The organism is Phytohabitans maris (assembly GCF_031085175.1).
Classification (GTDB): Bacteria; Actinomycetota; Actinomycetes; order Mycobacteriales; family Micromonosporaceae; genus Phytohabitans; species Phytohabitans maris.
Genome location: NZ_JAVHUY010000058.1, coordinates 1 through 57,027 on the forward strand (window position 1 = coordinate 1; position 57,027 = coordinate 57,027).

General features: G+C 71.4%; 51 protein-coding genes, 1 tRNA gene and 1 pseudogene (1 of these 53 only partly in view). 35 read left to right on the forward strand and 18 right to left on the reverse strand.

What is annotated here, in order from left to right:
- Window positions 1–122 precede the first annotated feature (122 nt).
- Window positions 123–1,016, forward strand: a complete 894-nt coding sequence (locus RB614_RS39085) for an IS5 family transposase (RefSeq protein WP_308714812.1) — start codon at window positions 123–125, stop codon at window positions 1,014–1,016.
- A 30-nt stretch (window positions 1,017–1,046) separates the two neighbouring features.
- On the opposite strand, the gene RB614_RS39090 is transcribed toward RB614_RS39085, so the two are convergent.
- Both RB614_RS39090 and RB614_RS39095 read right to left on the reverse strand, forming a co-directional pair.
- Entirely contained in the window at window positions 1,047–1,244 is a 198-nt protein-coding gene (locus RB614_RS39090; protein ID WP_308717766.1) for a hypothetical protein, read from the reverse strand.
- A 50-nt stretch (window positions 1,245–1,294) separates the two neighbouring features.
- Complete coding sequence (locus RB614_RS39095) at window positions 1,295–3,559, reverse strand: DEAD/DEAH box helicase (protein WP_308717767.1); 2,265 nt, start codon at window positions 3,557–3,559, stop codon at window positions 1,295–1,297.
- Between the two features lie 189 nt (window positions 3,560–3,748).
- On the opposite strand from RB614_RS39095, the gene RB614_RS39100 reads away from it, so the two are divergent.
- From RB614_RS39100 to RB614_RS39130, 7 genes are all read left to right on the forward strand, one after another.
- Window positions 3,749–4,099, forward strand: a complete 351-nt coding sequence (locus RB614_RS39100) for an STAS domain-containing protein (protein WP_308717768.1) — start codon at window positions 3,749–3,751, stop codon at window positions 4,097–4,099.
- Window positions 4,096–4,533 (forward strand): ATP-binding protein, encoded by a 438-nt coding sequence (locus RB614_RS39105; protein ID WP_308717769.1) that lies wholly within the window; start codon window positions 4,096–4,098, stop codon window positions 4,531–4,533. Before RB614_RS39100 ends, RB614_RS39105 begins: the two co-directional genes overlap by 4 nt.
- Window positions 4,534–4,736: 203 nt before the next feature.
- Window positions 4,737–7,097, forward strand: a complete 2,361-nt coding sequence (locus RB614_RS39110) for a sodium-translocating pyrophosphatase (protein ID WP_308717770.1) — start codon at window positions 4,737–4,739, stop codon at window positions 7,095–7,097.
- A gap of 95 nt (window positions 7,098–7,192) precedes the next feature.
- Window positions 7,193–7,723, forward strand: a complete 531-nt coding sequence (locus tag RB614_RS39115) for a hypothetical protein (protein ID WP_308717771.1) — start codon at window positions 7,193–7,195, stop codon at window positions 7,721–7,723.
- A complete protein-coding gene (locus RB614_RS39120; RefSeq protein ID WP_308717772.1) occupies window positions 7,714–8,322 on the forward strand; it encodes a hypothetical protein in 609 nt (202 codons plus the stop codon). The genes RB614_RS39115 and RB614_RS39120 overlap by 10 nt, the downstream gene beginning before the upstream one ends.
- 191 nt (window positions 8,323–8,513) lie before the next feature.
- Window positions 8,514–11,318, forward strand: coding sequence for a type I DNA topoisomerase (topA, locus tag RB614_RS39125; protein ID WP_308717773.1), 2,805 nt, complete (start codon window positions 8,514–8,516; stop codon window positions 11,316–11,318).
- A 25-nt stretch (window positions 11,319–11,343) separates the two neighbouring features.
- Complete coding sequence (locus RB614_RS39130) at window positions 11,344–11,676, forward strand: hypothetical protein (RefSeq protein WP_308717774.1); 333 nt, start codon at window positions 11,344–11,346, stop codon at window positions 11,674–11,676.
- Between the two features lie 283 nt (window positions 11,677–11,959).
- On the opposite strand, the gene RB614_RS39135 is transcribed toward RB614_RS39130, so the two are convergent.
- Window positions 11,960–13,267 carry a D-arabinono-1,4-lactone oxidase gene (locus RB614_RS39135; RefSeq protein WP_308717775.1) on the reverse strand — a complete coding sequence of 436 codons (1,308 nt, stop codon included), beginning with the start codon at window positions 13,265–13,267 and terminating at the stop codon, window positions 11,960–11,962.
- A gap of 225 nt (window positions 13,268–13,492) precedes the next feature.
- Between RB614_RS39135 and RB614_RS39140 the strand changes: the two genes are divergently transcribed.
- Window positions 13,493–14,044, forward strand: a complete 552-nt coding sequence (locus tag RB614_RS39140; protein ID WP_308717820.1) for a TetR/AcrR family transcriptional regulator — start codon at window positions 13,493–13,495, stop codon at window positions 14,042–14,044.
- 4 nt (window positions 14,045–14,048) lie between these two features.
- On the opposite strand, the gene RB614_RS39145 is transcribed toward RB614_RS39140, so the two are convergent.
- Window positions 14,049–15,254, reverse strand: a complete 1,206-nt coding sequence (locus tag RB614_RS39145) for an amino acid deaminase/aldolase (protein ID WP_308717776.1) — start codon at window positions 15,252–15,254, stop codon at window positions 14,049–14,051.
- Window positions 15,255–15,595: 341 nt separating this feature from the next.
- On the opposite strand from RB614_RS39145, the gene tmk reads away from it, so the two are divergent.
- From tmk to RB614_RS39175, 6 genes are all read left to right on the forward strand, one after another.
- Window positions 15,596–17,644, forward strand: a complete 2,049-nt coding sequence (gene tmk / locus RB614_RS39150) for a dTMP kinase (RefSeq protein ID WP_428983203.1) — start codon at window positions 15,596–15,598, stop codon at window positions 17,642–17,644.
- Window positions 17,641–18,825 carry a DNA polymerase III subunit delta' gene (locus RB614_RS39155; RefSeq protein WP_308717778.1) on the forward strand — a complete coding sequence of 395 codons (1,185 nt, stop codon included), beginning with the start codon at window positions 17,641–17,643 and terminating at the stop codon, window positions 18,823–18,825. The genes tmk and RB614_RS39155 overlap by 4 nt, the downstream gene beginning before the upstream one ends.
- A 317-nt stretch (window positions 18,826–19,142) precedes the next feature.
- Window positions 19,143–19,469, forward strand: coding sequence for a YbaB/EbfC family nucleoid-associated protein (locus tag RB614_RS39160; protein ID WP_308717779.1), 327 nt, complete (start codon window positions 19,143–19,145; stop codon window positions 19,467–19,469).
- A 1-nt stretch (window position 19,470) separates the two neighbouring features.
- Complete coding sequence (locus RB614_RS39165; RefSeq protein ID WP_308717780.1) at window positions 19,471–19,773, forward strand: hypothetical protein; 303 nt, start codon at window positions 19,471–19,473, stop codon at window positions 19,771–19,773.
- Entirely contained in the window at window positions 19,773–20,411 is a 639-nt protein-coding gene (locus tag RB614_RS39170) for a hypothetical protein (RefSeq protein ID WP_308717781.1), read from the forward strand. The genes RB614_RS39165 and RB614_RS39170 overlap by 1 nt, the downstream gene beginning before the upstream one ends.
- 462 nt (window positions 20,412–20,873) lie before the next feature.
- The gene (locus RB614_RS39175; RefSeq protein WP_308717782.1) at window positions 20,874–21,716 is read left to right on the forward strand and encodes a PSP1 domain-containing protein; all 843 of its coding nucleotides are present in this window, start codon (window positions 20,874–20,876) and stop codon (window positions 21,714–21,716) included.
- Between the two features lie 33 nt (window positions 21,717–21,749).
- Here RB614_RS39175 and RB614_RS39180 read toward each other — a convergent pair.
- Window positions 21,750–21,822 (reverse strand) — tRNA-Thr (locus RB614_RS39180).
- A 40-nt stretch (window positions 21,823–21,862) separates the two neighbouring features.
- Between RB614_RS39180 and RB614_RS39185 the strand changes: the two genes are divergently transcribed.
- Entirely contained in the window at window positions 21,863–23,629 is a 1,767-nt protein-coding gene (locus RB614_RS39185; protein WP_428983200.1) for a metallophosphoesterase, read from the forward strand.
- On the opposite strand, the gene RB614_RS39190 is transcribed toward RB614_RS39185, so the two are convergent.
- Window positions 23,626–24,345, reverse strand: coding sequence for a hypothetical protein (locus RB614_RS39190; protein ID WP_308717784.1), 720 nt, complete (start codon window positions 24,343–24,345; stop codon window positions 23,626–23,628). The two genes, RB614_RS39185 and RB614_RS39190, sit on opposite strands and share 4 nt — an antisense overlap.
- A gap of 212 nt (window positions 24,346–24,557) precedes the next feature.
- Between RB614_RS39190 and RB614_RS39195 the strand changes: the two genes are divergently transcribed.
- From RB614_RS39195 to RB614_RS39205, 3 genes are all read left to right on the forward strand, one after another.
- Window positions 24,558–25,097: a DUF2231 domain-containing protein gene (locus RB614_RS39195; protein WP_308717785.1), complete on the forward strand. Its 540-nt coding sequence runs from the start codon at window positions 24,558–24,560 to the stop codon at window positions 25,095–25,097.
- Window positions 25,098–25,499: 402 nt separating this feature from the next.
- Window positions 25,500–26,048: a type 1 glutamine amidotransferase domain-containing protein gene (locus tag RB614_RS39200; RefSeq protein ID WP_308717786.1), complete on the forward strand. Its 549-nt coding sequence runs from the start codon at window positions 25,500–25,502 to the stop codon at window positions 26,046–26,048.
- Entirely contained in the window at window positions 26,006–27,769 is a 1,764-nt protein-coding gene (locus RB614_RS39205) for an MDR family MFS transporter (protein WP_308717787.1), read from the forward strand. Before RB614_RS39200 ends, RB614_RS39205 begins: the two co-directional genes overlap by 43 nt.
- Window positions 27,770–27,850: 81 nt before the next feature.
- Here the strand turns inward: RB614_RS39205 and RB614_RS39210 are convergent, their stop codons facing one another.
- The gene (locus RB614_RS39210; RefSeq protein ID WP_308717788.1) at window positions 27,851–28,345 is read right to left on the reverse strand and encodes an NUDIX domain-containing protein; all 495 of its coding nucleotides are present in this window, start codon (window positions 28,343–28,345) and stop codon (window positions 27,851–27,853) included.
- Between the two features lie 66 nt (window positions 28,346–28,411).
- Between RB614_RS39210 and RB614_RS39215 the strand changes: the two genes are divergently transcribed.
- Window positions 28,412–30,046 carry a fatty acid--CoA ligase gene (locus tag RB614_RS39215; protein WP_308717789.1) on the forward strand — a complete coding sequence of 545 codons (1,635 nt, stop codon included), beginning with the start codon at window positions 28,412–28,414 and terminating at the stop codon, window positions 30,044–30,046.
- Between the two features lie 4 nt (window positions 30,047–30,050).
- Here RB614_RS39215 and ku read toward each other — a convergent pair whose 3' ends face one another.
- The gene (gene ku / locus RB614_RS39220) at window positions 30,051–31,049 is read right to left on the reverse strand and encodes a non-homologous end joining protein Ku (RefSeq protein ID WP_308717790.1); all 999 of its coding nucleotides are present in this window, start codon (window positions 31,047–31,049) and stop codon (window positions 30,051–30,053) included.
- A gap of 132 nt (window positions 31,050–31,181) precedes the next feature.
- On the opposite strand from ku, the gene ligD (RB614_RS39225) reads away from it, so the two are divergent.
- From ligD (RB614_RS39225) to RB614_RS39240, 4 genes are read left to right on the forward strand one after another with little or no spacing between them, the layout of a single operon-like run.
- Entirely contained in the window at window positions 31,182–32,120 is a 939-nt protein-coding gene (gene ligD / locus RB614_RS39225) for a non-homologous end-joining DNA ligase (protein WP_308717791.1), read from the forward strand.
- Complete coding sequence (gene ligD / locus RB614_RS39230) at window positions 32,113–33,108, forward strand: non-homologous end-joining DNA ligase (protein ID WP_308717792.1); 996 nt, start codon at window positions 32,113–32,115, stop codon at window positions 33,106–33,108. The genes ligD (RB614_RS39225) and ligD (RB614_RS39230) overlap by 8 nt, the downstream gene beginning before the upstream one ends.
- A 25-nt stretch (window positions 33,109–33,133) precedes the next feature.
- The gene (locus tag RB614_RS39235) at window positions 33,134–33,667 is read left to right on the forward strand and encodes a TetR/AcrR family transcriptional regulator (RefSeq protein ID WP_308717793.1); all 534 of its coding nucleotides are present in this window, start codon (window positions 33,134–33,136) and stop codon (window positions 33,665–33,667) included.
- Window positions 33,668–33,700: 33 nt separating this feature from the next.
- Window positions 33,701–35,140, forward strand: coding sequence for a DHA2 family efflux MFS transporter permease subunit (locus tag RB614_RS39240; RefSeq protein ID WP_308717794.1), 1,440 nt, complete (start codon window positions 33,701–33,703; stop codon window positions 35,138–35,140).
- On the opposite strand, the gene RB614_RS39245 is transcribed toward RB614_RS39240, so the two are convergent.
- Entirely contained in the window at window positions 35,104–36,744 is a 1,641-nt protein-coding gene (locus RB614_RS39245; RefSeq protein ID WP_308717795.1) for a DNA repair helicase XPB, read from the reverse strand. The genes RB614_RS39240 and RB614_RS39245 overlap by 37 nt on opposite strands.
- Window positions 36,745–37,006: 262 nt before the next feature.
- Between RB614_RS39245 and RB614_RS39250 the strand changes: the two genes are divergently transcribed.
- Window positions 37,007–37,771: a L,D-transpeptidase family protein gene (locus RB614_RS39250; protein ID WP_428983202.1), complete on the forward strand. Its 765-nt coding sequence runs from the start codon at window positions 37,007–37,009 to the stop codon at window positions 37,769–37,771.
- Window positions 37,772–37,805: 34 nt separating this feature from the next.
- On the opposite strand, the gene RB614_RS39255 is transcribed toward RB614_RS39250, so the two are convergent.
- Both RB614_RS39255 and RB614_RS39260 read right to left on the reverse strand, forming a co-directional pair.
- A complete protein-coding gene (locus RB614_RS39255) occupies window positions 37,806–38,852 on the reverse strand; it encodes a S1 family peptidase (RefSeq protein ID WP_308717797.1) in 1,047 nt (348 codons plus the stop codon).
- A 164-nt stretch (window positions 38,853–39,016) separates the two neighbouring features.
- A complete protein-coding gene (locus RB614_RS39260; RefSeq protein ID WP_308717798.1) occupies window positions 39,017–41,377 on the reverse strand; it encodes a helicase-associated domain-containing protein in 2,361 nt (786 codons plus the stop codon).
- A gap of 98 nt (window positions 41,378–41,475) precedes the next feature.
- Between RB614_RS39260 and RB614_RS39265 the strand changes: the two genes are divergently transcribed.
- Both RB614_RS39265 and RB614_RS39270 read left to right on the forward strand, forming a co-directional pair.
- Window positions 41,476–42,060, forward strand: coding sequence for an HAD family hydrolase (locus RB614_RS39265; RefSeq protein ID WP_308717821.1), 585 nt, complete (start codon window positions 41,476–41,478; stop codon window positions 42,058–42,060).
- A gap of 36 nt (window positions 42,061–42,096) precedes the next feature.
- Window positions 42,097–42,483: a cold-shock protein gene (locus RB614_RS39270; RefSeq protein WP_308717799.1), complete on the forward strand. Its 387-nt coding sequence runs from the start codon at window positions 42,097–42,099 to the stop codon at window positions 42,481–42,483.
- Here the strand turns inward: RB614_RS39270 and RB614_RS39275 are convergent.
- A pseudogene (locus tag RB614_RS39275) lies at window positions 42,482–43,243 on the reverse strand (1,4-dihydroxy-6-naphtoate synthase); the annotation flags it as partial. The gene RB614_RS39270 and the pseudogene RB614_RS39275 overlap by 2 nt on opposite strands.
- A gap of 85 nt (window positions 43,244–43,328) precedes the next feature.
- Between RB614_RS39275 and RB614_RS39280 the strand changes: the two are divergent.
- A complete protein-coding gene (locus RB614_RS39280; RefSeq protein ID WP_308717801.1) occupies window positions 43,329–45,035 on the forward strand; it encodes an ATP-binding protein in 1,707 nt (568 codons plus the stop codon).
- A 4-nt stretch (window positions 45,036–45,039) separates the two neighbouring features.
- Here RB614_RS39280 and RB614_RS39285 read toward each other — a convergent pair whose 3' ends face one another.
- Together RB614_RS39285 and RB614_RS39290 are read right to left on the reverse strand one after the other, a co-directional pair.
- Entirely contained in the window at window positions 45,040–45,672 is a 633-nt protein-coding gene (locus tag RB614_RS39285) for a futalosine hydrolase (RefSeq protein WP_308717802.1), read from the reverse strand.
- Window positions 45,669–47,207, reverse strand: coding sequence for an MFS transporter (locus RB614_RS39290; protein WP_308717803.1), 1,539 nt, complete (start codon window positions 47,205–47,207; stop codon window positions 45,669–45,671). Before RB614_RS39290 ends, RB614_RS39285 begins: the two co-directional genes overlap by 4 nt.
- Here RB614_RS39290 and RB614_RS39295 point away from each other — a divergent pair.
- A complete protein-coding gene (locus RB614_RS39295) occupies window positions 47,192–48,058 on the forward strand; it encodes a DUF3027 domain-containing protein (RefSeq protein WP_308717804.1) in 867 nt (288 codons plus the stop codon). The two genes, RB614_RS39290 and RB614_RS39295, sit on opposite strands and share 16 nt — an antisense overlap.
- A gap of 4 nt (window positions 48,059–48,062) precedes the next feature.
- Here the strand turns inward: RB614_RS39295 and RB614_RS39300 are convergent, their stop codons facing one another.
- A complete protein-coding gene (locus tag RB614_RS39300) occupies window positions 48,063–48,263 on the reverse strand; it encodes a DUF2530 domain-containing protein (RefSeq protein WP_308717822.1) in 201 nt (66 codons plus the stop codon).
- 151 nt (window positions 48,264–48,414) lie between these two features.
- On the opposite strand from RB614_RS39300, the gene RB614_RS39305 reads away from it, so the two are divergent.
- The 5 genes from RB614_RS39305 (at window position 48,415) to thpR (ending at window position 52,821) form a co-directional block, all read left to right on the forward strand.
- Window positions 48,415–49,827, forward strand: a complete 1,413-nt coding sequence (locus tag RB614_RS39305) for an NCS2 family permease (protein ID WP_308717805.1) — start codon at window positions 48,415–48,417, stop codon at window positions 49,825–49,827.
- A gap of 61 nt (window positions 49,828–49,888) precedes the next feature.
- Entirely contained in the window at window positions 49,889–50,338 is a 450-nt protein-coding gene (locus RB614_RS39310) for a MarR family transcriptional regulator (RefSeq protein WP_308717806.1), read from the forward strand.
- Between the two features lie 71 nt (window positions 50,339–50,409).
- Entirely contained in the window at window positions 50,410–51,696 is a 1,287-nt protein-coding gene (locus tag RB614_RS39315) for an MFS transporter (protein WP_308717807.1), read from the forward strand.
- A 74-nt stretch (window positions 51,697–51,770) separates the two neighbouring features.
- Window positions 51,771–52,247 (forward strand): hypothetical protein, encoded by a 477-nt coding sequence (locus tag RB614_RS39320; RefSeq protein ID WP_308717808.1) that lies wholly within the window; start codon window positions 51,771–51,773, stop codon window positions 52,245–52,247.
- Window positions 52,248–52,257: 10 nt separating this feature from the next.
- The gene (gene thpR / locus RB614_RS39325) at window positions 52,258–52,821 is read left to right on the forward strand and encodes an RNA 2',3'-cyclic phosphodiesterase (RefSeq protein ID WP_308717809.1); all 564 of its coding nucleotides are present in this window, start codon (window positions 52,258–52,260) and stop codon (window positions 52,819–52,821) included.
- Between the two features lie 16 nt (window positions 52,822–52,837).
- Here thpR and sepH read toward each other — a convergent pair whose 3' ends face one another.
- The 3 genes from sepH to RB614_RS39340 form a co-directional block, all read right to left on the reverse strand.
- On the reverse strand, window positions 52,838–53,911 hold the full coding sequence (gene sepH, locus RB614_RS39330; RefSeq protein ID WP_308717810.1) for a septation protein SepH: 1,074 nt from the start codon (window positions 53,909–53,911) through the stop codon (window positions 52,838–52,840).
- 136 nt (window positions 53,912–54,047) lie between these two features.
- A complete protein-coding gene (gene serC / locus RB614_RS39335; protein WP_308717811.1) occupies window positions 54,048–55,175 on the reverse strand; it encodes a phosphoserine transaminase in 1,128 nt (375 codons plus the stop codon).
- Window positions 55,176–55,320: 145 nt separating this feature from the next.
- Window positions 55,321–56,427, reverse strand: coding sequence for a citrate synthase 2 (locus RB614_RS39340; RefSeq protein ID WP_308717812.1), 1,107 nt, complete (start codon window positions 56,425–56,427; stop codon window positions 55,321–55,323).
- A gap of 216 nt (window positions 56,428–56,643) precedes the next feature.
- Between RB614_RS39340 and pdxH the strand changes: the two genes are divergently transcribed.
- Window positions 56,644–57,027 carry the 5' portion of a pyridoxamine 5'-phosphate oxidase gene (pdxH, locus tag RB614_RS39345; protein WP_308717823.1) on the forward strand. It continues 240 nt past the right edge of the window, so the window shows 384 of its 624 coding nt (coding positions 1–384); its start codon is at window positions 56,644–56,646; its stop codon lies beyond the right edge, outside the window.

The following is a 57,027-nucleotide window of genomic DNA, read 5'->3' on the forward strand; positions in this document are numbered from 1 at the left end:
CTAGGCCGCGTACCAAAGTCGGTCGGTGACGGTTTGGGAATTTCGGCGTGTCAGGACCGGTAGATAGCGAGGTCTCCGGTAGATGAGTTTTCGACCAAGAAGACCATCTATACGGAGACCTCGTGGCCACTGTAGCGGTGACGAGGCGGCACGACCTGACCGACGCGCAGTGGGCGGTGCTGGCGCCGTTGCTGCCGACGCCGAAGAAGGCCGGACGGCCGCCGATATGGACCAAACGGCAGCTCATTGACGGGATCCGGTGGCGGACCCGGGCTGGCACGCCCTGGCGAGACATGCCGGAGTACTACGGGTCGTGGGTGGCTGCCTACAACCTGTTCCGACGCTGGCAACGCGCCGGAACCTGGGCCCTGATCCTGAGCACGCTGCAGGCCATGGCGGACGCGGCCGGCCGGATCGTCTGGGATGTCTCGGTCGACTCGACGGTAGCCCGTGCGCATCAGCACGCCGCCGGGGCGCGTAAGAACGCAGCTGCGCAGGCCGAACCGCCCGGCGGGGTACGCGATGAGCCGGCCGACCACGCGTTGGGCCGCTCCCGCGGCGGGCTGACCACGAAGCTGCACCTGGGCTGCGAGCAGGGCCAGAAGCCACTGTCGATCGTGCTGACCGCCGGGCAACGCGGGGACAACCCGCAGTTCATCGCGGTGCTTGAGGGGATCCGGGTACCCCGGCTGGGCGGCGGCCGACCCCGGACCCGCCCGGACCGGGCCCTGGCGGACAAGGCGTACACCAGCAAGGGCACCCGCCGCTACCTACGCCGACGCGGAATCAAGGCGACCATCCCGTCCAAGGCCGACCAGGACGCCAACCGGCGCAAGCTCGGGGCCAAGGGCGGCCGGCCACCAACCTTCGACCCCGAGACCTACAAGCAGCGCCACGCCGTGGAATGCGGCATCAACCGGCTCAAACGCAACCGAGCCGTGGCCACCAGATACGACAAGCTAGCCGTCCGCTACGAAGCCACCGTGCACATCGCCGCAATCAACGAATGGCTCTAAACCGACTTTGGTACAGGCCCTAGCGCTGCGCTAGGGCTGGGCTACGCGGAGGGCTATGCCGTTCAGGACCTGGTGGATGCTGTACAGGCGTTGGTTGATCATTTCTAGGCGTTCGGCTTGGGCGAATGCGGCGTATGCCTGGGCTAGGGCGATCTGCTGGTCGATGGTGAGGGTTTCCTGGTTGATCCCGTAGAGGAGCTCTATGGTCTCGGCGATCGTGTTGGCCACGAGGCGACGCTACCGATCCATTCATGTTCATCGAAGTATGTGAGCAAGATTTAACGGGGCAGCGACGCCAGCACCACATCCAGGACACGCACCGCGTCGGCCTTGGAGAGCGGGTTGTTGCCGTTGCCGCACTTGGGCGACTGCACGCACGACGGGCACCCGGTCTCGCAGGAGCAGCCGTCGATCGCGTCGCGGGTGGCCTGGAGCCACGACGCGGCGATTTTGTACGCGCGCTCGGCAAAGCCGGCACCGCCCGGGTGCCCGTCGTACACGAACACGGTGGGGGTGCCGGTGTCCGGGTGGGCGGCGGTGGACAGGCCGCCGATGTCCCAGCGGTCGCAGGTGGCGACCAGCGGCAGCAGGCCGATGGCGGCGTGCTCTGCCGCGTGCAGGCCACCCGGTACGTCTTCGACGCCGGCGGCCTCCAGCGACTGCTGCGACAGCGTAAACCACACCGCCGTCGTCCGTAGCTCGCGTGTGGGCAGGTCCAGCGGCCAGGTGCCGAGGACCTCGCCGGAGCCGATGCGGCGGCGCTGGTACGAGACGACCTGGCTGGTCACGTCGACGTCGCCGAAGAAGAGGCCGACCGGGCCGGCGTCCACACGGGACCGTACCGACACCACGGACAGCGAAGTGACGTCGCGGGCGTGGGTGGACCACTCGGGCTCCTCGCGGTGCACAAGCGCGACCGCGTCGGCCAGGTCGAGGGTGTCCACGACGTACGACTCGCCCTGATGCAGGTAGACGGCTCCGGGGTGGACCATGAAGTGCGACGAGCCGGGGTCCACCGTGCCCAGCAGGCGGCCGGTGGCGGCCTCGACCACGCAGATCGGCAGGCCCCCGGTGCCGCGCAGGTCGACCTCGGGGCGGCCCTCGCCGGTCCAGTACCAGCCGCTCGGGCGGCGCCGCAGGATGCCCTCCGCGACCAGCTCGTCGAGCACGGCGGCCGCGCCCGGGCCGAAGAGGGGGAGGTCGGCGCGGGTGAGCGGCGCCTCGTACGCGGCGCTGCACAGCTGTGGGGCCAGCACGTACGGGTTGGACGGGTCGAGCACCGTCGCCTCGACCGGGCGGCCGAAGAGCGCCTCGGGGTGGTGCACCAGGTATGTGTCGAGCGGGTCGTCGCGGGCGACCAGCACCGCCAGCGCCTCGTGCCCGTTGCGACCCGCGCGGCCGGCCTGCTGCCACATCGACGCGCGGGTGCCTGGCCAGCCGCAGATGACCACGGCGTCCAGGCCGACCAGGTCGACGCCGAGCTCCAGCGCGTTGGTCGAGGCCAGGCCCAGCAGCTCGCCGGAGTGCAGGGCGGCCTCCAGCTCGCGCCGCTCCTCGCGCAGGTAGCCACCCCGGTATGCGGCGACCCGCGCGCCCAGCCCCGGCACCGCCTCGTCGAGCGACCGCCGGGCCATCGTGGCCACCGCCTCGGCGCCCCGGCGGGAGCGGATGAACGCCAGCGTGCGCACCCCGTCGATGACCGCGTCGGCGAGGAGGTCGGCGGTCTCCCCGAGCGCGGACCGCCGCACCGGCGTGGGCCCCTCGCCAAAAGGCGGCTCGCACAGCGCGAACGTCACCCCGCCCCGCGGCGACGCGTCCTCCGTGACCGCCTCCGTCACCAGGCCGGTGAGCCGCTTGGCCGAGGTCGCCGGGTCGCCCGCCGTCGCCGAGGCCAACACGAAAACGGGGGTACGACCGTAGCGGGCGGCCGCCCGTCGCAGGCGGCGCAGCACGTGCGCCACGTGCGAGCCGAAGACGCCCCGGTACGTGTGGCACTCGTCCACCACCACGTACCGCAGGCGGCGCAGGAAGGTCTGCCACGCCGCGTGCCCGGGGAGGATCCCGTGGTGGAGCATGTCCGGGTTGGTCAGCACGAACCGCGAGTGCTGCCGGATCCACTCCCGCTCCTCGCGCGGGGTGTCGCCGTCGTAACAGGCTGGCCGTACCCCCTCGATGTCGAGCGCCGCGACGGCGCGCAACTGGTCGGCGGCGAGCGCCTTGGTCGGTGCGAGATAAATGGCCGTGGCGCGCGGGTCCTCCAGCATGGCCGCGAGCGCGGGCAGCTGGTAGGCCATCGACTTGCCGGAGGCGGTGCCGGTGGCGACCACCACGTGGCGCCCGGCGTGCGCGTGCTCCGCCGCCTCGGCCTGGTGCCGCCACGGCAACGTGACCCCGCGCGCGGCGAACGCCTCCCGCAGCCGCTCGGGCACCCAGCCCGGCCAGGGCACGGTCTCGCCGGTGCGGGTCGGCACCCGCTCGATGTGTGTGACGGAGTCGGGGCGCAATCGGCGGAGCAGCGCTGCCGGTTCGGCGACGGTCGTCACGCCATGCACTCTCGCACTGGTGTGCGGAAAACCCAAACAGGTGAGTGTGCCGAAACCTGAACGTGCTGGCCGGGCGGCACACCGCGCGGGTCGTGTCGATGGTTAGATGCCCGAAGGACCGAGAAATAGTGTCAACACCGGAGACACGAATTCCCGGGCAGGCTGTGGCGGCAGTACAGGGAGGCCCCGATGGAGCTCTCGCTTGCGACCCGCGCCGTCGCCGAGCACGCGGTGCTGGAGGTTGGCGGCGAGGTAGACGTATATACAGCACCGCGGCTGCGCGAGCGGCTCAACGAGCTGATCGACGGCGGCGCGCGGAGCATCGTGGTCGACCTCAACCGGGTCGACTTCCTGGACTCCACCGGGCTCGGGGTGCTCGTGGGCGCGCACCGGCGGCTGCGCCCGCTCGGCGGCAGGTGCGCACTGGTCTGCGACAAGGAGCCGCTGCTGAAGATCTTCCGCATCACCGCGCTGGACCAGGTCTTTCCCCTGTACCCGTCGGTGGAGGCGGCGACGGACCCATCCGGCCCCACCGCGTGATGTCGACGGTACGACTCGCGTTCTCGCCAGCCCCGGTGCACGTCCGTACGGCGCGGCTGGTCGGGGTGGCGGTGGCCCGGCGTGCCGGCGTGGCCGAGGAGCTGCTCGACGAGGTACGGCTGGCGATCGGTGAGGCGTGCACGCGCGCGGTCGAGCTGCACCGGCAGTACGGGCTCTCCGATCTCGTGCAGATGGAGATGAGCGACGACCACAGCTACACGGTGCGGGTGATCGACCGCGCGCCGATCGAGGCCGGGCTGGGCCTCACCGCGCTCCCGCCGGACGCGCTGGCCAACGAGTGGCTGACCGACGAGGCACTCACCGTTGGTGTCGGATTTGCGCTGCTTGCCGGCTTCGTCGATGATCTACAGGTCCGCCCCGTGGAGGTGGGCATCGGCACGGAAGTGCGCATGGTCTGGCCCGTGGGGAAGTAAACCGGCTAACACAGCGGCGAATATCACCATCACACAGCCGGTGGGCGGTGTGACCATGAACACGGTGTGCCGCTACAGTACGCGGGTTATCTGCAAGAACCCGGGTGCGCGGGCGCCGGGGTTCGACTACGCAATCGCGTGCAGGCGCTCCGCCGGTTCGTCCGCCGGCTGGGCGGGAATCGCAACGGCACAGGAGGACATAGATGTCCACACCCTTGGCCGCCGACGGCGGCGGGCTGTCCATCACGGGTACGAACCTTACGTACGTCATCCTCGCGGCAGTCATCGCGCTGGTGGCGCTCGGATTCGCGGCAGCCCTGGTCAGGGCCGTGCTGGCGACCGGTAGGGGCACCACCAACATGCAGGAGATCGCCGGGGCCGTACAGGAAGGCGCGTCGGCGTACCTGCTCCGCCAGTTCAGGACCCTCGGCGTCTTCGTCGTGCTGGCCGTGGTGCTGCTGTTCATACTTCCGGTGCACGGTGACAGTGACAACGAGACGCTCGTCAAGATCGGCCGCTCGGCGTTCTTCGTCGTGGGTGCGCTGTTCAGCGCGTTCATCGGCGGTGCCGGCATGGCCCTGGCGACGCGCGCCAACCTGCGGGTGGCGGCCGCGGCGCGGGCCAGCGAAGGCGGTCGCGAGGAGGCGATGAAGATCGCCTTCCGCACCGGCGGCGTGGTCGGCTTCCTCACCGTCGGCCTCGGCCTCTTCGGCGCGGCGCTCGTGGTGCTGCTCTACAAGGGAGACGCGCCGACCGTGCTGGAGGGCTTCGGCTTCGGCGCCGCGCTGCTCGCGATGTTCATGCGGGTCGGCGGCGGTATCTTCACCAAGGCCGCGGACGTCGGCGCCGACCTGGTCGGCAAGGTCGAGCAGGGTATCCCCGAGGACGACCCGCGCAACGCCGCCACCATCGCCGACAACGTGGGCGACAACGTCGGTGACTGCGCCGGTATGGCGGCTGACCTCTTCGAGTCGTACGCGGTCACGCTGGTCGCGGCCCTGATCCTCGGCCGGGCGGCGTTCGGCGAGGAGGGCCTGGTCTTCCCGCTGATCGTCTCCGGCATCGGTGCGATCATCGCGATCATCGGCGTCTTCATCACCCGCCTGCGCGCCTCGGACCGCTCCGGCCTGACCGCGATCAACCGCGCCTTCTACATCTCCGCGCTCATCGCCGCCGTGCTCGTGGCGGTCGCCTCGTTCGCGTACCTGCCGTCCGACTTCGCCGACTTCGGCGGCGGCGTCGAGGACCTCGACGGCAACCCGCGGCTCGTCGCCATCGGCGCGGTCGTGATCGGCATCGTGCTGGCCGCCGCCATCCAAGCGCTGACCGGCTACTTCACCGAGACCACCCGGCGCCCGGTGCGCGACATCGGCAAGACCTCGGAGACCGGCCCGGCGACCGTCATCCTGGCGGGTATCAGCGTCGGGCTCGAGTCGGCCGTGTACTCCGCGCTGCTGATCGGCGCCGGCGTGTTCGGCGCGTTCCTGCTCGGCGGCGGCTCGATCACGCTCTCGCTCTTCGCGGTCGCGCTGGCCGGCACCGGCCTGCTCACCACCGTCGGCGTGATCGTCGCGATGGACACGTTCGGCCCGATCTCGGACAACGCGCAGGGCATCGCCGAGATGTCCGGCGACATCGACGAGCACGGCGCCCGCACGCTGACCGAGCTCGACGCGGTGGGCAACACCACCAAGGCGATCACCAAGGGCATCGCGATCGCGACGGCCGTGCTCGCGGCGACCGCGCTGTTCGGCTCCTACCAGGACACGATCCGGACCTCGATCGTCGAGGCCGGCTCCAACCTGTCGATCGACGAGCTGCTCAACGTCGCCAACCCGCGCAACCTGGTGGGTCTGATCGTCGGTGCGGCGGTGGTCTTCCTCTTCTCCGGCCTGGCCATCAACGCGGTGTCCCGCTCGGCGGGCGCGGTCGTGATGGAGGTGCGCCGCCAGTTCCGCGAGTTCCCCGGGATCATGGACCGCACCCAGCGCCCGGAGTACGGCAAGGTGGTCGACATCTGCACCCGGGACGCGCAGCGCGAGCTGTTGACCCCCGGCCTGCTGGCGATCCTCGCGCCGATCGCGGTCGGCTTCGGCCTCGGCGCCGGCGCGCTCGCCGCGTACCTGGCCGGCGCGATCGGCACCGGCGTGCTGATGGCGGTCTTCCTGGCCAACTCCGGTGGTGCCTGGGACAACGCCAAGAAGCTCGTCGAAGACGGCGCGCACGGCGGCAAGGGCTCGGACGCGCACGCCGCGACGGTCATCGGCGACACGGTGGGTGACCCGTTCAAGGACACCGCCGGCCCGGCCATCAACCCGCTGATCAAGGTGATGAACCTGGTCTCGCTGCTGATCGCCCCGGCCGTGGTGACCACCAGCATCGGCACCGACCAGAACGACGCGCTGCGCATCACCATCGCGGTCGTGGCGGTCCTCATCGTCGTGGCGGCGGTCGCGTTCAGCAAGCGCAAGCCGGTTGCCATGGGCGACCAGGGGGCCGGTGGGGAGGCGGGAAAAGCCGGTAAAGGCGCGCCCGACGCGGAGCAGGAGCGGGTGAACGCCTGACCTCCCAGGCAAGCACCGATCAGGGCGTCCCGTACGTACGCGGGACGCCCTGATCATTGATGAGGCATCTCTCGCAAACCGCTACGCTGCAACGCATGCGTACGCCCCGCGCCGTTCTCGTGGCACTCACGACGGCGTTCGCGCTCCTGGTCGGGGGGTGCGGGGCAGGGCCCGCACCGCGGGCGTGGGCGGCCAACGTGTGTACGGCGCTGACTCCCTGGCGCACCGAGATCAGCACGCTGGCCAGCCGCACCCAGCAGCAGATGACCGCGAAGACCACGCCCGCGCAGGCGAAGGAAAACCTGGTACGGCTGCTCGGCGGCGCCGAGTCGGCCAGCGAGACGGCCCGCTCCAAGGTGGAGAAGGCGGGCGTGCCGGACGTCGACGGCGGCGAAGACGTGGCCAAGGGCTTCGTCCGCTCGCTGACCTCGATGCGCGACGCGTACGGGCGGGCCCGGCAGAGCATCGAGGGCCTGGACGCCGGGCTGGCCGACCCCTTCTACGACGGCGTCGAGTCGGTCATGAGCAAGCTGACGACCGAGTACAACCAGAGCGCCCTGGACACCAGCTCGCTCGCCTCGGAGGAGCTGCGGGTGGCCTTCGACGAGGTCCCGGAGTGTCGCTGAGCCCGGGCGCCCACGAGCCGGCCCGGCGGCAGCTCTCGCTCTTCGGGGTGGAGGCACACGACCCCACCCCGGCCGACCTGGCCGGCCTGCTCGCCGGACCGGGGCAGGTGGTCCGGATGGGTGGCACGGCTCGCGTCTCGATCGAGGTCGACGGGGCCTGGCGGGTACACGTGCTGATCGCGGAGCTGGCCGTGCGCGGCCTGCAGGCCACCTGGGAGCTGGCCACCGTCGAGGGACAGCTTGTCGTCCGAACGGCGTACGCGACCACCCTGGCCGCCCTCGGGGTGGCCTGGCTCCGGTCCGCGACCAAGCGCCCGCCGTCCGGTTTCCACCTCAACGGCGCCCGACTGCGCCTCTGGGCGGCCGCCGCCGGCGGCCCTGACCAGCACGGATACGTCCTGCGCCTGGGAGTCTCCGACGAGCCCTGCTGGGAGCCGGTGGGGGCCGCGCTGGCCGCGGTCGGGCTGCCTGGAGTGCTGCTCGGACCGCGTGCGGGCGGGCCGGCCTACCGGATCACCGGCCGGCGCCGCCTGGGCCGTCTGGCTGAGTTGGTAGGCGACCGGCCAGCCGCCGCCCCGCCGGCCGAATGGCCTGGTTGATCGGGGGAAAAGAGCCTTCCGGCGCGGCGCTGGCCGGCGTTCGTGTTGCAGTTCGGTGTACGGTGTCGCCGACCGGTCCGCGCAACCGCCGGGCCGACGGCGCGTTACGTTGGACATCTGGCGTCCGGTTCGCTACCGGACGCAAGGGCCCAAGTTTGTAGCCAAAGGCAGTAGTAAAGGTCAGGAGAGAAGTGCCGAGCAACGCCAGCAGCCGTCTGGTCATCGTCGAATCACCGGCGAAGGCCAAGACGATCTCGGGTTACCTGGGCCCGGGATACGTCGTGGAGGCGAGCCTGGGCCACGTGCGTGACCTTCCGCGCAACGCCGCCGACGTGCCGGCTTCGCACAAGAAGGAGCCCTGGGCCCGGCTCGGCGTCGACGTCGACAACGGATTCGCCGCCCTGTACGTCGTCTCCCCCGACCGCAAGGACCAGATCCGCAAGCTCCGTGCGCTGGTCAAGGACGTCGACGAGGTCTTCCTCGCCACGGATGAGGACCGCGAGGGCGAGGCCATCGCCTGGCACCTGGTCGAGACGCTCAAGCCCAAGGTGCCGGTCCGCCGGATGGTCTTCCACGAGATCACCAGGTCGGCCATCCAGGCCGCGATCGCCAGCCCGCGCGACATCGACCGCGACCTCGTCGACGCGCAGGAAGCGCGCCGCATCCTGGACCGCCTCTACGGGTACGAGGTCTCGCCCGTCCTGTGGAAGAAGGTCATGCCCCGGCTCTCGGCCGGCCGGGTGCAGTCGGTCGCCACCCGGATCGTGGTGGAGCGCGAGCGGCAGCGGATGGCGTTCCGCACCGCCGAGTACTGGGACGTGGCCGCGACGCTGGCCGTCCAGGGCCAGGTCGAGGGGGCGCGCACCTTCGGGGCGACGCTGATCGCGCTCGATGGCGACCGCATCGCCACGGGCAAGGACTTCGAGCCGACGACGGGCCAGGTGAAGCCGGGCTCCGGGGTCGTACACCTGGACGCCGACGGCGCCCGTGGCCTGGCCGCTCGCCTCGACGGGCGGCCATTCACTGTGACCCGCGTGGAGGAAAAGCCGTACCGGCGTAAGCCGTACGCGCCGTTCATCACCTCCACGCTGCAGCAGGAGGCCGCGCGCAAGCTGCGCCTGTCGTCGCAGCAGACCATGCGGGTCGCGCAGCGGCTCTACGAAAACGGCTACATCACCTATATGCGTACCGACTCGGTCAACCTGTCGGAGACCGCTCTCGCGGCGGCCCGCCGCCAGATCGCCGAGCTCTACGGCGAGCGCAACGTGCCGCCGGAGCCTCGCCGCTACACCGGCAAGGTCAAGAACGCGCAGGAGGCGCACGAGGCGATCCGCCCAGCGGGTGACAACTTCCGGACCCCGGGCGAGGTGGCCAAGGAGCTGTCGACCGAGGAGTTCAAGCTCTACGAGCTGATCTGGCGGCGCACGATCGCCTCCCAGATGACCGACGCGGTCGGCTCGTCCGTCTCGGTGCGGATCCGGGCCGTCTCGACCACCGGCGAGGAGGCTGACTTCGGGGCGACCGGCAAGACGATCACCGACCCGGGCTTCCTCCGCGCGTACGTCGAGTCTTCCGACGACGAAAACGCCGAGGCCGACGACCAGGAGCGGCGCCTGCCCACGCTGGTCAAGGACCAGCCGCTCACCGCCGAGGAGCTGGCCGCGGTCGGGCACACCACCCAGCCGCCGTCGCGGTACACGGAAGCGTCGCTGGTCAAGCAGCTGGAAGAGCTGGGCATCGGGCGCCCGTCGACGTACGCGTCGATCATGGCGACGATCCAGGACCGCGGGTACGTCTTCAAACGCGGCCAGGCGCTGATCCCGTCCTTCCTCGCGTTCGCGGTGGTCGGGCTGCTGGAGCGGCACTACCCGCGGCTCGTCGACTACAACTTCACCGCCGCGATGGAAAACGAGCTCGACGAGATAGCCTCCGGCGACGCCCAGGCCATCGACTTCCTGACCTCGTTCTACTTCGGCTCGCCGGTCGGTGACGACGGCTCGATCGCCCGTTCCGGTGGCCTGAAGAAGATGGTCACCGAAAACCTCGGCGACATCGACGCGCGCAGCGTCAACTCGATCCCGCTCTTCCGTGACGGCGACGGGCGCGACGTGGTGGTGCGGGTCGGCCGCTACGGGCCGTACCTGCAGCGCACCCTCCCCGACGCCGAGCCCGCCCCGGACGGCGAGGACCGCGTCTCGATCCCGGAAGGGCTGGCACCCGACGAGCTCACCCCGGAGAAGGTCGAGGAGCTCTTCCTCGGCGGTGGCGGGGAGCGCAAGCTCGGCGAACACCCGGAGACCGGCGAGCCGGTGGTGCTCAAGTCCGGCCGCTACGGACCGTACGTCTCCACCGGCGACCGCAACGCCTCGCTCCTGCGCTCCCAGTCGCCCGAGACGGTGACGCTCGAAGAGGCGTTGAAGCTGCTCACGCTGCCCCGCCTGGTCGGCCGCGACCCGGAGGGCAACGAGGTCCTGGCCGCCGCCGGCCGCTACGGCCCGTACGTCAAGCGCGGCGACGACTACCGCTCGCTCGACACCGAAGACAAGATCTTCACGGTCACGCTCGACGAGGCGCTGGCGCTGCTGGCCGCCCCGAAGACCCGCCAGCGCCGCGCCGCCGCGGAGCCGCTGCGCGAGTTGGGCGTCGATCCGCTGACCGAAATGCAGCTGACCATCAAGAACGGGCGCTTCGGGCCGTACGTGACGGACGGCGAGACCAACGCGTCGCTGCGCCGCGACCAGACGCCGGAGTCGCTCACCATCGAGCAGGCCTCGGAGATGCTGGCCGACCGGCGGGCGCGGGGTCCGGCGAAGCCGCGCAAGAAGGCGGCGGCCGCCAAGAAGACCACGGCTGCGGCCGCGGACGGCGCGGCGCCGGCGAAGAAGGCCACGGCCGCGAAGAAGACGGCGGCGAAGAAGGCCACCACGGCCAAGAAGACGACCGCGGCCAAGAAGGCCGCGCCGAAGAAGGCGGCCGCGCGGAAGGCTTCCGAGTAGTTCGAACAGGTGTACGATAAGGCGCGTGTATGACCAGGACGTCCCTGACAAGCGCGCCGTCGTCATCCACAGCCTGTCCGGCTTCCACGGGCCGGTCAGCGGCCGGGTGAGGCTGCCGCACCGCATGTTCTGGCACGCCGACCGCGTGTTCGACCTGGACAAGCCGGCCGCGCTCCGCCGGATGTACGAGATCGTGCTCACCGAGGCCCTGTCCTACGACGAGCTCCGCACCTGGCTCGACGCCCCGACCCTGCGCCGCGAGTGGCACAGCCTGTCCCTGCCACAGTCGGTCCGCCGCGACTGGGAGCGTCGCCACCCGAGCCTGGCCAAAATCCAGAGGATCCATTCCAAGACCTGAGCTACCGCGACGGTTCGGCCTCAATGCCACTGACGCTGATTCGATCAAGGCCCTGTGAGCTGGGGCACGCTCGGGAGTGTCAGGCCGTCGCCCGGCCCGGGCGGGCCCGGCCCGGGCGGTTGTTGAGATCGTGGTATCGAGGTGCCCTCGGAGGGGCACTGAAATACCACGATCGCCGATGTGTCGACCGGTTTCCGTCCGTCCCGCGCAGGAGGGGCGGCCTTACCCTCCGGGGTTCCACAAACTCACGATCCTGACAACCGCACGGACCGCGGCGCGCCGGTTAGGGGCCGAGGACGCGGTCGGTGTAGGCGTTGGCGAAGAGGCGGGACGGGTCGAGGCGGTCGCGGACGGCCAGGAAGTCGTCGAAGTGCTCGTACGCCGGCCGCAGTGAGTCGGCGTCGCGGTAGTGGAGCTTGCCCCAGTGTGGACGGCCGCCGAGGTCCTGGGCGACGCGCTCGAACGCCCGGAAGTACGGCTCGTACTCCACGCCGACGTACTGGTGGATCGCGATGTACGCGGACTCGCGCCCGTACCCGTGCGAGAGCCAGATGCGGTCCGGCCCGGTGAAGCGCACCTCGACCGGGATCAGCACCTTGAACGGCAGCGACTCCACCACCCGCCGCAGCCCGGCGAACGCCTCGGGCAGGGCGGCGCGGGGCAGCGCGTACTCCATCTCGGTGAAGCGGACCCGGCGCGGGCTGACGAAGGCCTCGTCGGAGCGGGCCGTGTACACCCGGGGGGTGAGCACGCGCGCCTCGGTGCGGGAGATGCTCGGCACCAGCGCGGGCATCCGCCGGCCGACCCGGCAGAGGCCGCCGAGCACCGTGTTCTGCAGGAAGTCGTCGTCCCACCAGGCGCGCAGTTTCGACAGTGGACGGTCGTCGGCGGGCACCCGGTTGTTGCGCTTGGTCAGCGTGCGCTCGGTGTACGGCAGCCAGTAGAACTCGAAGTGGTCGTTGCCGCCGATGTGCTCGGGGAGCCCGGCCAGCACGGTGTCGAGCGGCATCGGGCGCTCGTCGGCGTGCAGCACGAACGCGTCCACGCAGCGCAGCTTGACCTCGGTGACGACGCCGAGCGCGCCGAGCCCGACCTGGGCGGCCACGAAGACGTCCGGGTGCTGGTCCGGGCCGCAGCTGATCACCTCGCCGGTCCCGGTGACCAGCGTCAGCCCGACCACGAACGTGGAGAGGCACCCGTACGCCGCGCCGGTGCCGTGGGTGCCGGTGGAGATGGCGCCGGCGATCGTCTGCACGTCGATGTCGCCGAGGTTGGGCAGGGCGAGGCCGTGCGCGGCGAGCGCCTCGTTGAGCGCGCGGAGGGACATGCCGGCGGGCGCGCTGACCACCCTCGATTCCCGGTCGACCGAAAGGGTGGATCCGATACCCGACAGGTCGAGGCTGATGTCCTCCGCCAGGGCGATATCGGTAAAGGAGTGGCCGCTGCCGACCGCTTTTATCCGGCGCCCCGCGACACCCGCTTGTTGTATGGCGGCGGTAACCTCATCGATGCTGGTGGGGCGGATAAGGGTGGCCGGCGTGGCGTGCTGGTTGCCGGCCCAGTTGCGCCAGGTGGCTGTCGTCGAGGCCATCCAAACCTCCGGCTAAATGTGAGATACCTTCATATCGGCGGCGACCACTCCGCGTAAACATCTGCGATCCGTGGGCCGGCCTCGCTCGTTAACTTGAGTAAGGTTCTCACCGTCGAAAACCTCGAAAGGGAGTGGCGACGAGTGTCGACATCTACCGCGACCGTCGCGACCGGGCCGCTGCGCCGCGTTCCGGTCCAAGGGCGCAGCGTGGCGCGTGTTCAGCGGATGCTCGACGCCTGTGCCGAGCTCGTTGACGAGGTGGGCTACGAGGGTCTTACCACGACGCTGCTCGCCGAGCGCGCCGAGGTCGCCATCGGCTCGGTCTACCAGTTCTTTCCGGACAAGCGGGCCATCGTCCAGGCGCTCACGCTGCGCAACATGGAGGCCTACCTCGAGCGCCTCGCCTCCAGTTGGGCCGGCGGCTCGTTCGCCGACTGGTGGGACGGCGTCGACGCGGCCATCGACGAGTACATCGCGATGCACCGCACCGTCCCCGGCTTCCGCACCCTGCACTTCGGCGACGTGGTCGACGTGCACCTGCTCGACGAGGAGCGCGACAACAACGCGGTGATCGCGGGACGGGTCACCCACGTGCTGATCGAGCAGTTCGGGGTGGCCGAGACGGCGCGGCTGCGGTTCGCGATGGAGATCGCGGTCGAGGCCGCCGACGCCCTGATCAAGCTGGCCTTCCGGCGCGACCCGGACGGCGACGACACGGTGCTGGGCGAGGCCAAGGCGCTGATCCGCGAGTACCTGCACCGCCACGTCGACGCCTGAGCGACTACAGAAATGCGCGGCCCTCGCCGCGGTAGGTGGGCACCGTCTCCACCACTTCCGTGCCGTCGACGAGGTGCAGCTGGTTGACGTGCTCGCAGAGTTCACCGGCCTTGGCATGGCGAAACCACACACGGTCGCCGACCCGCAGCCCGTCCGCCGCGGCGCCGCGCAGCGGGGTCTGCACCTCACCGGCCCCTTCCGTGCCCACGAGTCGCAGCCCTGCCGGGAGCCACGGCAGCGGCTGGCGGCTGGCGTGCGTCTGGCCGGAGGCGATCCACCCGCCACCGGAGACGGTCACGTAGCCGCGGGCCGGGCGGCGTACCACCGCGAGGGCGAAGAAGGCCGCCGGCTCGGGGCGCCACGCCCGGTAGTCGTCGAAGAGCGCCGGGCCGTACAGCCCGGATCCGGCGGTCACCTCGGTGACGGCCGGGTCGGCGGCGGTGGCGGCCACGCTGCCGGTACCGCCGCTGTTGAAGAACTCCACTTCCGCGTGCTGCCGCACGGCCGCCAGCGCGGCGCTCCGGCGGCGCAGCAGGTCGTGGTACGAGCGGCGCTGCATCAGCCGGATCGCGAGGCCGCGGAGCGTCTCCCGGGAGGGGGCGTCGCCGAGGCCGGCGATCTGCGCGTCGTACGCCATCAGCCCGACCAGCTGAAACCCGCGGCGGGCGGCGACCTCCCGGGCGACCTTGCCGGCCGCGGCGGCCGTGTGCACGGGCGAGCGGCGCACGCCGACGTGCAGGCCGAACGGGCGCCAGGAGCCGTCGAGGTCGAGGCAGACCCGGATCTCGGCGCGGCGGTCGGGTGCCGCGACCGCGTCGACCAGGTCGAGCTGCGCGGGGCCGTCGATCATGAGGGTGATCGCGGCGGCCAGGCCGGGGTCGGCGGTGAGCTCGCGCAGCGCGGAGCGGTCGGCGGTCGGGTACGCCACCAGCGCGTCGTGCGTCATCCCGGAGCGGACCAGCCAGATCGCCTCGGCCAGCGTGTACGCCATGACGCCTCGCCAGCCCGGGGTGGCCAGTGCCCGTTCGAGAAGGGCGCGGCTGCGGACCGACTTGCTGGCCACCCGGAGGGGCTTGCCGGCGGCCCGGCGGGCGAGGGTGCGCGCGTTGGCGTCGAAGGCCGCGAGATCGACGACCGCGAACGGCGGATCGAGGTCCGCGGTGGCCTTGTCCAGGCGTTCGCGGAGCGCGTCGAGTGCGGTCGTCGTCACAGGGAGCACGCTAGCGGCTCGCAGCCGGAAAGCGAAACTCCTTCGTGTATCAATCACCCGGGTGAGCGCGCCATCGGCCACCTGACGAGCGTTCGGTCAGCCGCGCGGATGAGCCCGGCCGAGCGCGGCACCAGCGCCGTCAGGCCGCGCGTCTAGAGTGTCAGCGAATGCCAGCAGGCGGAGGGACAACTGCCATCGACGCGAATCCTCGCGAGGACAGCGGTAGCGTCAGCGGCCGCACCGGCGCGTCGGCGAAGAGTTCGTCGTCGGCCCAGGTCGACCTGTCCGGTTTCCAGGCGCTCCGGTCGGTGCTGCGGATCCGGGCGTTCCGCCGGCTCTGGATGGTCACCGGTGTGGCCTCGCTCGGCGACTGGCTGGGCCTGCTCGCCACCGCCACCTTCGCGTCCGCGCAGGTCAGCGGCGACGCCGCCAAGGGTCTCGCCTTCGGCTCGGTCATCGCCGTGCGCCTGCTGCCCGCCCTCGTGCTCGGTCCGGTCGCCGGAGTCATGGCCGACCGGTTCGACCGGCGATACACGATGGTCATCTGTGACCTGCTGCGCTTCGTGTTGTTCGCGTCGATCCCGATCGTCGCCCTCTTCTCGGAAAACGCGGGCATCACGGTCGGCTGGGCGGCCATCGCCACGTTCCTGATCGAGACGATCACGCTGCTGTGGATCCCGGCCAAGGAGGCGGCGGTCCCCAACCTGATCCCCCGTTCCCGGCTCGAGACCGCCAACCAGCTCACGCTCATCACCACGTACGGGATCACACCCGTCCTCGCCGGCCTCGGCATCGCCGCGCTCGACCGGATCCTGCGCACCGGCAACACCACGCCACCCGAGTGGGCCGAGGCGTCCAACCTGGCGCTCTACTTCAACGCGCTCTCCCGCCTCGCGATGGCCCTCGTCGTGTACTTCGGCATCAAGGAGATCAGCGGCCGCGCCCACGACGCCAAGCGGGCCGGGCAGAGCATGCTGCGCCAGTTCCTCGAAGGCTGGAAGTACGTGGGGCGGACCCCACTCGTGCGCGGGCTGGTCCTCGGCATCCTCGGCGCGTTCGCCGGCGGCGGCATCGTCATCGGCACCGCGCAGTTCTTCGCCCGCTCGCTCAACGCCGGCGACGCCGCCTTCTACCTGCTCTTCGGCACGCTCTTCGTGGGGCTGGGGGTCGGTATCGGGCTGGGTCCGGCGGTGGTGCGCGACCTGTCCCGGCGGCGCTGGTTCGGCATGAGCATCGTGCTGGCCGGCGCCTCGGTGCTGTTCCTCGCGGTGGCCATCCACCTCAGCATGGCCGTGCTCGGCGCGCTGCTCGTCGGCTGCGGGGCCGGGATGGCGTTCCTCTCCGGCGTGACGCTGCTCGGCGGCGAGGTGGGCGACGACGTGCGCGGGCGGGTCTTCGCGTTCGTGCAGACGGCCGTGCGGGTCGTACTGATGCTCGCCATCGCGCTCTCGTCGAGCCTGGTCGGCCTCGGCGGTTCCTGGCAGGTCAGCGGCATCTCGGTCTCCTCCACCCGGCTGCTGCTGCTGGCGGCGGGGGTGGCCAGCATCTTCACCGGCATCAGCGCGTTCCGCCAGATGGACGACAAGCCGGGCGTACCGGTGCTGCCCGACCTCTGGGGCTCGATCCGCGGCCGCCCGCTCTCGGCCGGGGAAAAGCCGGTCGGGCGGGGCACCTTCGTGGTCTTCGAGGGCGGCGAGGGTGCCGGCAAGTCCACCCAGGTCGGGGCGCTCGCCGACGCCATCCGGGCAAAGCACCGCGAGGTCGTGGTGACCCGCGAGCCGGGCGCGACCGAGGTGGGGCAGCGCATCCGCAGCCTCGTGCTCGGCAAGCAGTCCGACCTCTCGCCCCGGGCCGAGGCCCTGCTCTACGCGGCCGACCGGGCCGACCACGTGGCCACCGTCGTACGGCCGGCGCTCTCCCGGGGCGCGGTGGTGATCAGCGACCGGTACGTCGACTCGTCCCTCGCGTACCAGGGCGCCGGCCGCACCCTCCCGGTCGACGAGGTCTCCTGGCTCTCCTCCTGGGCCACCGGCGGGCTCCGCCCCGACCTGGTGGTGCTGCTCGACGTGCCGCCCGAGGTGGGGCTGGGCCGGGCGGCCCGGCGGGGCGCCGCCGACCGGCTGGAGAGCGAGTCGGTGGCGTTCCACGAGCGCGTGCGGTACGCGTTCCTCGATCTCGCCGCCGCCGACCCCAAGCGCTACCTGGTCCTCGACGCGACCCGCTCGGCCGAGGAGATCACCGCCGCGGTGCTGGAGCGGGTGGCCGGGCTCTTCCCGGAGGAGCGCCCGCCGGACCACGAGGTCGCCGAGGCGCTCAACACGCTCGCCGAGAGCGAGCCGCCAGCCGGCCCGGAGGTGCCGCGCGAGCGCGCCGACCAGGAGGCGCGATGAGCGACGTCTTCGCGGATCTGGTCGGCCAGGACGAGGCGGTCGAGACGCTGCGCCGCGCGGCGGAGGCCGGTGCCGCAGTCCTCGGTGGAGGATCCGGCGGCGGGATGACGCACGCCTGGATCTTCACCGGCCCACCCGGGTCGGGGCGCTCGGTGGCCGCGCGCGCGTTCGCGGCCGCCCTCCAGTGCCGGTACGGCACGGGCTGCGGCGAGTGCCCCGGCTGCCACACCACGCTCACCGGCACCCACGCGGACGTGCGGTTCGTGGTGCCGGAAGGGCTCTCGATCGGGGTCAGCGAGATGCGCGCGCTGGTGCTGCGCGCGGCGAGCGCCCCGTCCGGCGGCCGGTGGCAGGTGCTCGTGATCGAAGACGCCGACCGGCTCACCGAGGCCGCCGGCAACGCGCTGCTCAAGGCGATCGAGGAGCCGCCGCCCCGCACGGTCTTCCTGCTCTGTACGCCCTCGACCCACCCCGACGACATCTCGGTGACGATCCGGTCGCGCTGCCGCGTCGTACCCCTGCGGCAGCCCCCGGCCAGCGCGGTAGCGACGGTGCTGGCCGCACGCGACGGGATCGCCGAGGACGTGGCCCACTGGGCCGCGGCGGCCGCGCAGGGGCACGTGGGGCGGGCCAAGCGCCTGGCCCGCGACCCGGAGGCGCGCAAGCGGCGGGAGGCGGTGCTGGCCGTGCCGCGGCGGTTGACCGGCGTCGGCGCCTGCTTCGACGCGGCGTCCGCGCTGATCGAGGCGGCCGAGGCGGAGGCTGAGGCGGCGGTCGCCGAGACCGACGCGGCCGAGCGGAGCGCGCTGGAGACCGCGCTCGGCGCCGGCGGCACCGGGCGGGGCGCGGCCGGGGCGATCCGGGGCGCGGCCGGCCAGCTCAAAGACCTCGAACGCCGCCAGAAGTCGCGGGCCACCCGGGCCCAGCGCGACGCGCTCGACCGCGCGCTGGTCGACCTGGCCGGCTTCTACCGCGACGTGCTCACGGTCAAGCTGGGCGCGCCGGTCTCGCCCGTACACACCGACACCGCGCCGCTCGCCTCGGCCGCCGCCGAGCGCTGGACCGCGGAGAGCACGCTGCGGCGGCTGGAGGCGATCCTCGCCTGCCGGGACGCGATCGAGGCGAACGTCAAGCCGCGGATCGCCGTCGAAGCGATGATGCTGTCCCTCTGGCGCGGCTGACCGCGCGCTACGTACCCGCCCGCGAACGGGGGGTCACCGCCGCTCTCCCCACGGCTGTGATCGAAGCTCCCCTCAAGTCGCTAGAACGACTTGAGGGGAGCCTCGATCACAGCCCATCACCCCGACTCCAGATGCGATAAAAAATGTGAGAGTGTCGCACAGAACTGTGTTGACACCTCCGATCTAGGGCTGGTCGCGCCAGATCGATACGCGGGCAACGCGTTGATAAATAGCGCGTTCACGGGGCAGCGGATCGCCGCATCTGGCCGGTACGGTCTGAGGTCGGGTTGCCACGTCGCGTGAAAGGGCCTGCTTATATGGGGCGTGAGATCGACGAGGGCTGGATCGAAGAGGCCGTCGAGCGCTATCGCCGTATTGAAGCGCTTCAAGCTGAGTTCGACGAGGCCGCCCGCGGTTTGAAGGTGACCGTCCATTCGCCCGACGGGCTGGTCGAGCTCGTCGTGACGGCCACCGGCGCGATCACCGACGTGCGCATCACCGGCGCGCTCGGCGGCCGCAGCGGCGCGGAGCTGTCCCAGTCGGTCCAGGCCGCGGTCACCGCCGCCGCCGATGCCGCCCGGTGGGCCCGGGAAAAGCTGCACGCCGAGATGTTCGCCGGCTACCAGCCGCTGCGGGAGGTCTGAGATGGACACTCTGCGCGACCTCGCGACCCGCTTCGACGAGGCGGCCACCGCGCTCACCGCCGCCGGCCGGCGCCTGACCCACCTCGAGCCGCCGGCCTCCTCGTTCGGCGCCGGCGCTCCGGGGCGCCTCGGCGAGGTGGGGCGCGCGCTGCACCGCCAGTGGCTCGACGGGTTCGGTGCGCGTGGCCGCGAGGCGGCCGCCGCCAGTGCCCGCCTCGCCGACGTGGCCGGCGCGCTGCGCGCCACCGCCGCCGACTACTCCGATGTGGACGACACCGCCCGTGGCCGCGTCGGGGAGGTTTGATGGACGCGCTCGACCAGCTCGCCGGCTCGGCCACCGCGCTGCTCGACCGCGTCGACAGCACGCTCGCCGCGGGCGGCGCCCCCGGCACTCACCCCATCTGGCCACTCCTGCGCCGCCTCGGCGCCCTTCCGGGCGCCGCGACCAGCACCATCGCCGGGCTCCGTCCCGCGCCGCTGGCCGCCGCCGGGCCGCCGTTGCACGGTCTCATCCAGGTGTACGAGGAGCGGGGCGAGACGATCGCGGACTCCGGCTCCTGGGAGGGGGCGGGTGCGGAGGTCTTCGGGGCACACCGCGCGGCCCTCTCCGCCCACCTCTCGGCGATGGCCGGCAAGCTCGGCGCGACCGAGGGCTATTCGGCGGCCGTGGCCGAGTGGATCGAGCAGAGCCGCGCCGGGCTGGCCCGCGAGCTGGCCGCGGTGCTCGGCTCGCGCGAGGCGGTCACCGTCACCGTAGAGCCGCTCGGGGTGCCCGCCACCCTGGCCGCGGCCGACATCGGGGCCCGCGTCCTGGGCGCCGTCGACGAGGCGTACGAGCGGGCCGAGGCGCTCCTGCACCGCTGGGCGGCCGACCTGGCCGAGCTGCCCTACTGGCCGCCAGACACCGGGCCGGTGGCGTTCGGGCCCACCACCCGGGCCTGAGCCACCATCCACCTTCGCCAATGGCAACGGCGTCGCGCTCTGAAGCGGTCGGTCTCATTCCCACCGCTCCGGCTGCGACGCCGTGGCCCTTTCCTGCACCCCCCGCAGGTCTTTGGACATTCCACTCAACGCTGATGTCCGACGTTTGTCGTGGCCGCTGTCCAGGAATCATCCGTAAGTGCCACCGCGAATGGGACGAACCGTGGTGCCGCGGCGCCGACCGTCCAGCCGGACCGGGTGCGGGCTACCCGCTGCGGCGTGGTCACCGGGCTGCCCCCCGCGTGCAGCCCGGTGACCGTACGGTCCGCGGTGCGGCCGGTATCCGCACGCGTACGCGAGAACCCAACGACGGGTCTCCGGGCTCGGTTGCGGCGCGGCGACCGGTCCCGTTCGTACGGACAAGGCGGATCGCCCGAATAGCTACCCTTCAGCGGATGCTGGATCCCACCGTAGGGTGGGGCCATGGGGATGCTCTGCGCGGTGAGCTTCAACCGGTACGGCCGGCTCTACTACCTCGACCCGGGCGAGCACCGGCCCCAGGTCGGCGACCGGGTGCTGGTGCCCACCGACGACGGCACCGAGGTCGCCGAGTGCGTGTGGGCGCCGCAGTGGGTCAGCGAAGACACCGACGGCTTCCCCAAGCTGGCCGGCATGGCCACCGAGCGCGACCTGCGGCGCGACGAGACCCAGCGCAAGCGCAAGGCCGAGGCGAAGGTGGCCGCCAAGCGCCTCATCCGCGAGCACGACCTGCCGATGAAGGTGGTGGCCGTCGACCACGTGCAGGAGTCCGGCGGCGGGACCAACGGCGCGCGCACCACGATCTACTTCACCGCCCCGCACCGCGTCGACTTCCGCTCGCTGGTCCGCGACCTCGGCGCCACGCTGCGCTGCCGGGTCGAGCTGCGCCAGCTCTCCGCCCGCGACTCCGCCCGCGTGCAGGGCGGCATCGGCTCGTGCGGCCGCGACCTGTGCTGCGCCACGTTCCTGACCGACTTCGAGCCGGTCACCATCCGGATGGCCAAGGACCAGGACCTGCCCCTCAACCCGCTGCGCATCTCCGGCGCCTGCGGGCGGCTGATGTGCTGCCTCAAGTACGAGCACCCGCTGTACCAGAAGTTTCAGTCGTCGGCGCCGGCCGTGGGGAGCCGCGTGTCCACACCGGAGGGTGACGGCCGCGTGGTCGGGCACAGCGTGCCCCGTGACTCGGTCGTGGTGCGCATGGACGCGGACGGCTCCCGCTGCATGTGCAGCCGCGCCTCGGTCTGCGGCCCCCGCAAGGCCCACGACGAGGCGTACGGAAACTGAAGGGCCCGGGTCGATGACCCGGGCCCTTTCACGAGCCGCCTGACGGAATCGAACCGTCGACCTATTCATTACGAGTGAATCGCTCTGCCGACTGAGCTAAGGCGGCAACGGTGGTCAAGTGTACGGCACGCTGCCCGCCGGGTCGCATGGGTTCCCTCCATCGGCTACCTGGGGGCAGCGCATCGACACTTGCCGCGACTAGGCTGCCAGCGGTGAGCGAAGCCCCGCACACGGCGCCCCCGCGCCCGCGCACCCTCGACCCGCTTGAGCTCGGCTTCACCCCGCGCAAGCGGGTGCCCTGGCTGGCGCCGTTGCTCCTGCTCAGCACCGGCCTCCGCACCCTGCTGGCCATCCTCTTCGGTGCCTACCTCGACAAGCGCGAGCTGCAAAACGCGCTGCCCGGCCGGATCTACCGCCAGCCCGGCACCGGCGGTGAGCTGTGGCTGGACTACGTGGCGGACCTCGGCGACGGCTTCGACGCGACGTACTCGGTGGCGTATCTGCTGGCGCAGCCGGAGCTCGACCTCGACGGGCGGCGACTGCCCCGCGGCCAGGTCCTGGTCATGGGTGGCGACCAGGTCTATCCCACCGCGAGCGGCTCGGCCTACGAAGACCGCTGCAAGGGGCCCTACCAGGCCGCGCTCCCCGGGCCGCCGGCCGAGGGCCCGCGCCCCACGCTCTTTGCGATCGCCGGCAACCACGACTGGTACGACGGGCTGACCGCGTTCCTGCGGCTCTTCGCGCGGCGCAAGGACGGCGAGATCGGCGGGTGGCGCACCGAGCAAAACCGGTCGTACTTCGCCACCGAGCTGCCAGCCGGATGGTGGCTTTTCGGCATCGACGAGCAGTTCGGGGCATACCTGGACGACCCGCAGCTGATCTACTTCGAGGAGGCCGCCCGCCACCTGGGGCCGGACGACCAGGTGGTGCTGGTGGTGCCGGCGCCCACCTGGGTGAAGGCCGTGGACGACCCAGGCGCGTACGACGCGGTCGACTACTTCATCCGCACCGTGATCGCCCCGACCGGCGCCCGCGTCCCGCTGATCGTCGCGGGTGACCTGCATCACTACGCCCGCTACGTCAACGGCGAGCGCCAGCTCCTCACCTGCGGCGGTGGCGGCGCATACCTCTACCCGACCCACAAGCTCCCCGAGCGCATCTCGGTGCCACCGCCCGACACGCTCGCCCGCCGGGCCAGCCGCAGCCTGCCGTACGACCTGGCCGGCACCTACCCCGAGCCCGAGCGCTCCCGCCGCTTCGGGTGGGGCATATTCGGGCGGCTGCCGCTGCGCAACCCGGGCTTCGCGGTCATGCTCGGCCTGCTGCACACGCTGCTGATGCTGCCGATGGTCGGCGTGGTGCACCGCAACGGCGCGAGCGAGACCCGCATCTTCAGCATCCCGCTCGCCATCATGCTGCTGGTCACGGTCGCCTGCGCGGTGCTCTTCGCCAAACCACCGAGCGCGGGCGGCAAGCGCCAGGTGCGGCACTGGCTGCTCGGCCTGACCCACGGCCTGGCCCAGGTGGGGCTGGGGGTGCTCGGCACCTGGGCGTGGCTCCAGTTCCCCTTCGTCGACTGGGCATGGCCACTGCCCCCGGTCGCCGCCGCAGTGCTCTACGGCCCGATCGTCGGCTACGTGGCCAGCCTGCTCGTGGCGACGTACCTGCTGGTGGCCGGCGCGTTCGGGGTCAACCTCAACGAGCTCTTCGCCGGCCAGGGCATCGAAGACGCCAAGAGCTTCCTGCGCATGCACATCGCCGCCGACGGCACCCTCACGATCTACCCGGTCGCGGTCGACCACGTCTGCCACCACTGGGAAGCCAACCCCGACGGCGCCGCCGGCTCATCGTGGGTCGAGCCCAAAGCCCCCATCCGGGTACGCCTTGCCGAAGCCCCCGTCGTGATCCGCTAGGCGACCGACCCGGTCACGGTGATCGAGTCGATCTGGAGCAGCGGCGCGGTGGTGCCGCCGCCCAGCTGGGTCTCGTAGTCGAACGCGCCGAGCACCGTCACCTTGGCCGTGAAGAGGTCGTCCTCGACGACCTTGGCGAGCTGCGGTGTCTCGCCGGTCAGGATGGTGTTCGTCTCGTAGTCGACGTACCCGTAGCTCGGCTTGCGCTTCTTGCCGCCCACGTTTCCGCGGAAGGTGTCAGTGCCCGTGGCGGCGTCGAACTGGGTCACCAGGCCGTGTACGACGATCCGCTCGCCGGCGTGCGCCTCGGGGTCCTTCGCGATGAGCAGCCACTGGCGGTCCGTGATCGCCTTGTGCGGCGCGGCGGGCTTCGGTGGTGGTGGCGCAGCCGCGGTCGTCGGGGCCGGCGGCGGCGTGTTGACCACGCTGCCGTTGCCCGAGGTCGCGCAGACCACGGCGCCGGAGGTGGCGTCCACGGCGTACCCGCCGCAGGTCGAAGAGGGCGACGGGCTCGGCGCGGGTGCGGCGGCCGGCGTTTCCGCGGTCGTGATCAGGAACGTGCCGCCCGCCGCCAGGAAGAGCACCGAGAACACGGCGAACGCGGTGCCGAAGGCCAACCCTCGGTTGCGCGCCCGTGGCGGCGCCGGCAGTACGTCGGCGAGGCGGGTCGGCTCGGTGGGGGCGGGGACGATCGGCAGGTCGGGAGGGGTGTTCATGGGGACTCCACGGTCACGGGTGGATGGTCACCGGACCGTACGCGCGGCGGTCGTACCGTCACTGTCGGTTGTTTGACTTCGCACCCGGACGGGGACCGTACGTGGCCGAGGCGCGACTGTTCGGCCGCTGGGCGCGTATGTTTGATGGACGGCTATCCGGGTACCGCATCGACGTCTTTCACAGCGCCCAGCCAGTCGAAAGCGCGGCCATCATGCAGACACGGCTCAATATCTCCGGTCATCCGGTCCATCCGCTGATGATGACCCTGCCCCTGGGGCTGATCGTCTGCGCGATCCTCTTCGACTTCGGCGCGCTGGTCGGGCTCGACTTCCTCGGCCAGGTCGGCTACTGGACGCTGGTGGCGGGGCTCTTCGCCGCCATCCTGGCGGTCGGGGCCGGGATGATCGACCTGTGGGACGTGCCGGCCGGCGCGGGCAAGCGCCGCGTCGTGGCGTACGAGCTGGTCAATCTCGGGATGGTCGCCCTCTTCGCGATCGTGTGCCTGGTCCGGGTGGAGACCCAGGCCGGCCCGCCCACCGCCGGCATCTTCCTGGTCGAGCTGCTCGCCCTGGCGATCGGCGGCTACGGGGCCTGGCTCGGCGCCTCGATGGTCCGTGAGTTTCGGATCGGCGCCGAGCCCGTCGACGACCTGCCGACCGCGGCCATCTTCCCCGCGGACGCCCGCCGCCCCCGCCCACCGGAGGCCCGCCGCCCGCGTCCGGCGCCCGCCCGCGCCGATCGGGCCCGCTAGCCCCCGTTCGAAGTCCTTGCCGGGCTGCGGCGGGCCTACGCGGGCGCCGGGCGAAGTAGATCGTGGTACTTTTTGGCCCCCCTGTGGGCACTTGCGTACCACGGTCTGATGTGGAAGGGCATGCACCGTTCGCGTGCCCCGACGCGGAGGGTGAGGCCGCGGGAATGCACCCCAAGAAAACGCTCCGCTGCGCTCCGCGTTTCCCCGGGGACCCCGCGCAACGGTCCGGACCACGACGGGCGTCGCGGTAGCTCGAATCTGTTTCTTGGAATGGGTCCTCCGGGTCTTGGGCGGGCGGGCCGCGGGGCGCTCGCGCCAGAGGGGTTGTCCAGCGGCACGGCGGGCGAGGTTTGCCGCGAAGGGCCCTGGGAAGGAGCAATGGGAGAGGAGGTCGAAAGAACCATGCCTACGACACTTCAGGGCAAGCGGGTCGCCTTTCTCGCCACCGACGGGGTGGAGGAGGTCGAATACACCAAGCCGCGCGAGGCGGTCGAGCAGGCAGGCGGCCAGCCGGAGCTGATCTCGATCAAGCCGGGCCAGATCCAGGCGTTCCGGCATCTGGACAAGTCGGCGACGTACCCGGTCGACCGGACCGTGGGCGACGCGAGCCCGGACGACTACGACGCGCTGGTCCTCCCCGGCGGCGTGGCCAACCCCGACGCGCTGCGTACCCACCCGGACGTGGTCCGGTTCGTCAAGTCGTTCTTCGACGCGCACAAGCCGGTCGCCGCCATCTGTCACGCCCCCTGGACGCTCATCGAGGCCGGCGTCGTCGACGGGCGCACCGTCACCTCGTGGCCGAGCCTCCGCACTGATCTGCGCAACGCCGGTGCCACCTGGGTCGACGAGCAGGTGTACGTCGACAACGGCCTGGTGACCAGCCGTAAGCCCGACGACCTGCCGGCCTTTTGCGACAAGATGGTCGAGGAGATCGCCGAGGGCAAACACTGAGAGCGACCTCCGCGCGGGCCTCGGGTGCCCGCGCGGGGGACCTCGGGCCTCGTCCGTCACGTTTAGCGGCGAATCAGGGCCCCGACAGCCGTAAACGGGCCGAGACTGGGATCATGACCACCGCCGACGTCAGCAGGCCCCGCCTGAGCCAGCAGCAGATCCTCCTCCTCATGGCCGGCCTGATGAGCGGCATGCTGCTGGCGGCGCTGGACCAGACCATCGTCGGCACCGCGCTGCCCACGATCGTCGGCGAGCTCGGCGGCATCGACCACTACTCATGGGTGGTCACCGCGTACCTGCTGGCGTCCACCGCCTCGACGCCGCTCTACGGCAAGATCTCCGACCTGTACGGCCGCCGCCCGGTCTTCCTCTTCTCGATCGGCACGTTCCTGGTCGGCTCGCTCCTCGCCGGGCTCTCCCAGGACATGACCCAGCTGATCATCACGCGCGGCATCCAGGGCCTGGGCGCGGGCGGCCTGATGACGCTCGCGTTCACGATCATCTCGGACGTGGTCTCGCCCCGCGAACGTGGCCGTTACCAAGGCCTTTTCGGCGCCGTCTTCGGCGTCGCCTCGGTCGCCGGCCCGCTGGTCGGCGGCTACTTCGCCGAGCACGACTGGCGGTGGATCTTCTACGTCAACGTGCCGATCGGCGTGCTCGCCATCGTGGTCTGCTACCACGTAATGCGGCTGATCCCGTTTCACCGCCGCCCGCACTCGGTCGACTGGCTCGGCGCGGCGCTCATGGTGGCCGGCGTGAGCTGCCTGCTGCTGGGGCTGAGCTGGGGCGGCAACCAGTACTCCTGGGGCTCGCCCACGATCGTCGGCCTCTTCGTCGCCGGCGGTGTGCTCGCCGTCCTCTTCCTGCTCCAGGAGTCCCGGGCCAGCGAGCCGATCCTGCCGCTCAAGCTCTTCCGCCGCCGGACGTTCGCGCTGGCCAATGCGGCCGGCTTCATCCTCGGCCTGGTGATGTTCGGGTCGATCATCTTCATCCCGCTGTACCTGCAGATCGTCAAGGGTGCGACACCCACCCGCAGCGGCCTGCTGATGCTGCCGATGATGGCCGGCGTGATCGTCACCTCGGTGCTCTCCGGGCGGGCGATGAGCCGGATCGGCCGGTACAAGTGGTTTCCCGTCGCCGGCTCGGCCGTGCTGACCGCGGGCATGCTGCTCTTCACCCAGCTGCACGTGGACACATCGCTGTGGCTGGCGTTCGGCTACATGGTGGTGATCGGCGTCGGCCTCGGCCTGTGCATGCAGTCGCTGGTGCTCGCCGTCCAGAACGCGGTCGACCTGCGCGACCTCGGCGCCGGTACCTCGGCCGCCACGTTCTTCCGCTCGCTGGGCGGTTCGTTCGGCGTGGCGATCCTCGGCGCGGTGCTCTCCTCCCGGCTCGGCTCGGAGCTCGCCGAACGGCTGCCGGGCGCGGTCAGCCGCCTCACGCCGGAGCAGGCGGCCCGCTTCGAGGCGTCGGGCGGCGCGTCCAACTTCTCGATCAACGAGCCTGCGGTGATCCGGGCGCTGCCGGAGCCGCTGCGCGAGGCGATCCAGTTCGCGTTCGTGGACGCGCTACAGGTGGTCTTCCTGATCGCCGGGCTGGTCGCGATCCTCGCGGTCCTGGTGACGCTCGCGATGCCGGACCGCGAGCTGCGCGGTGCCGCGCCGGTCACCGGCGAGGAGAGCGCCACCGACGCGGAGGCCCGCGCCCAGACGATGATCTAGAGAGCTGCCAGGCCGTGATCGAAGCTCCCTTCACGTCGTTCTAGCGACTTGACGGGAGCCTCGATCACGGAGGCCCATCAGCTATTTGAGTACCATTTGTCCGGTTCGCTCGAACGCGGCCAGGTCGGCCAGCGACTCGTGCACGCTGCGGGAGAGCGTCGGCGGCATCTCCTCGGGGTGGTAGAAACCGGCGTCGATGGTCTCGTCGGTCACCCGCGCCAGCTGGCCCGCCCACCGGTCGACCCGGAAGGCGGTCACGAAGAGCTGGTAGGTGTCGGCGTACATGTTCGTGAACGTGTACGCCGGGCCGGTGTAGAACGCGAACGGCGTCACCTCCGCCGCGCGCAGGCCGGTCTCCTCGTACACCTCCCGCACCGCGCAGTCGGCGATCGACTCGCCCAGCTCCATGGCGCCCGCCGGGACCGCCCAGATGCCGTTGTCGCGCCGCCGGATCAGCAGCACGCGCCCGTGCTCGTCGTAGACGATCGCGCGGGCACCGACGAACAGCAGGGTGCGGTCGCCGGCGAGCGCGCGCAGCTGGCCGAGGTACGACTCCGCCCAGGAAATGCTCGCCACGGCCCGATCCTAGATGCCCGGCCGATCCCTTCCGTTGATGTGATCCAGGCCACTACATTCGGGAGCATGCGCAGCACGATGATGGACGCCCCACTGCTGGTTTCCCGGATCCTCGAGCACGGCAGCACCGTGCACGGCACCGCGGATGTCGCCACCTGGACCGGTGCCGGCAGCAGCCGCATGACGTACGCCCAGGTGGGCGCCACCGCGGCCCAGCTCGCCCACGCCCTCCGCGACGACCTGGGGGTGACCGGCGACCAGCGGGTGGCCACCTTCATGTGGAACAACGCGGAGCACCTCGTCGCCTACCTCGGCGTGCCCAGCATGGGTGCCGTGCTGCACACGCTCAACCTGCGGCTGTTTCCCGACCAGATCACGTACATCGCCAACCACGCCGAGGACCGCGTCGTCATCGTCGACAGCACGCTGATCCCGCTGCTGGCCAAGGTGCTGCCCGCGATGTCCACTGTGGAGCACGTGGTGGTGGTCGGCGGGGGTGACGTGGCCCCGCTGGGCGACAGCGCGGCCGTACACCGGTGGGACGACCTGCTGCGCGACAAGCCGGAGCGCTTCGACTGGCCGGCGCTCGACGAGCGCGACGCCGCCGCCCTCTGCTACACCTCCGGCACGACCGGACACCCGAAGGGCGTGGCGTACTCGCACCGTTCCATCTGGCTGCACTCGATGCAGGTCTGCGCGCCCGAGGGTTTCGGGCTGAGCCCGGCCGACCGCGAGCTGGCGATCGTCCCGATGTTTCACGCGATGTCGTGGGGCATCCCGTTCGCCGCGCTGATGTCGGGAGCCTCGCTGATCATGCCCGACCGCTTCCTCAAGGGTGAACCGATCGCCCAGATGATCGAGGTCGAGCGCCCCACCAAGGCCGGCGCGGTGCCGACCATCTGGACCGAGGTGCTGTCCTACCTGGACACCCACGACGTCGACGTCTCCTCGCTCAAGGAGGTCATCGTCGGCGGTTCGGCCTGCCCGCCGGCGCTGATGGCCGCGTTCAAGGAGCGCTACGGCATCGAGATCATCCACGCCTGGGGCATGACCGAGATGTCCCCGCTCGGCTCGGTCTCCCGCACCCCCGCCGGCGCGACCGGCGAGGCCGCGTGGGGGTACCGGATCACGCAGGGGCGCGTGCCGGCCGGCGTCGCCGCCCGCATCGTCGGCCCGCTGGGCGAGCGGATGCCCGCCGACGGCAGGTCCGTGGGCGAGCTCGAGGTCCGCGGGCCGTGGACGACCTCGCGGTACATCGGGGAGGAGATCCCCGACCCGGAGAAGTTCCGCGACGGCTGGCTGCGCACCGGCGACGTCGGCACCCTGTCGGCGGACGGCTTCATCACCCTCACCGACCGCGCCAAAGACGTCATCAAGTCCGGCGGCGAGTGGATCTCGTCGGTGGAGCTGGAAAACGCGCTGATGGCCCACCCCGCGGTGCTGGAGGCCTGCGTGGTCGGCGTGCCCGACGAGCGCTGGGACGAGCGCCCGCTGGCCACCGTCGTGCTCCGGGAGGGCGCGACGGCCAGCGCCGAGGAGCTGCGCGAGTTCCTCGGCGAGCGGGTCGCCCGGTGGCAGCTCCCCGAGCGGTGGGCCTTCATCGAGGCGGTGCCGAAGACGAGCGTCGGCAAGTTCGACAAGAAGCAGGTCCGCTCCAGCTACGCCGCCGGCGCCCTCGACGTCACCGAGGTGACCAGATAGCCGGTCAGGCGGACTTGCGGGCGGCGGTCTTCTTCGCGGGGGCCTTCTTCGCCGCCTTCTTGGCGGGCTCGGCCTTCTTCGCGGCCGCCTTCTTCTCCGGCTCGGCCTTCTTGGCGGGTGCCTTCTTCTCCGGCTCCGCCGTCTTGGCCGAGCGCGCGGACGCCGACCGTGCGGACGCCGACCGTGCGGACGAGATGGGCGTGGGCTCGCCGCCGCCCTCTTCGCCGCGGGCGGCGCGGGCCCGCTCGACCGACGCCTTCAGTGCGGCCATCAGGTCGACGGCGGCGGCCGGGGCCTCCTCGACCTCCTCCGGCTGAACGACCTCGCGCCCCTCGACCTTGGCGTCGATGACCTCCTGGAGCGCCTCGCGGTAGTTGTCGGTGTAGTCCTGCGGGTCGAATTCGCCGGCCATCGAGTCGATCAGCGAGCCGGCCATGGCCAGCTCGGGCGGGCGGACCTCGATGTCCTCGTCGAGGAAGTTGAAGTCGGGCTTTCGGATCTCGTCCGGCCACAGCATGGTGTTGAGCAGCAGCACACCGTCGCGTACCCGCAGGGTGGCGAGCTGCTCGCGCTGGCGGAGCGCCACCTTGACGATCGCGACCCGGTCGGCGTCGGAGAGGGCGTCGCGGAGCAGCACGTACGGCTTGGTGGCCGCGCCCTCGGGCTCCATGAAATACGCCTTGTTGTACAGGATCGGGTCGACCTGGTCGGCCGGCACGAACTCCAGCACGTCGATCGCGTGCGAGGTGCTCAGCGGGAGGTCGGCGAAGTCTTCGTCGGTGAGGATGACCATCTCGCCACCGCCGATGTCGTACCCCTTGGCGATGTCGTCGTAGCTGACCTCTTCGCCACAGATGGAGCACGTGCGCTTGTACCGGATACGGCCGCCGTCTTCCCGGTGAACTTGGTGAAAACGGATATCCTTCTCTTCGGTCGCCGAATACAACTTTACGGCGATCGATACGAGGCCGAACGAGACCGCGCCCTTCCAAATTGCCCGCATCCTGGCTCCCTACCCGTGCTGACCTGCCCGGAACCCCCGCCGCGCATCCTTTGTGGCACAGCCCGGTCACACCAGGATCGCACCGTGATGAACGGGACGCGAGGCCTTCGGAGCGGATCTATGGTGGGTCCTGTGGCTGGTGTGCTGCTGAAACCCATGCTCGCGACCACCGGGGAGCGGCTTCCGGCCGGTTCCGGTTGGGCGTATGAGTTCAAATGGGACGGGGTTCGCGCGATCACCGAAATCACCGACGGTGTCTCGCGCATGTGGGCCCGCTCCGGCGCCGAGATCACCGTCGCGTACCCCGAGCTGGCGCGCGTCGGCGCCACCCTCGACGACGCGGTCCTGGACGGCGAGGTGGTGCTGCTCGACGCGGCGGGGCGGCCGAGCTTCACGATGCTCGCCGAGCGGATGCACGTACGGGAGAAGGCCCGGGCGGCCCGGCTGGCGGCGAGCATGCCGGTGACGTACATGATCTTCGACCTGCTGCGGCTGGGCGGCACCGACCTGACCGGCCTGCCCTACCGGGAGCGCCGGGGAGCGCTGGAGTCGCTGGCGCTGGCGGGACCACGCTGGGCGGTACCGCCGAGCTTCTCCGACGGCCCCGCGACGTACGCCGCGGCGCAGGAGAACCAGCTCGAAGGCCTGGTCGCCAAGCGGCTCGACTCGACCTACCGGCCGGGCGTCCGCACCGGTGACTGGGTCAAGGTGAAGGCGGAGTTCACGGCCGAGTTCGTGATCGGCGGGTGGCGGCCGGGCGCCCGCAAGATCGGTGGCCTGCTGGTCGGCGTGCCGGAGCCGGACGGGCGGCTGGCGTTCCGCGGGCGGGTCGGCGGCGGCATCGGGGCGGCGGCCGAGCGGGCGCTGCTCAAGGAGTTGGAGCCGCGGCGGGGCGGGGCGTCACCGTTCACCGAGATCCCGTCCGAAGATGCCCGTGGCGCGATCTGGGTAAGACCGGAGATCGTGGTGGAGGTGAAGTTCGGCCAGCGCACGCCGGACCGGAGACTGCGCTTCCCCCGGTTTCTGCGACTGCGCCCGGACCTGCGACCGGAGGATGTGGACGATGGCTGAGCAGCGGATCCGGGTCGAGGTCGAGGGCCAGTCGCTGGAGCTGTCCAACCTGGACAAGGTGCTCTACCCGGCGGCCGGCTTCACCAAGGGCGAGATCATCAACTACTACACCCGGGTCGCGCCCGCGCTGCTGCCACACCTGCGGGACCGGGCGCTGACCCGGATCCGCTTCCCGAACGGCGTCGACGGGCAGTCGTTCTTCGAGAAGAACAAGCCCGGCGGTACCCCCGAATGGGTGCGGGTCGAGACGATGCCGGTGCCCGGGTCGACCAAGGACCGGGAGACGATCGACTACGTCGTCGCCGACGACCTGCCGACGCTGGTGTGGCTGGCCAACCTGGCCGCGCTCGAGCTGCACACCCCGCAGTGGCGGATCGGCAACGCCGCGGGGCTGGCGGGATCCGGTCCGAGGAGCGCAGCGACGAGGCCGGATGACGCCGGCCGCTCGGGGCGCTCAGCGAGCGAAGTGAGCGCGGCAGGCATGGCGCCCGACCTGATGGTGGTCGACCTCGACCCGGGCGCGCCGGCCGGGCTGCGCGAGTGCTGCGCCGTGGCGGTGCTGATGCGCGACCGGCTGGCGCAGGACGGGCTGACCGCCTACCCGAAGACCTCCGGCAAGAAGGGTATGCAGCTCAGCTGCCCGATCGCCGGCACGCAGACGGCCGAGGAGGTCTCCGCGTACGCCAAGCGGATCGCCGAGGAGCTGGAGCGGGACACCCCGAAGTCGATCACGTCGAAGATGACCAAGCGGCTGCGGTCGGGCAAGGTCTTCATCGACTGGAGTCAAAACAGTGCCGCCAAGACCACGGTCGCGCCGTACTCGCTGCGGGCCCAGGCCACGCCGACCGTCTCCACCCCGCTGACCTGGGAGGAGGTGGAGGAGGGTGGCGCGCGGGCGTTCACCCCGGAGGAGGTGCTGGAGCGGGTCGAGGAGTACGGCGACCTGCTCGAAGACCTGCTGACCCCCGGGCCTTCCCTGCCTGGTTAGTGAGTGATAACTTACTGGCGTGCGGATGAGTGCGGAGGATCGGCGGGTCGCTGTGCTCCGCGCCGCCCGTGAGGAGTTCGGCCTGAGCGGGCTCAACGGCGCCTCCACCGAGGCCATCGCCCGCCGGGTCGGCGTCTCCCAGCCATACCTCTTCCGGCTCTTCCCGACCAAAAAGGCGATCTTCCTCGCCAGCATCAACCACTGCTTCGACTTCGTGGAATCTCTCTTCGAGGAGACCGCGGCGGGGCTCACCGGCGAGGAAGCGCTCAAGGAGATGGGTCGGGCCTACAAGTCGCTGCTCGGCGACAAGGCGACGCTCCAGATGCAGCTGCAGATGTGGGCGGCCGCCTGCCACGACGACGAGATCCGGCAGCTCGCCCGAGACCGGGTGAGCCGGCTGTGGCGCCAGGTCGTGCGCCTGTCCGGGGCGGACGACCACCGGGTCATGCAGTTTCTGGGGGCGGGCATGCTGCTCAACGTCATGGCCGCGATGGACCTGCCCGGGATCGACGAGCAGCTCGGCGAGGCGCTCACCGGTCTCGCCGAGCCTCCTGCCTGAACCAAACCCATTCACCGAACGGGGGATCGCAGCGTGGAACGAGAAGTTAGTGACCAATCACTAGGCAAGCTGCTCTGGACCTTCGTCGTCACCGGCCTGGCCACGTTCATGGTCGCGATGGACAACCTGGTCGTCACGAACGCCCTGCCGGTCATCCGCGTCGACCTCGGCACCGGCCTCGAAGGTCTGGAGTGGACGGTCAACGCCTACACGCTCACGTTCGCCGTACTCCTGCTCACCGGCGCGGCACTCGGCGACCGGTTCGGCCGGCGGAAGGTCTTCGCGGTCGGCCTCGTCGTCTTCACGGCCGCGTCGGCGGTCGCCGCGCTCTCGCCGGACATCGGCACGCTGATCGCGGCCCGCGCGGTGCAGGGCGTCGGCGGCGCGATCATCACGCCGCTCAGCCTCACGCTGCTCGCCGACGCGGTACCGCGCGAGCGGCGGGGCGCGGCGTTCGGCATCTGGGGCGCGATGAGCGGGCTCGGCGTCGCGCTCGGCCCGGTGATCGGCGGGGCGGTCGTCGACTCGGCGTCCTGGCAGTGGATCTTCTGGATCAACGTGCCGATCGGCCTGATCCTGCTCCCGCTCGTCGCCGCCGTACGGGAGAGCCGCGGCGGTGCCGGCCGGCTCGACCCGGTCGGCGTGGTGCTGGCCACCGCGGGGCTCTTCGGCGTCGTCTTCGGACTGGTCCGTGGCGGCAGTCACGGCTGGACCAGCGGCTCCGTGCTGCTCGGACTGATCGGCGGCGGCGCGGCCGTACTCGCCTTCGTCGCCTGGCAGGCCCGCGCGCGGTACCCGATGCTGCCCCTCCCGCTCTTCCGCAGCCGCGGCTTCAGCGTCTCGAACGCGGTCGGCTTCGTGATGGCGTTCGGCATGTTCGGCGCGGTGTTCCTCGGCGCGCAGTTCCTGCAGACCGTCCAGGGGTACTCGCCGCTCGAAGCCGGCCTGCGCACCCTGCCCTGGACGGCGGCGCCGGCCGTGGTCGCGCCCTTCTCCGGCGCGCTCGCCGACCGCATCGGCGTGCGGCGGGTGCTGGCCATCGCGCTCGCGCTCCAGGCCGCGGGCATCGCCTCGCTCGCCGTCGTGAGCCGCCCGGACGTCCCGTACGCCGAGCTCGTGCCGCCGTTCGTCCTGGCCGGTCTCGGTATGGGGCTGTTCTTCGCGCCGATGGCCCGGGCCGTGATGGACTTCGCGCCGCGCGGCATGGAGGGGGTCGCCTCCGGCGCGTCCAACGCGATGCGCCAGCTCGGCACGGTGCTGGGCATCGCCGTCCTGGGCGCGGTCTTCTCGGCCGCCGGCGGCTACGCCAGCGGGCAGGACTTCGTCGACGGCATGCGCGCCGGCGAGGCGGTCGGTGCGGTGGTGCTCGCCGGCGCGGCCCTGCTCGCGCTCGTGATCCCGGAAAACCGGCGGCCGGCGCCAGCGGTGGTGACGCCTCAGGCGAGCACGTCGTCGGCGTCGACGATGGTGTAGGCGTACCCCTGCTCGGCCAGGAACCGCTGGCGGTGCGCCGCGTACTCGGTGTCGATCGTGTCCCGGGACACCACCGTGTAGAAGTGCGCCTGCCGCCCGTCGGACTTGGGGCGCAGCACCCGGCCGAGGCGTTGCGCCTCCTCCTGCCGCGAGCCGAACGTGCCGGACACCTGGACCGCGATCGCCACCTCGGGCAGGTCGATCGAGAAGTTGCCGACCCTGGAGATGACCAGTGTGCGGAGCTGGCCCGACCGGAACTCGTCGAAGAGCCGCTCCCGCTCCTTGTTGGTGGTCGAGCCCTGGATGATCGGCGCGTCCAGCGCCTCGCCGAGCTGATGCAGCTGGTCGATGTACGCCCCGATGACCAGCACCTGGTCGTCCGAGTGGCGCTCGACCAGCGCCTTCACCACGGGCAGCTTGGAACGGGCCGTGGCGGCGAAGCGGTAGCGCTCCTCCGACTCGGACGTGGCGTACGCCATCCGCTCCTCGTCGGAGAGCGTCACCCGTACCTCGGTGCAGTCGGCCGGGGCGATCCAGCCCTGCGCCTCGATGTCCTTCCACGGCGCGTCGTACCGCTTGGGGCCGATCAGGGAGAAGACGTCGCCCTCGCGCCCGTCCTCGCGTACCAGGGTCGCGGTGAGGCCGAGCCGGCGGCGGGCCTGGAGGTCCGCCGTGAAGCGGAAGATCGGCGCGGGCAGCAGGTGCACCTCGTCGTAGATGACCAGGCCCCAGTCGCGCGCGTTGAAGAGGTCGAGGTGGGTGAACGCGCCGCCGCGGCGGGTGGTGAGCACCTGGTACGTGGCGATCGTCACCGGGCGGATCTCCTTGCGCTCGCCCGAGTACTCGCCGATCTCCTCCTCGGTCAGCGACGTGCGGGCGAGCAGCTCGCGCTTCCACTGGCGGCCGGCGACCGTGTTGGTGACCAGGATCAGCGTGGTCGCCGAGGCCTGGGCCATCGCGGCCGCCCCGACCAGCGTCTTGCCCGCGCCGCAGGGGAGCACGACCACGCCCGAGCCGCCGGCCCAGAAGTGGTCGACCGCCTCCTGCTGGTACGACCGGAGCTGCCAGCCCTCCTGCGCCAGCGCGATCTGGTGCGCCTCGCCGTCGACGTAGCCGGCCAGGTCTTCGGCCGGCCAGCCGAGCTTGAGCAGCGCCTGCTTGAGCCGGCCCCGCTCGGACGGGTGCACCGCGATCGTGTCGTCGTCGATCTTGGCGCCGAGCATGCCGGCCAGCTTCTTCGACTTGGCGACCTCGACCAGCACCGCCCGGTCGAGCCCGCGCAGCACCAGCCCGTGTGTCGGATGGTTGACCAGCTGGAGCCGCCCGTACCGGTCCATGGTCTCGGCCACGTCGACCAGCAGCGCGTGCGGCACGGGGTAGCGGGAGAAGCGCAGCAGCGCGTCCACCACGCCCTCGGCGTCGTGCCCCGCGGCCCGCGCGTTCCACAGGCCGAGCGGGGTCAGCCGGTACGTGTGCACGTGCTCCGGCGAGCGCTCCAGCTCGGCGAACGGCGCGATCGCCATCCGGCAGGCCAGCGCGTCCGGGTGGTCCACCTCCAGCAGTAGGGTCTTGTCCGACTGCACGATCAATGGTCCGCCGCTCAAGATCGTCCTCCTCCACGCAGACCCTCCAGTGTTGCACGGTCACCGATTTGCTCCGGCCGGGCAGACTGTCGCGAAGAAAGTCTTCATCAGACGCAACCGGACTGGCACTGTCGTGCGTCTACGTGACGACAACTGCTCTGGGGAGGGCGCCGTGGTAGGCAAGGGCTTGCGCTTGGTCGCCGTTGCAGTCGTCGCGCTGTTCGGCGTCGGTGCGTGCGCGCTCGAGTCGCAACCTGGCCAGGCTGGGGGAGAAACCCAGCCGGTGAGTGCGGGGCAGGGCGCTACGGGGGCGAGTGCGTCGCCCGACCCGGCAGCGTCTCCCACGGTCGAGCCGACCCCGACCCCGACCCAGTCCACGTTGCCGACGGTCGCGCCTTCGACACCGGCTCCGAAGACCACCACGAAAGCCCCGAAGCCGAAGAAGACCGGCAAGCCGGGCTGCCCGCAGGGCGAGAGCCAGCGCGCGGTGGAGACCGCGCTGGCCAAGCTGGGCACGTTCGGCACGGTCACCGTCGACGGCAAGCAGTCTGACGCCGACTGCGCGGCGATCAAGAAGTTCCAGCAGCGATACGGCATCAGCCCGGCCGCCGGCCGCGCCGGACCCACCACGGCCGACGTCGCGCAGCGCCTGGCCGCGACCGACACGAGCAAGTGCAAAACCGGATCGGGTACGACGTTCTGCGTCGATCTGACCCACCAGACCGTGTGGGCGATGCGGGGCGGCAAGGTGGTGCTGAAGCCGACCGTCACGCGCACCGGCATGCCCGGTTACGCGACCCCGACCGGTGCGTACTCGGTGCAGAACAAGGCGCTCAAGGAGTGGTCCAACCCGTACGAGGTGTGGCTGCCCTACTGGCAGCGCTTCAACGGGGGCATCGGCTTCCACGAGACCACGACGTACATCCACACGAAGTCGATCGGCTCGCACGGCTGCGTCAACCTGCTCCCCTCCGACGCCCGCGCCTTCTACGACCTCGGCAAGGTGGGCTCCCGGGTGTACGTGTTCGGCCGCCGGCCGGGCACCTGAGGCACTCGACCGGCGGCCGGTTTTCCACGCGGGGTCAGCCCAGGCTCAGGCCGTAGACCGACATCACCTCGTTGAGCGGCTGGAAGAACGTCGTACCGCCGCTGCTGCAGTTGCCGCTGCCGCCGGAGGTCAGGCCCAGGCCGGAGCTGCCGGCGAAGAGCGAGCCGCCGCTGTCGCCGGGCTCGGCGCAGACGTTGGTGCGGATCAGGCCGCTGACCGTGCCCTGCGGGTAGGTCACCGTCGCGTTGGTGCCGGTCACCGAGCCGCTGCGTACGCCGGTGGTGCTGCCGCTGCGGCGCACGGACTGGCCGACGGTCGCGCTGCCGACCGACGTGATCGACTGGGTGCTGCTACCCGAGTACAGGTACACCGCGCTGGGCCGGGCGATGCTGGTGTTCGTGTACCGGACGACCCCGTAGTCGTTGCCGGGGAAGCTGGAGGCCGCGCGGGTGCCGAGCGTGACCGAGCCGTTGTTCCAGCTCGCGCCGGCGTTGGTGCAGTGGCCGGCGGTCACGAAGTAGACCGCGCTCGACGTACGCACGTTGAAGCCGAGCGAGCAGCGCGAGCCGCTGGTGTAGATGGCCTGGCCGCCGGCGATGAAGAGCTGGAACGTGCCGGACGTCGTCTCCAGGCGGGCCGCGTCGCCGGCGGCGGCCACGGCGGCCTTCACCGAGTCGAGGCGGGCGCCGGTCACGGTGCTGTCGACGGTGACCACGACCTGGTTGGTCGTCACGTCGGTGTAGCGGGCGGTGCCGGGGGTGTCGACGACCTTTGCGACCTTGGCGGTGACGGCGTCGAGCTGGGCGGTGCTGTACTTGACCGTCTTGGCGGTGGCGCCGGCGGCCCGTACCTGCTTCGCCGCGGTGGCGTCGGTGACCGTGACGACCATGCGGCCGGTCGCCGAGTCGATGTACGCACCGGCCGAGCGGGCGCCGAGGCTCTCGCTGAGGCTGGTGGCCACCGGCGCGTCGGCGGCGAAGAGGGGCTCGGGGGCAGCCTGCGCGGCGGACGGCCAGAGCACCGTGCCGACGAGGAGTACCGGCGCGGCGAGGATGGCCGCGGCAGGTCGGTTGAGTCTCACGTGAGCCTCCAGGGGGTGTTTGGCACACGTCGGTGACGTGATGGATGATCTCGACCGTTTTGATGCCGAGATGTGAAGAAGATTTCCATCACATCTAGGAATTCACAAGAACTAATGTTCGGGGGATGTATGCCGTGATATGGCCCCAGAGCGGGTCGCGGCCGTCAGTCGTCGAGGACCGCGGCGGTGATCCGGTGCAGCGCGAAGGTGTGCAGCATCTCGGTGCGCTCGTCCTCCGCGCGCAGGTAACCGCCGCCGATCGAGACCGGCCGCACGAGGCGGGAGACGGTGGCGCCGTGCGCGTCGACGTAGCCGACCCAGACCAGCGCCTTGTCCCGTACCGCCTGCTGTAGCACCGCGAGGGCCTGGCTGTGCGCCTGTACCGCGGTCAGCCCTTCGACGCCCTGACCGTTCGCGGCGCGGACAGTGACCGGCGCGCGGCGGGCGGCCCGGGCGGCGGCGTCGCCCCGCCGGATCTGCTCGACGATGCCGGCCAGGCGGGGCGGGGTGAGCGGCGGTGGGCCGAGCGGTTCGGTGCGCGGGCCGAGCGCGGTGCGGACCGGCGCCCGGCGCGACCTGGCGCGGCTGAGCACGGCAGCGCCGGTGGCATCCTCGTGCACCGGCGGGTAGCCGGCCTCGCGCAGCGCGGTGAGCAGCCGCCCGACCTGGTACGGCGTGACCAGCACGGTCGGGGCCAGCCGGCGCAGCGCCAGCGCGCCGAGCCGCTTGTCGGCGAGCAGTTGCACGAGCAGCGTTTCGTCGTCGCTGCGCACGTACGCCCCGGCGCCGCCCGCGCGCAGTCCCCCGTGCTTGCGCGCGACGTCGTCGACCAGGTACGTCAACCCCTGCGGGACCGGGGTGCGGGAGCGGCGGCGAACGAGGGCGTGCAGGTCGTCGGCGGTGTAGCCGGCGTCCAGCGCCCGGCGCACGCTCGCCTCGGTCACCCGGTGCACGCTCGCGCCGCCCGCCGACTCCTGCTCGGCCACCAGCTCAAGCTCGGCGGCGAGCGCCGGCTCGGGCGGCCCGGGTACCACCACGGTCAGGTCGGCCTGCACCAGCACGTGGTCGACCGGTGCGGGCAGGAGGCCGTCGAGCGCGCCGGCGAGGTCGGGCTCCTCGTCCGCCCGTACGCCCAGCGGGTCGTCGTCCGGCGCCTCCTCCCGCGTGACGAGCACCCGCCCGTACGAGGTCAGCGCGCCGAGCCCGGTAACCCCGAGCAGCGCGGCGTCGCCGAGCACCTCGCGGTGGATCGTCTCCCGCCCCTTGGCCCGGCGCGGCGCCCGCCAGGCCAGCAGCGCGAGCACCTCGTCGGCGGTCGGCGCGGTGCCCGGTTCGAGCTCGGCGAGCACCTCCAGCACCGCGTGGCGGGCGGCCGGGGCGCCGGCCCGTTCCGCCTCGGTGGCCAGCACGTTGATCGGCCGGTCCCGCTCGTCGCGCTGACCGATCAGGCCGGCCTGGCGGGTCATCGCCAGCCATGCGGTGGCCAGCCGCTCCCAGCGCCGGGCGAGCGGGAGGGCACGCCACGTGTCGTACCCGGCGGTGGGGAGGAAGACCAGATCCGCGCCGACCCGCGACCCGGACGCCTCGGCTTCGTTGACGAGCCCCGCCGCGTACGCCACCTCCAGCAGCAGCGCGGCCACCGGCTCGTCCAGCGCGGTCACCTTGGCGAGGCGGCGCAGGTCGCGGACGCCGAGTCCGCCCGAGCGGAGCATGGTCACCGGCTCGGCGTCGAGGGCGGCGAGCAGCGACTCGGCCTGCCGTACCGCCTCCATCGCCTGCCCGGCCCCCGCGGAGTCGACGCTCTTGAGCTCGCGGGCCGCGCTGGTGACGGCCGGTGGTCGCACGTGCAGCGGCCCGAGCGGGCCGGAGTCGCGGCGCAGGAGCAGGCCGATCTCGCGGGGCAGCTCCATGGCCTCGCCGGAGACCCGCACGAGCAGCCCGTTGTCGAGCAGCCACCGGACCGGCGAGTCGGCGGCGGCCGTCCCGTTGGTCAGCGTGCCCACCGGCGGCCCGGCCGACAGGCGGTCGAGCACCGCGCGGGCCGGCGGCGGCGCGGCCAGCAGCGTCCGCCGGAGCCGGGCCGGGTCCGCGCAGAGGGCCGCCGCGGCCGCGTCCAGCTCCGCGGCGGGCCGGCCGAGCCCCGCCGGGTACGGGGAGGAGACCTCGTCGACACCGGCGACCACGTGGAGTGCGTCATCTGGACCGGGTACCAGCAGCAGCGCCCGCAGCCGCGCGAGCGCTTCGCGTACCGCGGCGGTCTCGCCCTTCGCCATCGCGAGCACGGCGTCGACCGAGGTGGTGCCGTCGTCCGGCTCGCGGGTGAGGCGCACCGCGTCGAGCACCTGGAGCGTGAACTGGTCGAGTCCGTCGAGCGCCCGCGCCACCGATACCCGCGACTGGGCCCGCACCGCCAGCGCCGACAGGTCGGCGGGCACGGGCATGACCAGGTCTGGCCGCAGCTGGAGCAGCGCGGCCAGAGCGCGGTCGGGCAGCGACCGCAGGTGCTCGGCGAGTGTGGTGGCCATCGTCGTTCAAAGCTAGCCGGGCTGCGAAGATCGGGGAAACGGTCTGGGGGAGGAGCACGGGCGTGGCGGAACAGTTGGTTGTCGGCTTCGACCTTGACATGACGCTGATCGACTCCCGCCCCGGCATCGCCGCGACCTACCGCGAGCTGTCCGCGCGCACCGGCGTGCACGTGGACGCGGACGCCGCCGTCACCCGCCTGGGCCCGCCGCTCCGCCATGAGCTGCGGCTCTGGTTTGCGCCGGAGCGGGTCGAGGAGGCCGTGGACGCGTACCGGGCGCTCTACCCCGCGTACGCGATCGCGCCATCGGTGCTGCTGCCGGGCGCCGCCGAGGCCGTCGAGACGGTACGCGGGCTGGGCGGCAGAGTGGTTGTTGTCACGTCCAAGCTGGGCCGACTGGCCCGACTGCACCTCGACCACCTCGGCTTGGCCGTCGACGAGGTGGCCGGAGATCTCTTCGCCGAGGGCAAGGCGACCGCGTTGACCGAGCATGACGTGCGGCTCTACGTAGGCGACCACGTCGCGGACATGGTCGCGGCCCGCACCGCCGCCATTCCCGGCCTCGGCGTGGCCACCGGTCCGTGCTCCGCGGCGGAGCTCAAGGCGGCCGGTGCCAGCGAGGTGCTGGGTGACCTGAATGGATTCCGAGGCGCGCTGACAGGGCTGCTCCGGTTAGCCTTGTGACAATCAGCAATCCCGCAAACGGAGTTGAGGTCAGCGGTGCCTACGGGTCGAGTGAAGTGGTACGACGCGCAGAAGGGCTACGGATTCGTCACCAGCGACGAGGGTGGCGATGTCTTCCTGCCCAAGAACGCGCTACCGGGGGGCGTCACCGACCTCAAGAGCGGGCAGCGGATCGAGTTCGGTGTCGTAGACAGTCGCAAGGGCGCGCAGGCGATGGGCGTGACCCTGCTGGAGGCACCGCCGTCCGTCACCGAGCTGCGCCGCCGCCCGGCCGAGGAGCTCCACGGCCTCATCGAAGACATGATCAAGGTGCTCGAGGCAAAGGTCATGCCCGACCTGCGGCGTGGCCGCTTCCCCGACAAGAAGACGGCCCAGACGGTCGCCCAGGTCGTGCACGCGGTGGCTAGAGAGCTGGAGATCTGAGCAGGGCCTCGACGGCCTTGTGCCCCTCGTCGCCGAGATTCTCGGTGAACTCGTTGACGTAGAGCGCTATGTGCTGGTCCACCACGTCCGGCTCCATCTCCTGGGCATGCGCCAGCACATAGTCGCGGCTCGCCTCGGGGTGCGCCCACGCGGCCCGCACCGACGCCCGCACCCACTCCGCCGCGGCCTCGGGATCCACCGCGCCGCGGCGGGCGAGGATCGCTCCGAGCGGGATCGGCAGCCCGGTCTCCCCCTCCCACCACTCGCCGAGGTCGGCGAGGGCCGTGAGCCCGTAGCGCTGGTAGGTGAAGCGCGCCTCGTGGATGACCAGCCCGGCGTCGAACCGCCCCGCGGCCACGCCCGGCATGATCTGGTCGAACGGCACGACCTCCACCTTGGCCGGTGGCTGCGCGGCGGCCCACTGCCGCATCAGCAGGTACGCCGTGGTCCGCTCGCCCGGCACCGCGATCGTCGCCCCGGACAGGTCTGCGCGCCCGTCCTTGGTGAGCACCAGCGGCCCGCAGCCACGCCCGAGCGCCCCGCCGCAGGGCAGCAGGTGGTAGTCGTCCAGCAGCCAGGGCAGCGCCGCGTAACTCACCTTGACCAGGTCAAACGCCCCCTTCTCGGCGGCGGTATTGGTCACGTCCACGTCCGCGTACGTCACGTCGAACGCCGGCGCACCCGGCACCAGCCCATGGACGAGCGCGTGAAACACGAAGGTGTCGTTGGGACACGGCGAGATCGCGAGTGAGAGCGCCACGCCCCTAAAGCTATCCCGCGATTGGCTACTGAGGCCCAACTGAGAAGTGTTGTTTTGAGACCAGTCCTCAGTTAGCCTCAGTGACGTGGGACAGGCAGAGGCACTCGCGGCCTTGGGCGCCGTCGGCGACGGCGTGGCGGCGGGTGCGCTCGAGACCCAGACCCTTGACTTCAAGTCGGTGACCGACTCGATCAAGACGACCTATCAGATGATCGCCGAAGCATTGGTCTGCTTTGCCAACGCCGACGGCGGCACCGTGGTCCTGGGCGTGGATGACAAGGCCACCGATAGGGTCGGCGCCCTCCAAGGCGTGCCCACCCGCTACACAGTGGAGGGTTTACGCAAGGGAGTGTTTGACCGGAGCCGGCCGCCGATCACCCCCTTCGTCGGCGAGCACCTTGTCGACGGCGTGCGGATAGTCCTGCTCAGCGTGCCGCCCGGGGTCACGCCACACAGCACAGCCGCAGGGCTCGCCACCCGGCGGCTAGGCAAGGAGTGCCTGCCGTTCACGCCGGATCAGCAGCGCGAGGTCCTGATCGCCCGCGGTCAGGTCGACTGGTCCGCCGAAGCGTCCGGTGCCGAAATTCGCGATCTGAACGCCATTGAGTTCGAGCGCATGCGGCAGCTGTTGGTCGCTGGCGGGCGAGACCACCTGGCAGAGCTCGACGATAGTTCTCTGGTCGCCGCACTGCGCCTGACGGCGTCCGACGGGAGTGTCACCAACGCGGGCGTCCTACTACTCGGCGACGAGCAGTTGATCCATCGTGTCGTCCCGTCGTACGGCTACTCCTACCAGTTCAGACCCAGCGCCGGCTCCGAGGCGACGGTCCGGACCAGGGGTTCCCGGCCGCTGCTGGAAGCCGTAGGCATCCTGATCGAGGCCGTCGACGCCCGGCGGGAGATCCACCCGCTGAATGTCTCGGGTGGAGTTCAGCTGCAGCTCACCGACTATCCACGGGATGCCGCACGAGAACTGGTCGTCAACGCCATGATCCATCGCTCGTACGAGGCGGCCGGCAGCGTCGATGTCGAGCATTCCCCAGAGCGCCTGGTCATTACCAGTCCGGGTGGCCTCGTCGCCGGCGTCACGCCGGAAAATATCCTCACCCACCCTTCGACGCCGAGAAATCGGCTGTTGACCGAAGCGGTCGCGACCCTCCAACTCGCGGAGCGAACCGGCCAAGGCATCGACCGCGCCTATCGCGAAATGCTCCGTATCGGTAAGGAGCCCCCGTCGTTTGCGGACGGTGGCACGTTGGTCCGAGCCGCTTTGGCTGGCGGGATCGGCAATGACGCCTTCGTGCGGTTCATCAACGACCTGCCGCCACGTGCGACCCGAGACGTCAATGTCCTGCTTGTGCTCTCCATCCTCCGAGGTAGCGCCACGGTCGACGCGCCCAAGGTGGCCTCCGCCGTGCAGCGGCCGCCGGTGGAGGCGCAGGAGGTTCTGGCAACGATGGCGCACGACCTCGGCCTGCTGGAGCCGACGAGGCGGACCGTGCGGAAGGCGTTCCCCACCTATCGGCTTCGTTCCGATGCGATAGCCGCCATGTCGCGGGCTGTCGCGTACCGCAGGCGCGATCTCGACGACACCGATCAGAAAGTGATAGACCACGTCCGCGAGTACGGCTTCGTCACCAATCGGACCGTGCAGCGTATGTTCGATCTGCATGTGTTCGCGGCGCGTGATCTCATTTACGACCTGCGCTCGCGAGAGATTCTGGAGAAGATCGGCGAGGCCCGAGGCGGCACGGGTGTCCGTTACGGCCCGGGCCTGCGGTTTCCTGGCTGACCTCTCAGGCGGCGAGGGCGCGGACGGCCTTGGTCAGGGCGGCCAGCGCGTCGGGGATGCGCCACGCTTGGCGGTCGCGGGGGCCGATCGTGTTGGAGATCGTGCGGAGCTCGGCGAACGGCAGACTGGCCCCGGCGGCGGCACGGGCTGCGCCGTACCCCTCCATGGCCTCGGCGACCGCGGCCGGGAAGCGGCCGGCGAGGGTCTCGGCGGTCGTGGCTGTGCCGGTGGCGGTGTTGAGGGTGAGGATGTCGCCGGTGATCGCGTCCGGTAGGGCGCTGCGCAAGGTTTCCAGCAGTGCCGGGTCGGCCGGCGCGACCGCGGTGCCGAAGCCCAGGTCGTCCAGGGTGATGAAGCCGTCCGGGGAGTCGGCGCCCAGGTCGGCGGCGACGCTGCGGGTGGCCAGGACGGTGGCGCCGACCGGGGCGCGGCCCGCGAAGCCGCCCGCGATGCCGGCTACGACGACGCCTCGGTGTGGGCGGCCGGCGGCCTCGGCGAGGGCGAGCAGGCGTGCGGTGCCGGCGGCGACCGCGGCGGCGCCCACGCCCACGGCGGCCACGGTCACCAGGTCGGGGGACGTGCCGGCGCGGACCGCCTGGGCCTCGGCCTCGACGGCCGTGACGACGAGCAGCGTCATGTGGGTGGGCCGGACGATGGGCGGTACACGTGGAAGCCGGGCGGTGGGACGGCGTCCTTTTCCTGCTCGGCGGCCGGCTCGGGCGCGGGCTCAGGCGTGGCGGGCGGGGGCTCGGGCGCCTTGCGTCGCCGCCGCGGCGGCTCCGCCGGCGAGGGCTCGGGTGGCGAGTCGGCGTCGGGGTCGGCCCGGCCGTTCAGCTTGTCTTTGCGGAGTGCGCCGGCCACGACCACCGCGCGGGCCGCCGCGGCGACCGCGACCACCGTGGCGATCCCGATCCCCAGGCGCCCCTGGAACGGGATGAGGCCCAGCGCGCCACCCGCCACCCAGGCGAGCATGAGCACCGTCTCGGAGTGGGCGAACGCGCTGGCCCGCAGGCGGTCGCCGATGCGCTCCTGGATCGAGGCGTCGACCGCGAGCTTGGAGATGCCGCTCATGAACGCGGTCACCAGGCAGAGCAGCGCCACCATCGCGAGCGAGAACTTCAGCGTGGTGAGCACCGCCACGCCGGCCACGATGACCAGGCCGCTGGATTGGAGGGCGGCGGGACGCTGGATGCGCATGCGGGTGCCGATGGCCGTGGCGAGGAAGCCGCCCACCCCCAGCGCGCCGCCGGCCAGGCCCAGCGCGATCTCGTCGGCGAGGTCGCGGCCGAGGAACTCGGTGGTCAGGTTTCCGGCCTTGATGGCGAACGCCAGGAACAGCAGCAGGAAGCCGTACAGGCCGCGGAGGGCGGCGGCGCTGACCAGCGTGGCGACGACGAGCCGGCCGGTGAGGGCGCGGTCGCCGCGGCGCAGGCCCATCGCCGCGAACGCGCGGGGGAGTGTCTCCGGCGGGTCGGAGTCGGCCTTGGGTGGCAGGCGCAGCGCGACGACCATGCCGACCAGGAAGATGATCGAGGCGACCCGGAGCGGCCACTGGGGGCCGAACTTGAAGGCCGCCAGCCCGATCGGCGTCACCGCGGCGCCGGCGATCATGCCATACACGCCGGCGCGGGCGGCCGCCTGGGACAGCCCCATGCCCTCGGGGAGGAGCCGGGGGACGGCGGCCGAGCGGGCCACGCCGTACGCGCGGGAGAGCGCCAGCACGCCGAACGCCGCCGGGTAGAGCCCGAAACCGTGGATGTAGTCGGACATGAGCCAGGCCAGGAACGCGCGGCCGAGCATCGTGGCGGCGAGCGCGTAGCGCCGGCCGTGGCGGAAGTGGTCGAGCAGCGGGCCGGCGACCGGGGCGAGCACCGAGAACGGGATCATCGTCACCAGCAGGTAGATGGCGACGCCGCTGCGTGCCTCGCCGACCTGCGCGTTGAAGAAGATGGTGCCGGCGAGGCCGATCGCGATGAGGATGTCGCCCGCGTACGACGCGGCGTGCAGGTCGAGCAGGCGGGTCATGCCGATCTCGCCGCCGGCGCCCTTGGTGCGGACGGCGCCGACCTTGCGCCCCGCCCACCGGCCGCCGCGCAGGGACCCCCGGCCGAATAGCCGCGTCCATCGGATCATCGAGCCGACAGCTCGGCCGAGCGATGGCAACAGCGGCATTCCCCCATTTTGGCGCATGGCACAATAGCTCGGTGACCAGGACCACCGCCGTTCGTGCCGCTCGTCTCGACCAGGTCTGCGCCGAGGCGGTCGACCTGGCCCGTTCCGCCATCACCGAGGTCGACGCCTCGGACGTGGGCGAGCATCTCGACGCGGTGGCCGAGGCCGACCGCGTGGTCACCCACTTCTTCGAGTGCCACCTCGCCGGCTACCGGGGCTGGCGCTGGGCGGTCACCGTCACCCGCGTCCCGCGCAGCAAGCATGTCACGGTCTGCGAGACCATCCTGCTCCCCGGCCCCGACGCGCTGCTCGCGCCCGGCTGGGTGCCGTGGCAGGAGCGGCTCCAGCCCGGCGACCTGGGGGTCGGTGACCTGCTGCCCACCGCGCCCGACGACGACCGGCTCGCCCCGGGCTACCTGCTCTCCGACGACCCCGCGGTCGAGGAGGTCTCCTGGGAGCTCGGCCTCGGCCGTTCGCGGGTGATGTCCCGCGAGGGGCGCGGCGAGACCGCCCAGCGGTGGTATGACGGCGACCACGGCCCGGACGCGCCCATCTCCACCGCCGCGCCCAAGAGCGCGCGGTGCGGCTCGTGCGGCTTCTACCTGCCGCTGGCCGGTTCGCTGCGGCAGGCGTTCGGCGTCTGTGGCAACCTCTACGCGCCCGACGACGGCCGTGCGGTCAGCGCCGACCACGGCTGCGGCGCGCACTCCGAGGCGGCGCGCGAGCCCGAGGCACCGGTCGACGAGCTGTCCACGGTGTACGACGACAGCGAGGTCGAGGCGGTCGCGGTGAGCCGCGCGCCCGGCTCAGTGGAGGCGGGCGAGCCGGCGGAGCCCTACGGGCACGGGTAGACCGTCACGAGCCACGGCGGCGCCGCCGGGTTCGGTCGTGGCGCAGCATGATCGCCAGACCGACGAAACCAAGCAGGAAACCGGCCAGGCAGGTCCAGAGCCAGTCGGTGTGCCCGTTGTCTTCCAGCCAATCGTGAAAGAAGACCAGCAGCACCAAACCGGCCACCGCCCAGCCCACGATCCCGGCGACGGCGAAAGGCACCATCGGCGGATCGAGCGGCTCCACCCGGGGTGGTGGCTCGTGTTGATCAGACACGAGGCAAGGGTACGGCTTTGTAACTCGCCGGTGCTTTCTCGGTACCCCCTGATCTGGGACGATGCGCGGAACCCGTATCCATGATCATAGGTGAGGTTCCATGGACCGATTCGACCGGTTCTTTGAGATATCCGCCCGTGGTTCCACATTGGGGCGTGAAATCCGTGGCGGTTTCGCCACCTTCTTCACGATGGCCTACATCGTCGTCCTCAACCCGCTGATCCTCTTCGGCGCGACCGACGGCGACGGGGCGAAGCTGGCGATCCCCGCCGTGGCCGCCGCCACCGCCCTCGTCGCCGGCGTGATGACGATCCTGATGGGCGTCGTGGCCCGCTTTCCGCTGGCGCTCGCCGCCGGGCTGGGCGTCAACGCGCTCGTGGCGTACGAGATCGCGCCGGAGATGACCTGGGCCGACGCGATGGGGCTCGTGGTGATCGAGGGCGTGATCATCGCGATCCTCGTGCTCACCGGCCTGCGTACCGCCGTCTTCCGCTCGGTGCCCACCCAGCTCAAGACGGCGATCGGCGTCGGCATCGGCCTCTTCCTGGCGCTGATCGGCTTCGTGGACGCCGGCTTCGTCAAGGGCAACGCCGGCAGCCCGCCGGTCGGCCTCGGCATCGGCGGCGTGATCGTCACCTGGCCCCTGCTCGTCTTCGTGATCGGCCTGCTGGCGACGCTGCTGCTGGTCGTACGGAGGGTGAAGGGCGCGATCCTGATCGGCATCCTCGGCACCACGGTGCTCGCCGTCATCGTCGAGGCGGTCGCCGACGTGGGCCCGGCCGGCGGCCCGCAGGGCAACCCGCACGGCTGGTCGCTGAACGTGCCCGAGTGGCCGTCGAGCTGGGACGCCACGCCGGACCTCTCGCTGCTCGGCGAGTTCAACGTGCTGGGCGCCTGGGACCGGGCCGGCGTGCTGGTGGCGCTGATGTTCGTCTTCACGCTGCTGCTCACCGACTTCTTCGACACGATGGGCACGATGGTCGCGGTGGGCCAGGAGGGCGGCCTGCTCGACGAGAACGGCACGCCGCCCCGTACCCGGGAGATCCTGCTCGTCGACTCGGTGGCCGCCGCCGCGGGTGGCGCGGCGAGCGTGTCGAGCAACACCTCGTACATCGAAAGTGCCGCCGGTGTCGCGGAGGGTGCCCGCACCGGCGTGGCCAACCTGGTCACGGGCGCGCTCTTCCTGGTCGCGGTCTTCCTCGCGCCGCTGGTGGAGATCGTGCCGTTCGAGGCCGCGTCGGCCGCGCTGGTGATCGTGGGTTTCCTGATGCTCACCGCGGTGCGCACGATCGACTGGACCGACTACGAGATCGCGATCCCGGCATTCCTGACGATCGTGCTGATGCCGTTCACCTACTCGATCTCGAACGGGATCGGGGCCGGCGTGGTCACGTACGTGCTCATCAAGCTGGTGAAGGGGAAGGCTCGCGAGGTCTACCCTCTGCTGTATGCCGTCGCCGTGCTGTTCGTGCTGTACTTCCTACGCGGCCCGATCGAGACGTTGATCTTCTAGCCCGGTGACCGTGGTCATATTAGGTGGTCGTTAGCCTAGCTTATTAGTTAGGCTAACGACCGTGACGGAGCGGACGGTGATGGCGGTGCCAGTGACCGCTGTGCAACTCGCGCCGATGGTGCGCGATGCGATCACCAGGCTCAACCGGCGGGTCCGGCAGACCCGGCCCGTCGGTGACCTTACGGCGACCCAGCTCAACGCGCTGACCAGCCTCGAGTTGGCCGGCGCGCTGACGCCCAGGGAGCTCGCCGAGGTCGAGCGGGTCCAGCCGCCGACGATGACGAAGATCATCGGCAAGCTGGAGGAGCGCGGCCTCGTGCAGCGCTCGCCCCACCCGACCGACGGGCGGCAGGTCATCCTGGCGGCGACGGAGGCCGGTCGCGCGGTGCTCGCGCAGTTTGAGCGGGCCCGTGACGAGTGGCTGGCCAGTCGCCTGGCGGAGCTGCGCCCGGAGGAACGCGACACGCTACAGCGAGCCGCTGAGATCTTGCGAAAGCTCGCCCGCGCCTGACGGCGCCCCATCGGTGCCGCTTCGTCCACTGTGGATGACGCGCATCATCGGTGAGGGAGGCGCACTCTCAAGTGCGGGCAAAGCTGAGCACCACATTCCAGTCCTTGACGGTTCGTAACTACCGGCTCTTCGCGACCGGTCAGCTGGTCAAGCTGATCGGCGTCTGGATGATGTTCATCGCCCAGGACTGGCTGGTCCTCGACCTGTCGGACGACTCCGCCACGGCTCTCGGCGTGGTGACGGCGCTCCAGTTCACACCCGTACTGCTGCTCACCCTCTTCTCCGGCAGCCTCGCCGACCGGTACGACAAGCGTCTCCTGCTGCTGATCGGCAACAGCGCGTGGAGCGTCCTCTCGCTCGGCATGGGCGTTCTCGTGCTGAGCGGCGCCGTGCGGCTGTGGCACGTCTTCCTCTTCGCCGCCCTGCTCGGCGTGGCCAACGCGGTGGAGACGCCGGTGCGGCAGGCGTTCGTCTCCGAGCTCGTCGGCGTACCGCTGCTGCCCAACGCGCTCTCGCTCTCCGCGGCCACGTTCAACACCGCGCGGATCCTCGGACCGGCGGTGGCCGGTGTCGGGATCGCCGTGTTCGACGTCGGCCCGGTCTTCATGATCAGTGCGGTCAGCTCGCTCGCCCCGCTGCTCATGCTGATCCGGATGCACGCGAGCGAGCTGCACCGCCCGGACCTGCCGCCGGTCGAGGAGCGCGACGCGGCGAAGGTGATGGATGGTCTCCGGTACGTCGCCCGCCGCCCCGACCTGGTCATGCCGATGCTGTTGATCATGGTGATCGGCATGGTGCTCTTCAACTTCCAGCTCACGCTCGCCGCGCTGGCCAAGACCGTCTTCAACACCGGCGCCGCCTCCTTCGGCCTCTTCACCACGGCGCTCGCGGTGGGCGCGCTGGGTGGGGCCCTGGCCAGCAGCGGGCGGCGTGAGCGCCCCTCCGCGTACGTGGTGATCGGCGCGGCCATCGTCTTCGGGGCGCTGGGCACGCTGGTCGGCCTCGCCCCGGCGTACTGGCTGGTGACGCTCCTGCTCGTGCCGACCGGGTTCTCCATGGTCTACTTCGGGCAGGCCACCAACCAGCGCATCCAGCTCAGTGTCGACCCGGCGTACCGGGGTCGCGTGATGGCGCTCTGGGTGCTGGTCTTCATGGGCACCAACCCGGTCAGCGCACCGATCATCGGCCTGGTCGCGGAGAAGTTCGGCGCCGGCGTGAGCATCTGGCTGGGCGGCCTGATCACCATCGCCAGCGCGCTCCTCGCGCTCGCCTGGCAGCTGCGCCACACCGGCGGCCGGCTGCGGCTCCGGCTGCGCCCGATGCCCCGGCTGTACGTGATCCACGCCGGCGTTTCGTGAGCACACACAGAGTCCGCCATCCGTCAACTGAAACCGGTAGCAATAGTTGAGGATTCGGCTTAGCGTGAGGGATCGTGGCCATCGAGCACGCGGTTGTGCTGGCACTGGCGCTGGTGGCGCTGGTGTTCCTGCCGTGCGCGGTGGCCCTCGCGATCTGCGCCGACGGCGCAGCCGGCCGGTTCCGGGGCCGGCTGCGTGAGCGCCGTGACCGCCGCGCCCTGCAGCGCCTCGACCGCACGCTGAGCCAGCGGCCCATCTCGCTCGCTGCGCTCGACCAGCACCAGCCGAGCATCCAGCAGATCGCGGCAGACCTGCGCCGCCTCGACCGCCAGCGCCTCGGCATCGCCACCCGGTCCAAGGTCTGGCATGCGGCGGTGCTCCTGGCGTACGACGACCGCCTCCGCCTGGCCAGCCGCTGCCTCGGCGTCTGCGAGCACCTCGACCAGCTCGACGGCGTCGACCTGGAGATCGAGCGGGTGCGGGTCGAGGGCGAGCTCGAGGCGGCCGGCCTCAGCCTGCGCCCGGGCGCACCCCGCCACCAGGACCACTGAGGTCGGGCCGTTGCGGCTCTTCGTCGCGGTCTACCCGCCGGCGTACGTGGCCGACGACTTCGCCGCCTGCGTCGAGCGGCTGCGGGTCACCCAGGCCCTGCGCGACGGCGTCAACACCCGGGTCGCCTCCCGGGACAACTGGCACGTGACGCTGGCCTTCCTCGGTGACGTACCGGACGACCGCGGGGACGCCACGGCCACGGCCGTCGAGCGGGCCGCCGCCCTCGCCACACCGTTCGAGGTACGGCTGGCCGGCGGCGGCCGCTTCGGGCGCGGGCGGTTTACGATCCTGTGGGTCGGCGTCGGCGGGGACCTGCCGTCACTGGCCGGGCTGAGCCGGGGCGTGCGGCGCGAGCTCAAGCGGGCCCGCCTCGCGTACGACCCGAAGCCGCTCCGGCCGCACATGACCGTCGCCCGCCCCGGCGACCGGATCGACCGGGTGGCGGTGGACGCCGACCGGGCCGCGCTGGACGCGTACGAAAGTCCACCGTGGACGGTGGCCGAGGTGGTGCTGATGCGCAGCCACCAGGGCCCGAAGCCGACATACGACCGCCTGGGCGCCTGGCCGCTGTAGCACCCCGGGTGGAGACTCAGGAGGTCTCGCGGGCGGCCGGGCCGGTGCCGAAGAGGACGTCGTCCCAGCTGGGCAGGCGCTTGCGGGGCTTGGCGCCGGCCTCGGCGGGCTCGCCGGCCGCCGCCGCGGCGCCGCTGCCCGTGTTACGGCGGGGGCGGAGCACCGCCAGGGACGGCACGGCCGGCACCTCCTTGGGGAGGTCGCTGTCGTCGTCGAACGCCGAACCGGGGCCGCCGCCGAGCAGCGCGGCCGCACCGCCGGAGACCGCCGTGCGCTGCCGGGTCGGCTCGGTCGGGCCGGCCGGGTCGAGGCCACGGCCGGGGGAGCTGACCGGGCGGTCGAGCGAGGCGAGCAGCGCGTCACGGCCGGCGCGGATCGGGTCACGGGTGCGCGACTTGTCGCCGGCGGCGGGCAAGCCGTGGCCACCGCGGCTGGGCTCGGTGCGAGCCGGGCCGGGCAGGCCGTGGCCACCGCGCTCGACCGGCGGCTCCTGGCCGAGGATCTGCGTCGGCCGCTCGGCGCAGAGGTATTGCGCCATGTCGTCGTGGGGCGACACCACCTGGCGGGTCTTGTCGAGCTCCCAGATGGCCTGCGCCGTGGCCTTGCCGGAGGGCCAGGTGGCCACGATCCGCCAGGTGCCGTCGTCGCGCCGGTAGGCGTCCCACGAGATCTTTTCCGAGTCGATGCCGTGCTGGGCGAGGCGGCCGTCGACCACCTCGGCGAGCGGCGCGCCCTTTTCGGAGGTCTTCAGCCGGGTGCGGCGGGCGTGCTGGGCGAGCATCGCCCGCTCCTGCAGGACCGGTCCGGCGTATCGCAGGACGCGGTCGACCGGCACGCCGGCGATGCGCGCGACGTCGTCGGCGGACTCACCGGCGCGGATGCGGGCCTGGATGTCGCGGGGGGACAGGGACGGTGCCGGCTCGCTGCCGGTGCCCGCCACGGAGAGGGTGACGCTGCCCGTGCCGGGCTCGGCGTGCAGCGCGGTGGAGATCCGCTCGTCTAGCGGGAGCGCGAGGAGTCGGCCCACCTCATCGGCGAGCACCAAGGCCTGGCCGTCCTCGGAGAGGGCGACGAAGCGTACTGGCCGCATCGCGTTGCCTCCGTCCCGCTTCGCTGGCCTGCGCTATCCCTGACCAGCCACGCCAGGGACGTCCTCGGCACACGGTACGCGCAATCTACACGCAGCGGGGGGAGGCCACGCGGCATGTCGCGCGGCCTGCCACCCGTCAGAGCCGCTCGACGACGTAGTCGACGCAGGCGGTCAGGGCGTCGACGTCGCTCGGTTCGACGGCCGGGAAGAGCGCGATGCGCAGCTGGTTGCGGCCCAGCTTGCGGTACGGCTCGGTGTCGACGATGCCGTTGGCACGCAGCACCTTGGCGATCGCCGAGGCGTCGACACCGTCGGCGAAGTCTACAGTGGCCACCACATTGGAGCGCAGCGCCGGGTCACCGACGAACGGGGTGGCGACGGAGGAGCGCTCGGCCCACCCGTACACGATCCCGGCGCTCTCGGCCGTACGCTTGGCCGCCCAGGCCAGCCCGCCCTGCGCGAGCATCCAGTCGGTCTGCTCGGCGGCCAGGAAGATCGTGGCCAGCGCGGGGGTGTTGTAGGTCTGCTCCAGCCGCGAGTTGTCGATCGCGGTGACCAGGTCGAGGAAGCCGGGGATGTAGCGGCCGGACTCCTTGATCTCGGTGGCGCGGGCGAGCGCGGCCGGGGACATCAGGGCGATCCAGATGCCGCCGTCGGAGCCGAAGCACTTTTGCGGGGCGAAGTAGTAGACGTCGGTCTCGCGCACGTCGACGTCGAGGCCGCCGGCGCCGGAGGTGGCGTCGACCAGCAGCAGCGAGCCGTCGTCGGCACCGGCCACCCGCTTGATCGGCACCGCCACGCCGGTGGAGGTCTCGTTGTGCGGCGTGCAGTACGCATCGACGCCCGCCTCGGCCGAAAGCGCGGGCGCGGAGCCCGGGTCGGCCTTGCGCACGGTCGGGTCACCGAGGAACGGCGCGGCCTTGACCGAGGCGGCGAACTTGGCGCCGAACTCGCCGAAGCTGGCGAACTGCGCCCGGTCGCGGATCAGCCCGAACGTCGCCACCTCCCAGAACGCGGTGGTGCCACCGTTGCCGAGGATGACCTCGTAGCCCTCGGGCAGCGAGAAGAACTCGGCGATCCCGCGGCGCAGCCGCGCGACCTGGTCGCGGACCGTCTTCTGCCGGTGGGAGGTGCCGAGGTAGGTGGTCGCTACGCCGGACAGCGCGGTCACGGACTCGGGGCGCACCTTGGACGGCCCGCAGCCGAAGCGGCCGTCGGCGGGCTTGAGGTCGTCAGGGATCCGGATGCTCGGTGTGTCAGCCACGGCGGCAATCATTCCACCAGACTCCGGTGGGCCAGGTCCTGGCCCACCGGAGTGTAAGCAAGGGCACGCCGCGCCATGATCCAAGCTCCCTTTCAAGCCGTTCTAACGACTTGAAGGGAGCCTTGATCATCGAGAGGGAGCGGGGCTAGAGACCGTGTGGCACGGTGTCCCAGCCCTCGACGTCGGTGGGCTTGCGCGGCCCCGGCCCGACGTACCGGGCGGAGGGGCGGACCAGCCGGTTGAGCCCCTTCTGCTCCAGGATGTGCGCGCTCCAGCCGCCCATCCGGGCACAGGTGAACATCGACGTGAACATGTGCGACGGCACCTCGGCGAAGTCGAGCACCACCGCGGACCAGAACTCGACGTTGGTGGCGAGCACCCGGTCGGGCTTGCGGTTGTGCAGCTCCTCCAGGGCGGCCTTTTCCAGCGCCTCGGCCACCTCGAAGCGGGGCGCGCCGAGCTCCTTGGCGGTGCGGCGGAGCACCCGGGCCCGCGGGTCCTCGGCCCGGTAGACGCGGTGGCCGAAGCCCATCAGCCGCTCGCCGCGGTCGAGGACGCCCTTGATGTACCCCTCGGCGTCGCCGCTGCGCTCCACGGCCTCGATCATGTGCAGCACCCGGGAGGGCGCGCCGCCGTGCAGCGGGCCGGAGAGCGCGCCGATGCCGGAGGAGATGCAGGCGGCCGCGTCGGCCCCGGTGGAGGCGACGACCCGGGCGGTGAACGTGGATGCGTTCATGCCGTGCTCGGCGGCGGAGATGAAGTAGGCGTCGACGGCCTTGACGTGCCGCGGGTCGGGCTCGCCCCGCCACCGCTTCATGAACCGCTCGACGATCGTGGAGGCCTTGTCGATCTCCTTCTGCGGTACGGCCGGCAGCCCCAGCCCACGGGCCGACTGCGCGACGAACGAGAGGGCGGTGACCGAGACCCGGGCGAGGTCTTCGCGGGCCTGCGCGTCGGAGATGTCCAGCAGCTGGGAAAGCCCCCAGTATGGCGCGAGCATCGCCACGGCCGACTGCACGTCGACTCTTATGTCACCGGAGTGCACCGGCACCGGGAACGGCTCGGCGGGCGGCAACCCCGGCCCGAACCGGCCGTCGACGAGCAGGGCCCACACGTTGCCGAACGAGACCTGACCGATCAGGTCTTCGATGTCGACGCCGCGGTAACGAAGCGCGCCGCCCTCTTTGTCGGGCTCGGCGATCTGGGTCTCGAAGGCGATCACGCCCTCCAGTCCCGGCTTGAAGTCGGACATTTCGCTCTCCTGGATCTGGTTGTCCGCACTGACAGCGCCAAGCCACGTGGTGACCAGGGCAGGTTCGTGCCATCTTGCCTGGTGGGTAACTAAGTTTGCGAGCGATCGGACTTGTGGTACATGCGACATCATCCCTTTTCCGCCGAGTTAACGGGGGGTTACCCCTCGCGCCAAGAGGATGAGGCCGTGATCGCCGACACACCCGAGCCCGCCCGCATGCGCCGCGACTACGGCAGCGAGGGCACACTCTCCGCCGACGGCCTGGCCGAAGACTGGTGGACCCAGTTCGACCGCTGGTTCGCCGACGCGGTGGACGCCGGGCTGCCCGAGCCCAACGCCATGATCGTCGCCACCGCCGACCCCGCCGCCCGGCCGAGCGCCCGCACCGTGCTGCTCAAGGGGTACGACGAGCGCGGGCTGGTCTTCTACACCAACTACGCGTCGCGCAAGGGCACCGAGCTCGCCGCCAACCCGTACGCGAGCCTGGTCTTCCCATGGTTTTCGATGCGCCGGCAGGTCGTGGTCGGCGGCTCGGTGGAGCGGGTGACCCGCGCGGAGACCGAGGCGTACTTCGCCACCCGCCCGCGCGAGTCCCAGCTG

Excerpts from the sequence above, each read along its gene's own strand:
- RB614_RS39115 (WP_308717771.1), top strand. The coding sequence starts at position 7,193 with ATGCGTACGCCCCGCGCCGTTCTCGTGGCACTCACGACGGCGTTCGCG.
- RB614_RS39290 (WP_308717803.1), bottom strand. The coding sequence starts at position 47,207 with ATGCCGCTGTTGCCATCGCTCGGCCGAGCTGTCGGCTCGATGATCCGA.
- ku (WP_308717790.1), bottom strand. The coding sequence starts at position 31,049 with ATGCGGGCAATTTGGAAGGGCGCGGTCTCGTTCGGCCTCGTATCGATC.
- RB614_RS39190 (WP_308717784.1), bottom strand. The coding sequence starts at position 24,345 with ATGAACACCCCTCCCGACCTGCCGATCGTCCCCGCCCCCACCGAGCCG.
- RB614_RS39300 (WP_308717822.1), bottom strand. The coding sequence starts at position 48,263 with ATGGTGCCTTTCGCCGTCGCCGGGATCGTGGGCTGGGCGGTGGCCGGT.
- RB614_RS39140 (WP_308717820.1), top strand. The coding sequence starts at position 13,493 with ATGCTCGACGCCTGTGCCGAGCTCGTTGACGAGGTGGGCTACGAGGGT.
- RB614_RS39100 (WP_308717768.1), top strand. The coding sequence starts at position 3,749 with ATGGAGCTCTCGCTTGCGACCCGCGCCGTCGCCGAGCACGCGGTGCTG.
- RB614_RS39340 (WP_308717812.1), bottom strand. The coding sequence starts at position 56,427 with ATGTCCGACTTCAAGCCGGGACTGGAGGGCGTGATCGCCTTCGAGACC.
- RB614_RS39165 (WP_308717780.1), top strand. The coding sequence starts at position 19,471 with ATGGACACTCTGCGCGACCTCGCGACCCGCTTCGACGAGGCGGCCACC.
- RB614_RS39235 (WP_308717793.1), top strand. The coding sequence starts at position 33,134 with ATGAGTGCGGAGGATCGGCGGGTCGCTGTGCTCCGCGCCGCCCGTGAG.
- ligD (WP_308717792.1), top strand. The coding sequence starts at position 32,113 with ATGGCTGAGCAGCGGATCCGGGTCGAGGTCGAGGGCCAGTCGCTGGAG.
- RB614_RS39285 (WP_308717802.1), bottom strand. The coding sequence starts at position 45,672 with ATGACGCTGCTCGTCGTCACGGCCGTCGAGGCCGAGGCCCAGGCGGTC.
- RB614_RS39155 (WP_308717778.1), top strand. The coding sequence starts at position 17,641 with ATGAGCGACGTCTTCGCGGATCTGGTCGGCCAGGACGAGGCGGTCGAG.
- RB614_RS39265 (WP_308717821.1), top strand. The coding sequence starts at position 41,476 with ATGACGCTGATCGACTCCCGCCCCGGCATCGCCGCGACCTACCGCGAG.
- RB614_RS39295 (WP_308717804.1), top strand. The coding sequence starts at position 47,192 with ATGGCAACAGCGGCATTCCCCCATTTTGGCGCATGGCACAATAGCTCG.
- RB614_RS39195 (WP_308717785.1), top strand. The coding sequence starts at position 24,558 with ATGCAGACACGGCTCAATATCTCCGGTCATCCGGTCCATCCGCTGATG.
- RB614_RS39260 (WP_308717798.1), bottom strand. The coding sequence starts at position 41,377 with ATGGCCACCACACTCGCCGAGCACCTGCGGTCGCTGCCCGACCGCGCT.
- RB614_RS39215 (WP_308717789.1), top strand. The coding sequence starts at position 28,412 with ATGCGCAGCACGATGATGGACGCCCCACTGCTGGTTTCCCGGATCCTC.
- RB614_RS39305 (WP_308717805.1), top strand. The coding sequence starts at position 48,415 with ATGGACCGATTCGACCGGTTCTTTGAGATATCCGCCCGTGGTTCCACA.
- RB614_RS39135 (WP_308717775.1), bottom strand. The coding sequence starts at position 13,267 with ATGGCCTCGACGACAGCCACCTGGCGCAACTGGGCCGGCAACCAGCAC.
- RB614_RS39185 (WP_428983200.1), top strand. The coding sequence starts at position 21,863 with ATGGGTTCCCTCCATCGGCTACCTGGGGGCAGCGCATCGACACTTGCC.
- RB614_RS39160 (WP_308717779.1), top strand. The coding sequence starts at position 19,143 with ATGGGGCGTGAGATCGACGAGGGCTGGATCGAAGAGGCCGTCGAGCGC.
- RB614_RS39170 (WP_308717781.1), top strand. The coding sequence starts at position 19,773 with ATGGACGCGCTCGACCAGCTCGCCGGCTCGGCCACCGCGCTGCTCGAC.
- RB614_RS39175 (WP_308717782.1), top strand. The coding sequence starts at position 20,874 with ATGGGGATGCTCTGCGCGGTGAGCTTCAACCGGTACGGCCGGCTCTAC.
- RB614_RS39110 (WP_308717770.1), top strand. The coding sequence starts at position 4,737 with ATGTCCACACCCTTGGCCGCCGACGGCGGCGGGCTGTCCATCACGGGT.
- RB614_RS39200 (WP_308717786.1), top strand. The coding sequence starts at position 25,500 with ATGCCTACGACACTTCAGGGCAAGCGGGTCGCCTTTCTCGCCACCGAC.
- tmk (WP_428983203.1), top strand. The coding sequence starts at position 15,596 with ATGGTCACCGGTGTGGCCTCGCTCGGCGACTGGCTGGGCCTGCTCGCC.
- sepH (WP_308717810.1), bottom strand. The coding sequence starts at position 53,911 with ATGCGGCCAGTACGCTTCGTCGCCCTCTCCGAGGACGGCCAGGCCTTG.